This is a genomic window from Blastococcus sp. CT_GayMR19, from assembly GCF_004570385.1.
Taxonomy (GTDB): Bacteria; Actinomycetota; Actinomycetes; order Mycobacteriales; family Geodermatophilaceae; genus Blastococcus_B.
This window is the reverse complement of sequence record NZ_SPQL01000004.1, coordinates 281,961-337,764: the sequence shown is the minus strand read 5'-3', so window position 1 is coordinate 337,764 and position 55,804 is coordinate 281,961. Positions and strand designations below refer to the sequence as shown.

Sequence of the window (55,804 nt, the reverse complement as noted above, 5' to 3'; positions counted from 1 at the left end):
TCTGGTCGGCCTTGCGCGGGTCGACGCCCAGGCGCATGGCGACCTCGACGGTGGCGTCGTAGGCGGTCGTCGATGTCTGCTTGGCCAGGGTGGCGGCCTGCAGCGGGGAGTACAGGTTGTCGCGGTCGACCTGCTCGGCGACCTTGCGGTACTTCTTGCCGTGCTTCGCCATGATGGTGTTCCTCTCCAGGGCAGCTGCCCCGGTCGTGTGGTGAACGGGCCGGCGAGGCCCTCCCACAGGTGCTGTGGAACTGCGTTGGTGCGGTGCTGCGGGACCTACTGGACCGTGATGCCCATCGACCGGGCGGTGCCGGCGATGATCTTCTCGGCCTGGTCGAGGTCGTTGGCGTTGAGGTCGGCCATCTTGGTGGTGGCGATCTCGCGGACCTGGTCACGGGTGACCGTGGCGACCTTCGTCTTGTGCGGCTCGCCCGATCCCTTGTCGACGCCGGCGGCCTTGAGCAGCATGCGCGCGGCCGGCGGGGTCTTGGTGACGAAGGTGAACGAGCGGTCCTCGAAGACCGAGATCTCGACCGGGATGACGTTGCCGCGCTGCGACTCGGTCGCGGCGTTGTAGGCCTTGCAGAACTCCATGATGTTGACGCCGTGCTGGCCGAGCGCCGGACCGACGGGCGGGGCGGGGGTGGCCGCACCGGCGTTGATCTGGAGCTTGATGACCGCGGTCAACCGCTTCCTGGGGGGCATGACTTCCTTCTTCTCTGGCTTCTCTGGATCAGTACGGGGAGGTCAGATCTTGCTGACCTGGGTGAACGACAGCTCGACGGGCGTCTCGCGGCCGAAGATCGAGACGAGCACCTGCAGCTTCTGCTGCTCGGCGTTGATCTCGTTGATCGTGGCGGGCAGCGTGGCGAAGGGCCCGTCCATGACCGTGACCGACTCGCCGACCTCGAAGTCGACGACGGCGGCCGGTGCGGCGGCGGCCCCACCGGAGGTGGCCTCGCCGCCGGCGGTCCGGGCAGCGGCCGGTGCCGTCGCCGGGACGAGGATCTTGACGACCTCGTCCAGCGTCAGCGGCGAGGGCCGCGAGGTGGCGCCCACGAAACCGGTGACACCGGGGGTGTTGCGGACGGCACCCCAGGACTCGTCGTTGAGCTCCATGCGCACCAGGAGGTAGCCCGGCAGCACCTTGCGGTTGACCTGCGCGCGCTTGCCGTTCTTGATCTCGGTGACCTCCTCGGTGGGCACCTCGATCTGATAGATGTAGTCCTCGACGTCCAGCGACTGGATGCGCGCCTCGAGGTTGGTCTTCACCTTGTTCTCGTAGCCCGCGTAGGAGTGCACGACGTACCAGTCGCCGGGGGCGATCCGCAGCGCCTTCTTCATCGCCTCCGCCGGGTCGTCGTCCTCCGGCTCGGTCGGCTCGACGAGCGGGTCGCTCACCAGGCTCTGTGGGTCGCCGCTCTCGACCTCGGGGACGACGTCGGCGACCTCGGTGGCGGTGTCGAGGTCCGCGGTGTCGCTGGAGCCCTCGGCGGCACCGGTCTCGCCGGCGCCGGTCTCGACGTCCGCCGCACCGCGCTCGTCGAAGCGAGCGTCGTCCAGATCGATGGCGGAGGCGCCGTCGACCGTGTCGGTCTCGAAGGGCTCGCGAGGGTCGGTCACTGGGATCTCTTCCTTGTCATGGGGTGTTCAGGCGCGGGACGGGTCAGCCGAAGACGGCGATCACGCCCTGCGCGAAGAGCAGGTCGAGGCCGGCCACCAGCGCGACGATGAACGCCACGAAGACGATGACGACGGTCGTGTAGGTGATCAGTTCCTTGCGACCGGGCCAGATGACCTTGCGCAGCTCGGCGACCACCTCGCGCAGGAAGCGGGCCAGGCTGCGCTTCTTGCGCTGGGCCTCGGCCCGGTCCCGCTCGGCCTCGGCGCGCGAGCGGGTGCCCTCGCCCGTCCGGCCGGCCGGGCGCGAGGCCGTCCGGGCGGCCCGGCCCGCGATGACCTCGTCCTCGTCGTCGTCATCGGAGGCGGTGATACGGCCGCGCCGGCGCCGTGCCGGGGTGGCCACGACCTTGTCCTCCTCGGCCTCGGCCTCGGCGGCGACCTCGGCCTCGGCGGCCTCGAGCTCACCGGCGTCGTCGACCCCCGGCGTCTCGCGGTCGAGCTGCTCGTCGGTCAGCTCGGCGTCGGGGACGACGGCGTCGTCCCCGCGTCCCGGCTTCTCGTCGCTCACTTCGCCTCGCTCGCCTCGTGGTGGCGGCCCCTCGCGGGAGAGGCCATGTGGTCGGTCGGTACCTGTCGTGCGCTAGCAGGGGTGACAGGACTTGAACCTGCAGCCTGCGGTTTTGGAGACCGCTGCTCTGCCAATTGAGCTACACCCCTAGTGCCCTGACTTCCTCCTGCCCTGGGCGGGGCCCGGGACGGCCCGCCTCACCACGGCAGCATGGAGCCTCAGGGAGGTTCCGGGGCACGCCGGTGGCGGGGTCAGCTGCCCCGGTGGCGCCAGTGTACGGGACCGCACGGAAGGACAGCCAACGCCGTCCGGACCCCGCCGCGCCGATGACCTGGGCCGCCCGCGACGGTCCTACGCGCCATGACCGAACTCCGCGTGCACAACTTCTCGATCTCGCTGGACGGCTACGGAGCCGGGCCGTCCCAGGACCCCGGGAACCCCCTCGGGGTCGGGGGCGAACTGCTGCACGAATGGCTCTTCCCGCCCAGCGGGCAGCGGACGGAGGCCGACGAGCGGTTCATGGCGCTCGGGGCCGAGGGTGTGGGCGCCACGATCATGGGCCGGAACATGTTCGGCCCCGTTCGCGGGAACTGGCCGGACGAGTCCTGGACCGGCTGGTGGGGCGAGGACCCGCCGTTCCACCACGACGTCTTCGTGCTCACCCACCATCCCCGGCCGCCCGTGCAGATGGCCGGCGGGACGGTCTTCCACTTCGTGACCGACGGCATCGAGGCCGCACTCGATCACGCGCGCGCCGCAGCCGGCGGTCGGCACGTGCGGCTCGGCGGCGGCGCCTCGACGGTGCAGCAGTACCTGCGCGCCGGGCTCGTCGACGAGCTCCACGTCGTCGTCGTCCCCGTCCTGCTCGGCAGCGGCGAGCGGTTGTTCGAGGATCTCGGGGTCGCGCTCGACGGCTGGGGGTGCGTGGAGTTCACCCCCTCGGCCACGGTCTCCCACGTGCGACTCCGCCGTCTTTGACACGATGGGCCCATGACCGCCGTCTCCTCGGAGTCCGCCCCGTCCACGACCGCCCCCGCCGATCGGCGCATCTCCCGCCGGATCGCCGCCATCGCCGAGTCGGCGACCCTCGCGGTCGACGCGAAGGCCAAGGCGCTCAAGGCGGCGGGGAAGCCGGTCATCGTCTTCGGCGCCGGCGAGCCCGACTTCCCGACCCCCGACTTCATCGTCGAGGCCGCGATCGCCGCCGCGCGCGTGCCGGCCATGCACCGGTACACCCCCGCTGGAGGGCTGCCCGCGCTCAAGGAGGCGATCGTCGCCAAGACGGCGCGCGACTCCGGGCTGTCGGTCACCGCGGCCAACGTGCTGGTGACCAACGGGGGGAAGCAGGCGATCTACGAGGCGTTCGCGACGATGCTCGACCCCGGTGACGAGGTCCTCGTGCCCGCGCCGTACTGGACGACCTATCCCGAGGCGATCCGGCTGGCGGGCGGGGTCCCGGTGCCCGTGGTCGCGGACGAGCAGAGCGGCTACCTGGTCTCCGTCGGCCAGCTCGAGGCGGCGCGGACCCCGCGCACCAAGGTGCTGCTGTTCTGCTCGCCGTCCAACCCCACGGGCGCGGTCTACCCCGCCGAGCAGGTGGAGGAGATCGGCCGCTGGGCCCTCGACGCCGGCCTCTGGGTGCTCACCGACGAGATCTACGAGCACCTCACCTACGGCGGGGCCGTCGCCCCCTCGATGCCGGTGCTGGTGCCCGAGCTGGCGGACCGCTGCGTGGTCGTCAACGGCGTGGCCAAGACCTACGCGATGACCGGGTGGCGGGTGGGCTGGCTCATCGGCCCCGCCGACGTGGTGAAGGCCGCGACCAACCTCCAGTCGCACGCGACGTCCAACGTCGCCAACGTCTCGCAGGCCGCCGCCATCGCCGCGCTCTCCGGGGACCTGGCTGCCGTCGCCACCATGCGGGAGGCGTTCGACCGGCGCCGGAAGACGATCGTGGCGATGCTGCGCGAGATCCCGGGCATCGCCTGCCCCGAGCCGCAGGGCGCGTTCTACGTCTACCCCTCGGTCAAGGGCCTGCTGGGGCGCCCGATCGCCGGGCGGACCGCCCACAGCAGCGCGGAACTGGCGGAGCTGATCCTGGAGGAGGCGGAGGTGGCGGTCGTGCCCGGGGAGGCGTTCGGGACACCCGGCTACGTCCGGATGTCCTACGCGCTCGGCGACGACGACCTGGCCGAGGGCGTCGGCCGGCTGCAGCGCCTGCTGGGCTCCGCGGAGTAGACCTTCCGAGAGGGGATCAGCGCGGGACGTCGTCCGTGTCCAGCATCCCCGCCCCGGCGAGGACCGCCACCGCGTCCGGCAGATCGGCGAGCACGGCGCCGAGGTCGGCCGGCGTCGCGATGGTCCAGGCGTTGGCGTCCACGTAGCACCGGACGGCCGCGTCGAACGCCTCGCGTCCGACGGCGTCCCGGGCGGCGTGCAGCGCGGCGCCGCCCTTCCCGTAGACGACCGCCCGGTAGACGCTCGACCCGTCGTCGGCGAAGTCGGCCATCGAGTCGCCGACGTCGCCGGCCCGGCCCAGCCGCTCGGCCAGCCGGTCCGCCGGTGGTGGGTCCGTCGTCTCCTCCGCGTAGGTCGCGAAGGCCTCGTCGAGCCACGGGTCGCGGAACTGCGAGTTGCCGACCATCCCGTAGAACCACATGTGCGCGACCTCGTGCACGAGCACGAACCGGGTCGACGTCGCCATCAGGATCGAGCTCGGGTACTCGATGCCCCCGCCGTAGTCGGGCAGCAGCGGCACCGTCAGCGTGCGGTACGGGAAGGGACCCAGCCGCCGCTCGAGGTCGGCGATGGCCTGGAGCGTCCAGTCGGCGAGCTGGTCGGCCGGCACGTCCGGGTCCGGCAGCACGCCGGCGGTCACCCGCACGCCGCCCGGCGTCGTCCGCTCGGTGGTGGTGAAGTTCCCGGCCGCGACGCTCACGTCGCGGGCGACGGGCTCGGCCGACGTCCAGGTGCGCCGACCGCCCGAGGCCGTGGACGGCGGGTCCTGGTCCCCCGTCATCAGGACGGTCAGTGCTTCCGGGGCGGAGACGCGCAGGGTGACGTCCGCGACGGGGCTGGTGGCCGTCTCGCCGGACACGTCGACGAAGGGGTCGCGCGCCCAGCCGATCCCGGGCTCCCAGGCCAGCAGCGGGGCGCCGCTCCCCCACCACGAGACCCCCGCGTCGGTGCCCAGGCGGTCGAAGGCGGCCGTCCCCAGCGAGATCGTGAAGTCCAGCTCGACCTCGGTGGACTCCCCCGCGGCCACCTCGTCGTCCAGCACGACCACGTAGAGACCGCCGGGGTCGGCAGCCCCCGCGCTCTCGTAGCCGCCGGAGACGACGTCGCGGCCGCGCACGTCGTCGACGACCAGGCGGTTGCCCTCGGCAGCGGACTCGGGGGTGTTGGGCAGGAGCCGGAACACCAGTTCGCCGGTCGGCCGGTCCGGGGTGAAGGCGACGCTCTGCGTGCCGGTGACCGTCCGCAGGTCGTCCTCGAGGCGGAAGTCGAGGCCGATGACGGGCCGGTCGGGGTCGGGGGCGGCCCGGTCCGCGGGACAGAGCGGAGCCGGGGTCTCCGCAGCCGCGTCCGCCGTCCGCCGGTCGGCGACCGTGTCGGCGAAGGAGGTGCACCCGGACGACAGCAGGACCACCCCGGCAGCGGCGAGGACGGCCCGCCGCCACGACGTCATGCCAGGCGGACGATCGCGCGCGCCAGGGAGAGCACCTTCTCGTCGCCGGAGGTCACCGTGAGGTCGATGCGCGCCCGCCCGTCGTCCAGCAGGGCGCCGACCTTGCCGCGGACGGTCACCTCGGCGCCGGCGTCGTCGTCCGGGACGACCACCGGCCGGCCGAAGCGGACGTGGTACTCGACCAGGGCCCCCGGGTCCGCGGTCCAGTCGGTGACGGCACGGCCGGCCAGCGCCATGGTGAACATGCCGTGGGCGATGACGTCGGGGAGGCCGACCGACGTCGCGACCCGCTGGTTCCAGTGGATCGGGTTGAAGTCGCCGGACGCGCCGGCGTAGCGGACGAGGTCCGCGCGGGTGACCGGGAAGGTCCGCTCCGGCAGCTCGGCGCCGACCTCGACGTCGGCGAGGCGGACCGTCATGACTCCCCCCGGGCGACGAGCATCGACGTGGAGGCGCACACCGGCTCGCCGTCCTCGGTGGCGACGTCGACCCGCGCGGTGAGCAGGTCGTTGCCGGCGACGGTCCGGGCCGCCTCGATCGTCGTGGTGGCCACCAGCCGGTCGCCCGCGCGGATGGGCCGGTGGTGGGTGAACTTCTGCTCGCCGTGCACCACCCGGCTGTAGTCGAGTGCGACGTCGGGGTCGTCGAGCACGACCATCGCGGCCTCGAGGGTCAGCGCGATCGCGAAGGTGGGCGGGGCGATGACATCGGGATGTCCGGCCGCCCGGGCCGCATCGGCGTCGCGGTGCAGCGGGTCGTCCGAGCCGATGGCCTGGGCGAACTCGGCGATCTTCGCGCGGCCGACCTCGTAGACGGCGGAGGACGGGTAGCTGCGCCCGACCAGTTCCCGGTCCAGCGCCATGCTCCCGCCCTCTCGCTGCTACAGCTGACTCAGGTCAGCGCGTCTCGCGGTGGACCGTGTGCTTGCGCTCCCGCGGGCAGTACTTCTTCAGCTCGAGCCGGTCGGGGTCGTTCCGCCGGTTCTTGCGGGTGATGTAGTTGCGGTTCTTGCAGTCCACGCAGGCCAGCGTGATCTTCGGACGGACATCGGTGGCTGCCATGGAGCGCTCCTAGCCTTGTGCGGGCCGCGACGGCGGTTGCCGACACGACGACGACGGACCCGGATGGGTCCGTCGGGAGTAGCGGTGACCGGACTTGAACCGGTGACACAGCGATTATGAGCCGCTTGCTCTACCAGGCTGAGCTACACCGCCGGGGTGACCACTGCGGCCCGGTCTCACGACTGGACCGGTCGGTCGGGTTGTACGAGCCCCTTTACGGAATCGAACCGTAGACCTTCTCCTTACCATGGAGACGCTCTGCCGACTGAGCTAAAGGGGCGTGCTCGAAGAGCCTCAAGACTGTACCTCGCCGCCGGACGGCGTCTCGCGAGGGGGTGGTCCCGGCGCGGCTCAGGTGCGGACGAAGAACCGCCGGTGGGTGGCGCCCGGCGCGGCGGACCGGACCCCGGTGCGGGCCAGCAGCCAGCTCTCGAGCCGGTCGTCGGGCAGAGGACGGCTGACCAGGAAGCCCTGCAGCTTGTCGCAACCCATCTCCGCCAGCAGGTTGCGGGTCAGCTCGTCCTCCACACCCTCCGCGACCACGAACAGACCGAGGTTGTGCGCGAGCTCGATGATCGACCGCGCGATGAACGACTCCCCCTGGCTGGTCGACATCCCCAGCACGAAGGACTTGTCGATCTTCACCTCGTCGATGGGCAGCTGGCGGAGCTGGGAGAGCGAGGAGTAGCCGGTTCCGAAGTCGTCCATCGACAGCCGCAGGCCCAGCGCGTGCAGATCGGCGAGCACGGTGCTGTCGCGGACCGAGTCGTCGACGACGCTGCCCTCGGTCAGCTCCAGGGTGAGCAGCTCGCCGGGCACCCCGTGCCGTTGCAGCGCGCGCCGGATGCGGGCGACCAGGTCGGGCTCGGTCAGGCAGTGCGCGGAGAGGTTCACCGCGACCGACAGCGCGATGTCCTGGTCCAGCCAGCGCCGGCACCGGGCGAGGGCCAGGTCGAGCACGTGGTCGGTGACGGCGCCGATCCGGCCGATCTGCTCGGCCAGGTGGATGAAGTCGTCCGGCGGGATCGGCCCGTACCGGGGATGGGCCCAGCGCACCAGGGTCTCGACGGAGACGATGTCGGAGGACTGGGCGTCGATGATCGGCTGGAAGACGACGGTGATCTGGCCGTCGGCCATCGCGTGCTCGAGCTCCGTGCCCAGCTGGAGGCGCCGCAGGCTCTGCTGGTCGAGGACCGGGTGGTAGCTGGCCACACCGCCGGAGTTGGAGGCGGCCAGCAGCGCGACGTCGGCGCGCTGCATCAGCGTCCCCGAGTCCGTGCCGTGCACCGGCGCCGCGGCCACCCCGATGGTCAGGGTGACCTCCAGGTCCAGGCCGGCGACCCGGGCGCGCGTCGAGGCGGCCTCGCGCAGGCGCCGGGCCGCGCGCTCGGTGGCCGGCAGGGACAGGCCGGGGAGCAGCACGGCGAACTGCTCGCCCTCCATGCGCGCCAGCAGCGCCCGCGGCGGGGCGTGCTCGCGCAGGAGGCCGGCGGTCACCAGCAGGAGCTCGTCACTGGCGGCGTGCCCGAGCGTGTCGGTGACCTCGGTGTAGTTGCCCAGCGCCGCCAGGATGAGCCCCGCCCGCGCCCCCACCGGGTCGAGCGAGAGCACCTGGTCGATCTCCGCGGCCAGCCGCTGCCGGTTGGGCAGGCCCGTCAGGCGGTCGTGGTCGGCGTCGTAGCGGATCTGGGCGAGCAGGTGCTGCTGGCGGATCGCCGCGTTCACGTGGGTCAGCATCGAGTCCAGCGCCGCGCGGTCGCTGTCGCCGAACGAGACGACCTGGCTGCGGCGGTCGCACACCTCCAGGTAGCCGGGCTCACCGGCCGCCGTCATCACCGATGCCCCCAGCAGATCGGAGACGCCCCGGCGCGCGAGCGCCGCCGCCTCCGCGTGGTCGGCGCGGGCGAGCGAGACGAGGACGGGCCCGTCGGCAGAGGCCACGGCCCGCCGGCGGAGGAGGTCGTCCGGGTCGCCGGGGCCGTCGTACCAGACCGCCCCGTTCTCGGCGGAGACGACGAGGCGCGGCTCCTCGTCGAGATAGGGCGGCAGCCAGAGCGCCACCCGGTCGGCGTTGAGCAGTTCGCGGACGGCCTGGACGATCTGCCGGGTGCCGGCCTCGTCCGGCGGCACCTGTTCCACGCGCCGGGCGAAGTCGTAGACCAGCTCGACGCTGTGCCCCTCGCGGGTCACGACGGCGAAGCGGCGGTACAGGAGGCCCAACGCGGCCAGCAGCGGCGCGATGAGCAGCCAGGCCCACGGGGTGACGTCGATCATCAGCAGGACGGCCAGGCCGACGACGACGGACACCGGTCCGACCAGGACGACGGGGACCAGCAACGTCGTCCAGAGCGCGCGGCCGGGGTACCCCTCGGTCGCGGTGATGGCGGCGGCGATGAGGAGGGCACCGAGCAGGCTGGCGGCGACGGTGGCGACGAGGTACGCGAGCCACGTGGCCGGCGCCGAGATCGGGCCGTCCGGCAGCATCCGGAGGAGGGCGACCGCCGCGCAGACCTCGAGCACCACGACGCTCACGTTGAACGCGGCCTTGGGGCGCGAGTGCCCCTGGGTGACGGTGACGATGCCGATCGCGGCGGCCCGGGCGACGGCCGTCCAGAGACCGCCGACCTCGACGAGCGCCATCACGAACGCCAGCTCGCTCGGCGACAGGGTGAAGCCCTGCCGGCGGAACTCGAAGTGGACGGTGAAGGACTCGGCGGCGACCAGGCCGAGCAGGACCGCGAGCAGGAGCGGGATGCTGACCGGACCGGCGTCGGGCAGCAGGGTCCACAGGGCCGTCGGTACCGCGACGGCCAGACCGAGCCACGCCACGGTCCAGGGACTGCGGAAGCTCAGCGGCCGGTTCGGCGCGCGATCGTCCTGCTCGGCCACTCGTACCTGCGTTCCCTGGGAAGTCGGGCGCGCAGAGGCTAACAGCGGGTGCCCGCGCGGGCGGACCCGCCGTCTCCGCCGGCCGGGGTCCGAACGACGTCAGGGCAGCCTGTCATCCGACCGACTGCCCTGACGGGAGTTCTTGACCGAGAGCTCTACCGGATCAGGTCCAGCGGGACCCGCGCGTCCACCGCGAGCCGCGGGTCCACCGCGAGCCACGAACGTTGGAACCGGTCTGCGTGTTGCTTCCCATGACGCCTCCTCGGACATGCCTGACTGCTGAGTGCGGCAGTCACTTACGCGCGGGGGCAGAGCGTCGTTCGGTACGGACCGCGCTGGAGACATTGCTTCCCGTCACCCACACGAACAAGCACCGAAGATCACGGAGGAGTGACGGTCGCTCGCGTCGTCACTTTGCGTGATCAATACTAAACGTGAAGTCACCAGAACGAGTGAGGTCCCGACACGAACGGGTGTACGGGGCAGACACAGCGACGCGTCCGCTCCCTGTCAGTCGGACAGGCCGAACCTCTTCCGGAGGGCCCGGACGACCCCGGATTCGTCGACGGCCTTGCCGATCGCCTGATCCGCGAGTGCGTCCACCAACGGTTTCAGCCAGTCCGGCGGCGGCGATGCCGGAGGCTTCGGCGAGCCCAGGCTCTCCGCGGTGCGGACGTAGGCCGTGCCGGCCTCGTCGGCGACCTCGAGCGCGGCGGCGACGCCATGCGGGCTCAGCTGGGCGAGCACCATGTCTTCAGCGTCACCCCGATCAAGCCGCTTCCCGCGATCGGTTCCGTTTTCCCAGGTCCCGTCGGACCCGACCAGGATGGCGGCGTACCCCTCGACGAGCCCCGCCGCGGGACCGAACCGGCCCAGCACGAGGTTGGCAGCCAGGCCCCAGGTCCACGTCCACCAGGCTTCTGCGCGCTCTGCCGCATCCTGCGCCTCGAAGCCGTGGATCGCGTGGGCCAGTCGCTGCCCGTAATGCTGCACCGCGCCATAGGCGCCGGCTGCCGCGACGGCAGGGAGGGGACGATCCACGCCGGCCCCGTCCTGCGCGAGAAGCTCGGCCCGCACCTCGTCGAGCAGAGCCGACTCGACGATCACGGCCGCACCGCGGTCGAGGGTGAGGTACCCGAGCCCGCGCAGGACGTCCTCCTCGCTCCCACGCAGCCCGCCGCCGACGGCAGCCTGCAGCACATCGGTGATCACCGAGAGATGAGCGGCCGCTCCCTGCGCCAGTGACCTCGAGATCGCCGCCGCGATCTCCGGGCGCACGGTCCACTTCGCCGGGTCCCCCTCGTCGGACAGCCCAGCCGCGAGCCGCTCGAGACCCATCCGGACCGCCCCGTGACCGGCTGGTCCCGGCTCCGCACCGGCCAGGGCGACGACCGCACCGAGGGCCGCACCCCCGTCGCCCCAGAACCGGCTCAGGACCGTGTCCCAGACGTCGCGGTCGGCGAGCAGGCCGGCGGCGGGTCCCGACTCTCCACCAGCCACCAGGACGCTGAAGGCCAGCTCGACCGGATCCAGGGCGCGGGGATCCCAGTCGAGGGGAACGGCCCCGGCGCCTGCGGGCAGATCCTGCGCCCGTTCGCGTTCGAGGAGCTGCCGTGACCAGGCGGCGACCGTCTCCGGTCGAGGCGAACCCGCCCGAGGGCCGTCGACCGCAACCAGGAGCACGGCCGCGAGCCCGGCCGCGGCGACGTCCGGGTCGCCGAAGCGGTCGTCGACCGCGACGTAGGTGGCGGTCAGAACCTCCGCGACCGGGTCGTCGTCGCGACCGTTCGGAACCGCGGCACCGAAGGCCGCGGCCAGGACCTGCGCGAGGTCACTCGAGTCACCGTGGGCGTTGTAGCCGAGCGAGGCGAGCAGCCCCCGCACGCCGTCCACGCCCAGTCCGGTGAACAGTGCCCGCGCGAACGTCGCGGAGCCTGCGTACGCCAGGGCGCTGCCCGCCAGGACTGCCACCTCCCCGGGGGTCACCGGGCCTCCGGCCAGGGCACGGGCCAGTACAGCGCCACGACGGCGGAGCTCGGCGTCGCCCCACCCCGGGAGCTCAGCCGCCAGATGGGCGATCACCCGGCCGTCGTCCCCGGACCTGCCGGACCCCCCGACGATCGCGGACGCCTCGGCCAGCGCGCGGGCCGCCGCGGCCGCATCGTCGGCCACCTCCGCGAGGAGCCGGTCGTGCTCGCGCCGCCGTGCCGCCTCCGCGATCGCCAGCTCCTCTGCCACCGCTGCGGCCTCGGGAGGGACCGCGGTGAGGAAGTCGGGGATCTCCCGGAGCCGCGCACGGGCGATCAGGAAGTCCTCGTCCTGCTGTGAGCGGAGCACGGTCACCCGCTGCCGGGTCGACGTCAGCAGGTCGTGGTGGGCCCTCAACCGGTGCGCGGCAGCTGCAACGCCGCCGGACAGCTCCTCGGCCAGCGCGGCCACTACGCCCACCTGCGCCGTCGCCGCGGAGGCATCCGCTCCGCGCCAGTTCGGGGCCGTGGCGGCCGACGACGTCAGGCAGGTCCGGACGACCGCCAGCCGGTAGGCCGTCCCCGCGACGTCCTCGACGAAGTCCTCGAGAGCGGCGGGGTCGCCGGGGGGCATCTCGAGCGGGATCGGGTCCGGGACGACGACGGTCACGCCGCACGCGGCCGGCCGGCCGGCGCCACGATCACGGCGTCGAGGTGCACCCAGGAGTCGGCCACCGCGGCGACGGTGGAGCCGAGCCACCGGAGTTCACCGGCGAGGGCGAGCCCCGCCATCCGGTGGCAGTCGAGGAAGGCCTCGACGGCCGGCTGCAGGGTGCCGTTCACCTGGTGCGTGCCGTTCAGCCGGACGCCGATGACGTCCGCTTCCCCGGCCGCGTCCCGCAGGGTGGCGGCGAGGGCATGGACCTCGAGCGCCAGGATCTCGATGCTCATGCCCGGCAGTCTGCGGGCCGCCGCCGGACGCGCGCGGGCGTCGTCCACAGGCTCCGCGGCCTGGCGGGCCGCCACCCGATCGGGTGTCCACAGTGTCCACAACCGGTGTCCACAGGCCGTGGACAACCGGGCGGCGGCCTACGCTGCCCGGCGTGCACCAGGACCCGGAGGCGAGCGAGCGGGGCTCGACGCTGCCGTTCGTCCTCGTCTGCTGGACCGTGGCGGCACTGATGGCCTTCGGCGCGATCGCCGCCTCGGACGCGTTCCTCGAGCAACAGGAGGTCCAGTCGATCTGCGACGGCGCGGCGCTCGCCGCGGCCAATCGCACCGACGAGACCCTCGTCTACTCCGTCGGCGTCGGCAGCGAGCTGCCGCTCTCCCGGGCCGCGGCCCAGGCCGCCGTGGCCGACCAGCTGGCCGACGGCGGCACGGCGCTCGCGTCGTGGTCGGCGGAGACCGACGGGGCGGAGGTGACCGTCCGTTGCACCCGCTACGTGGAGATCGCCTTCGGCTGGCTGTTCCTCGGCGGGCAGCCGCTCGAGCGCACGGCGACGGCCGGCGCACGGGCGCCGACCCTTCCCTGACCGGACCGCAGACGGCCCCCGACCCAGGAGGGTCGGGGGCCGTCGTACCGGGCGTGGCGGGTGAAGGATTCGAACCTTCGTAGGCTAAGCCGACGGATTTACAGTCCGCTCCCATTGGCCACTCGGGCAACCCGCCGTGCGGTGGTACCGGGAAAGGATACAAGAACGGCGGACGCCGTCCCCGGAGCCCCGGGGGACGTCCGCTCACCGAAGGGACAACAACCATGGCCGACGCATCCTTCGACGTCGTGAGCAAGGTCGACCGCCAGGAGATCGACAACGCCCTCAACCAGGCGGGCAAGGAGCTGTCGCAGCGGTTCGACTTCCGCGGCACCAACGCCACCATCGCCTGGGCCGGCGAGGAGGGCGTCACCCTCCAGGCCGACACCGAGGAGCGGGTCGCCGCCGCGCTGGAGGTCTTCAAGGAGAAGCTCATCAAGCGCGGGATCTCGCTGAAGTCCCTGGACGCCGACGAGCCGCAGTCCTCCGGGAAGGTCTACAAGATCTCCGCCCGCATCAAGCAGGGCATCGAGTCCGACGTCGCCAAGAAGATCGCCAAGCTCATCCGCGACGAGGGCCCCAAGGGTGTGCAGGCCCAGATCCAGGGTGACCAGCTGCGGGTCAGCGGCAAGAAGCGGGACGACCTGCAGGCGGTCCAGCAGCTGCTGCGCGGCGCCGACCTCGACGTGGCGCTGCAGTTCGACAACTACCGCTGACGACCGGGGGCGACCCGCGAGTGCCCGGCGGCGCCGCTCCCCGGTGTCGCATTCCGCGCCCGCAATCCCGCATCTGTGTCCGGTGCCGCCGGGTTGTCCACAGCCCCTCGGGTGGTCGACCCCTCATCGGAGCGCCGCCAGCGAGGCTGTCGCGGTGCACGATCTCGCCGCGCTGCTCGGTCCGTCCGGGACCGCGTCGACCTCCGCGCTGGGCCGATCCGTCGACCGGACCACGGTGAGCCGGTGGCTCTCGTCCGGTCGGTTGGTCCGGCTGCATCCCGGCTGGGTGACGCTGTCCGAACTGGCGGAGGACTGGACGGTCCGCGCTCATGCGGCGGTCGGCTACACGGGCGGGGTGCTGAGTCACATGAGTGCGCTGGCGGTCCACGGCCTCCTCGACGAGCCAGTGACCCGCCTGGACGTCACCGTCCCTGCGGACCGGCGACTGCGCAGCGGCCGGCGGCTTCGCGTGTACCGCAGCACCCGCCCGTGCGGCGCCGTCCGCGTCAGCGGCCTTCCCGTCACCTCGGTGGCGCGGGCGCTCGTGGACACCTGGGGAGCGGCGCACCGGATCCGCTCCATGCGGGGCGTCGACTCGGTTGCGCGGGACCTGGTGTTCCGGGCGACCCGTCGCGGTGGAGCGACGACTGCCGGCATCGAGGCGGAACTCGCCGCGCGGCCCGAGCTACCCGGGCGGGCGGCACTCACGGAGCTGCTCGGACTCGTCGCGGCCGGTTCCCAGAGCGAACTGGAGATCCGCGGCCTGCGCGACGTCCTCACCGTCCCCGGTCTGCCGGCACCCCACCTGCAGTACCGGGTGGACCTGCCCGGCGGGCCGGTGCGACTGGACGCCGCATGGCCGGAGCTGAAGATCGCGGTGGAGTTCGACGGCGCAGCGTTCCACGGCAGCCTCGGCGCCCGCGAGCGCGATCTCCGACGGGACGCTGCCCTCGCTGCCCTGGGCTGGGTGGTGCTCCGGTTCGGCTACCGGGATGTCACCCGGCGACCCGAGGTGTGCCGGGCACAGATCGCGGCCACCTACCGGCACCGGCTGAGCATTGCTCCTGGACGCGGCATTCGGACCGCCGAAATGCCGCGTCCCGGAGCGATGCCAGGGCGCTGAAGCGATGCCAGGGCGCTGAGCAGCAGCCGGGTCTAGCGCTGGCCGAGGTCGCGGGCCATCCCCTCGAGCCGGGCGATGCGCTCGGGCATCGGGGGGTGGCTCGCGAACAGCGAGGCCATGCCCTGGCCGCGGAACGGGTTGGCGATCATCAGGTGGCTCTGGGTGACGAGCCGGTCGTCCTGCGGCAGCGGCAGGGCGGTGGCGCCCCGTTCGATCTTGCGCAGCGCGCTCGCGAGGGCGAGCGGGTCCTGGGAGAGCGCGGCCCCGGTGGCGTCGGCCTGGAACTCGCGGCTGCGGCTGACCGCCATCTGCACCAGGCCGGCGGCCAGCGGCCCCAGCAGCATGAGCAGCAGCCCGCCGAGCAGATTGCCGCCGCCGCGGTCCTCCGAGCGCCCGCCGAACAGCGACGCGAACATCGCCATGTGCGCCAGGTAGGTGATCACCGTGGCCATGGCACCGGCGACCGAGCTGATCAGGATGTCGCGGTTGTAGACGTGCGAGAGCTCGTGCGCGAGCACTCCGCGCAGCTCCCGGCGGTCCAGCAGCTCGAGGATCCCCTGCGTGCAGCAGACGGCGGCGTTCCGCGGGTTGCGTCCGGTCGCGAACGCGTTGGGCTGGGCCGTGGGGCTCACGTACAGGCGCGGCATCGGCTGGCGCGCCTCGGTGGCCAGCTCCCGCACGATCGCGAACAGCTGCGGCGCCTGCGTCTCGGTGATCGGGAACGCCCGCATCGCGCGCAGGGCCAGCTTGTCGGAGTTGAACCACGCGTAGCCGTTCATCCCGAGCGCGATCACCAGGGCGACGAACAGTCCGGTGCGCCCGCCGATCAGTGCACCGGCGCCGAGAACGAGCCCGCCCATCAGCCCCAGGAGGAGGGCCGTCTTGAGTCCGTTGGTCCAGCGCTGCACGCCCCGTCCAACGCGACCACCGGGGGCGCCGTTCCCCGCGCCTCCCCTGTCGGAATGACGAGCGCAACCGCCCGGTTGGGGGTCGCGAGATCATCGTGTCTGGATCAACACCCCGGCCGCGGACACACAGACGTAATGTCGACCGGTGGAGGTAGACCACTGATGACGAACACCAAGCCGACCCTCGCGGTCGATCCGGGCGCGATCGCGGCGCCGCACGCCTCGACCGGGGGCCTCGTCAAGACCGTCGTCGAACTCGACCGCGTCGTCATCCGGCTCGCCGGCGACTCGGGCGACGGCATGCAGCTGACCGGCAACCGGTTCACCAGCGAGACGGCGTCCTTCGGCAACGACCTGTCGACCCTGCCGAACTTCCCGGCCGAGATCCGGGCGCCGACGGGCACGCTGCCGGGCGTCAGCTCATTCCAGCTGCACTTCGCCGACCACGACATCATGACGCCGGGCGACGCCCCCGACGTCCTCGTGGTGATGAACCCGGCCGCGCTCAAGGCCAACCTCGCCGACCTGCCCGGCGGTGGCCTGCTGATCGCCGACTCCGACGAGTTCACGCCCCGGAACCTGGCGAAGGTCGGCTACGCGAGCAATCCGCTCGAGGACGGCTCGCTGGAGGGCTGGCAGCTGGTCAGCGTGCCGCTCACGAGCATGACCCTCGACGCGCTCAAGGACTCCGGGCTGGGGAAGAAGGAGGCCGAGCGCTCGAAGAACATGTTCACCCTCGGGCTGCTCTCCTGGATGTACCACCGCCCCACCGAGGGCACGATCCGCTTCCTCGAGCGCACGTTCCGCCGCAAGCCGGAGATCGCCGCGGCCAACATCGCCGCGTTCCGCGCGGGCTTCAACTACGGCGACACCACCGAGGCCTTCGCGGTCTCCTACGAGATCAAGCCGGCCCCGATGGCCCCGGGCCGGTACCGCAACATCTCCGGCAACACGGCGCTGTCCCTCGGGCTGGTCGCGGCCGGGCAGCGCTCCGGCCTGCCGGTGTTCCTCGGCGCCTACCCGATCACCCCGGCGTCGGACATCCTCCACGAGCTGTCCAAGCACAAGGCCTTCGGCGTCCGGACGTTCCAGGCGGAGGACGAGATCGCCGGCATCGGCGCGGCCATCGGCGCGTCCTTCGGGGGGGCGTTGGGCATCACGACGACGTCCGGCCCGGGCGTCTCGCTCAAGTCCGAGGCCATCGGGCTGGCCGTGATGACCGAGCTGCCGCTGGTGATCGTCGACGTCCAGCGTGGCGGGCCCTCCACCGGCCTGCCCACGAAGACCGAGCAGTCGGACCTGCTGCAGGCCATGTTCGGCCGCAACGGGGAGGCGCCGGTGCCGGTCATCGCGCCGAAGTCCCCCGGCGACTGCTTCGACGCCGCCATCGAGGCCTGCCGGATGGCCCTGACCTACCGGACGCCGGTGATCCTGCTGTCCGACGGCTACCTGGCCAACGGCGCCGAGCCGTGGGCGATCCCGGACGTCGACACGCTGCCGGACCTCCGGGTCGATTTCGCGACGGCGCCCAACGGCGAGGACGGCGAGTTCCTCCCGTACCTGCGGGATCCCGAGACGCTGGCCCGACCGTGGGCCGTCCCGGGCACCGCCGGCATGCAGCACCGGATCGGTGGCCTGGAGAAGGCCGACAAGACCGGCAACATCTCCTACGACCCGGTCAACCACGACTTCATGGTCCGCACCCGCCAGGCGAAGATCGACGGCATCGCGGCCGGCCTGCCGCCCACCGAGGTCGACGACCCGGACGGCGACGCCACCGTCGCCGTCATCGGCTGGGGCTCCACGTACGGGCCGATCGGTGCCGCCTGCCGGCGGATCCGCCGCTCCGGCCGGTCCGTCGCGCAGATCCACCTGCGGCACATCAACCCGATGCCCAGCGATCTGGGTGACGTCCTGCGCCGCTACGACCGGGTGGTGTGCCCCGAGATGAACCTCGGCCAGCTCGCCATGCTGCTGCGGGCCCGGTACCTGATCGACATCGAGAGCCACACCCAGGTCCGCGGCCTGCCGTTCCGGGCAGCGGAGCTCGCGGCCGTGCTCCAGGACGCCATCGACTCCACCCACGGCGCCCCCCTGGGCGCCGACGCCACCGGAGGCGCGGAATGACCACCCTTCCCACCCACGTGCACGACCTCGGCATGCCCGGCGGGGGCCCCATCGCCGCCGCCATCGCGCAGTCGGTCGAGTCCCACGGCCCCAAGCAGACCGAGCTCAAGGCCAAGGACATGAAGACCGACCAGGAGGTGCGCTGGTGCCCCGGGTGCGGTGACTACGTCATCCTCAACGCGGTCCAGAGCTTCCTGCCGACCCTCGGGATCGCCCGCGAGGACATGGTGATCGTGTCCGGGATCGGCTGCTCCTCCCGGTTCCCGTACTACCTGAACACCTACGGGATGCACTCGATCCACGGGCGGGCGTCGGCGATCGCGACCGGCCTGGCCGCGTCGCGCCCCGACCTGTCGGTCTGGGTCGTCACCGGCGACGGCGACGCGCTGTCCATCGGCGGCAACCACCTGATCCACGCGCTGCGGCGGAACGTCAACATGACGATCCTGCTGTTCAACAACCGGATCTACGGGCTGACCAAGGGCCAGTACTCCCCCACCTCCGAGGTCGGGAAGGTCACCAAGTCGACGCCGATGGGCTCGATCGACGCCCCGTTCAACCCGGTGTCACTGGCCCTGGGGGCCGATGCCACGTTCGTCGGGCGGGCGATGGACTCCGACCGCAAGGGCCTCACCGAGGTCCTGCGGCAGGCGGCCGAGCACCAGGGCACCGCGCTGGTGGAGATCTACCAGAACTGCAACATCTTCAACGACGGTGCGTTCGACCTGCTCAAGGAGCCGGCCACCGGCACGCAGTGGACGATCCCGCTCGTGCAGGGCGAGCCGCTGGTGTTCGGTCCGGACGGCGCCTCCTGCGTCGTCCAGGACGACTTCGGCGGGCTGCGGATCGCCGAGACCAACCAGGTCGACCCGGCCGAGATCGTCGTCCACGACGCGGAGCGGGAGAACCCCGCCTACGCGTTCGCGCTGTCCCGGCTCTCCAGCCAGGACCTCCGGTACACCCCGATGGGCGTCTTCCGGTCGGTCCAGAAGCCGACCTACGACGCGATGATGGCCGAGCAGCTCGACGTCGCCCGGGCCGAGCGGGCGCCCGACCTCGACGCGCTGCTCGTCGGCAACGACACCTGGACGGTGCAATAACACTGCGATCCTCCGGATCGCACCGCGGCCAATTGCCGTCCCCGACGGCGTTGAGCCGCTTCGTCGCGCCTGCGCGGAGACCCTTCGGGCCTCCACTCGGCGCGACAAGGCCGGTGGTAAAGGCCGGTGATGACGAGTCTCAGTCCCTCCCGGTCACCGTCCGCAGCACCGCTTCCGGGTCGGCGGGCGCCTCGTCCCCCACCCAGACCACGTACTGGTCCGGACGGACGAGGATCAGCCGGGAGCCGTAGGCGGTCCGGCCGTCGGCGTAGGTGTCCCGGACGACGGTGAGCGGCACGCCCGCGGCTGCGGCGGCCTCCTCGAACGCGGTCACCCCCGCGGGATCGGCGTCCCAGGCCAGGAGGGTGAAGCCCCGGCCGAGCTCCTCGAAGACGTTGCGCCCCGAGGACAGCTCCTGCGGCGGCAGATGGTGTCCGGCGCGGGCGGTGAACGTGTGCTCGCCGTGCGCGCTGATGACGGCGCCCGGCGGCCCGACGACGACCGGGGAGCCCTCGTAGTGCGGCTCGAAGTTGCCCAGCCGGCGGCCGAACTCCTTGCACTGCTCCGCCCACCGGCGCTCGAACTCCGTGCGGTCGACCGCCGGGTTGTACCGCTCGAGGAACGCCCGGTCGTCCCGGATCCAGCCGCCGATGATGTCCTCGCCGACGTCCCGGAAGATCGCCTGCCGCTCCAGGCTGTAGGACTCGGCCAGCTGGTCGCCGCCCCAGCCCTCCAGGACGGCGGCCAGCTTCCAGCCGAGGTTCGCGGCGTCCTCCAGCCCGTTGTTCAGCCCGAAGCCGCCGTAGGGCGGGTGGGTGTGCGCCGCGTCCCCGGCGATGAAGGCGCGGCCTGCGCGGTACCGCTGGGCGACCTGGACCCGCAGGTCCCAGAACCCGACGTGGTCGATCTCGAGGGCGAACGGGAAGCCGGCCGCCCGGTGCAGCAGCGCGGCAGCGTCGAAGTTCTCGGCCGTGGTCCCCGGCGGCACGGGCGCGTGGAAGAAGAACTCCTCGCCCACGTCGACCCGACCGAAGAACATCCAGTAGCCCTTGAGGTCGGGGTGCATCACGCGGTACGTGGAGCGGTCGGGGAACCGCTTCAGGGCCTCGTGCAGCTCGGCGGAGCGGAAGACGACGAGGGACACCAGCTCGTCGAAGTCGGTGCCGTGCCGCTCGATGTCGGCCTGCTCGCGGACGAGGGAGTGCCCGCCGTCGCAGCCCACGACGTAGTCCCCCTCGAGCACCTCCCGGACGCCGTCCTGCTCGATCACGACGCGGACCCCGTCGGCGTCCTGCTCGACCTCGGTGGCCTTCCAGCCGAACCAGGACGTCACCGTCGGCAGTTCCGCCATCCGCCGCCGGAGGACCTCCTCGGTCCGGTACTGCGGCAGCCGCTCGTTGGCCTGGAAGTAGAAGGACTTGACGACCTCGCGCGAGGGAGCCGCCTGCCAGAACTCGCCCAGCAGGTTCTCGTAGACGGTGACCTGGCCGATCGGATGCGCCTTGGCCGACATCCCGCGGGCGCGGATCTCGTCGGCAACTCCCCAGAACCACATGTGCTCGAGGGTGCGCTGGGCCAGCCCCTGCCCCTTCGGGACGCTCGACAGCTGCGTGCGGCGCTCGATCACCGCGCACGACACCCCGCGCAGTCCGAGGTCGACGGCCAGGGCGACCCCGACCGGGCCGCCGCCGACGATGATGACCTGTGTCCGCTCCGCCATGCGTCGAATCTATCGGTCTAATGGTCTGGCCGTTAGCCGGGTCGGCCCGTGTTCAGCTCCGTGGGGTGATCCGCAGCAGGCGGTCGGCGTTGCCGCCGTTGTCCGTGGTGACGTACAGGAGACCGTCGACGCCCTGCAGGACACTGCGGATCCGGCCGAGGGCGCCGTCGAGCTCCGGCACCCGGAACTGCTCGACCAGTGCGCCGCCGTCGTCCAGGCGCAGGGCGAGGACGCCCTGCGCCTTCAGCAGCCCGACGAGCAGCAGACCGTCGTAGGCACCCCACTGCGCGCCGTCGAGGAACGCCGCGCCACTGGTGGCCAGGGTCGGCCGCCCCGACGACCACACCGCCGGGATCGCCCCGGCGATCGACTCGTCGGTCATCGGCACGCTCTCGTCGTAGCTGCCGTTCCCGTCGGGATCCCAGCCGTAGTTCCCACCCGGCTGGAGCAGGTTCACCTCGTCGTCCACGTCGGGGCCGTGCTCGACGGCGAAGACCTGTCCGCTGCCGGGGCGGATCGCGAGCCCCTGCACGTTGCGGTGGCCGAGCGTCCAGACCTCCCGCTCGCCGCTGGCCGGGTCGACGCGCAGCACCTTGCCGCCGAGCGAGCGGGGGTCCTGCGCAACGTCCCCGCGGGCGGTGTCGCCCGTGCCGACGAGCAGGACCCCGTCGGGCTCGAAGCGCAGCCGGCACCCGCCGTGACGCCCGGAATCCCCGTTCAGGGGGAGGCCGTCGACCAGGGGGTCCGCGACGCGGGTGGCCGAGGCCCAGTCGGCCGAGATCGTCCAGCCGACCACGGCGATGGACCCGTCGCGGACGCCCTGACAGCTGTAGAGCCGCCGGTTCTCCGCGAACCCCGGGTCGAGCGCCAGCCCCATGAGGCCGGTCTCCCCCCGGGCGAAGAGGTCCCCGAAGTCCGCCTCGACCGCCCGGACGGTGCCGTCCGGGAGCACCGCGGTGAATCCGCCGGCCCGCTCGTCCACGAGCAGCGTGCCGTCGGGCGCCTGGACGACGTCCCACACGTGATCGAGCCCGTCGACGACGACCGAGACGTCGAGTGCGGGCGCGGCCGGCGGCGGGCTCGGCGGCGCGGCCGAGGCAGGCGGTTCCGGAGGGGCGGCCTGCAGGCCGCCGCCGGACTCCGCCGCGGTGCAGCCGGCGATCAGCAGGGCAGCGGCGATCAGGCCGGGAAGGGTCCGCACTCCCCCAGGATGCGCCTCAGCTGGTGCGGGTGACCACGTAGTCGCACAACGCCGACAGCGCGTCGCGGACCTCACCAGGGGGAACGCCGTCCAGCCGGGCCCGGGCGCGGTCGGCGTACTGGCCGAGGACCTCGGCGGCCCGGGCCAGTCCGTTCGACGCGCGCAGCAGGGCGAGTGCCTCGGCGTGGTCGGCGTCGTCGGTCACGGGGGCCGACACCAGCTCCCGCAGCCGCGCGTCCGCCGGGTCGTCGTCCGCCAGCACGAACAGCGCCGGCAGGGTGGCGATGCCCTCCCGCAGGTCGGTGCCCGGCAGCTTCCCCGAGGCGCCGCCCTCGCTGAGGATGTCGAGCAGGTCGTCGGAGATCTGGAAGGCGACCCCGACCTCCTCGCCGAACGCCGTCAGCGCGGCGACCAGCGACTCGTCGACGCCGGCGAAGCTCGCGCCGAACCGGGCGGAGGTGGCGACCAGGGACCCGGTCTTGTCCGCGAGGACGCCGAGGTGGTGGGTCACGGGGTCCGCACCGGGCTGCGGGCCCACGGTCTCGCGGATCTGACCGGTGACCAGCCGCTCGAAGGTCTGCGCCTGGATGCGCACGGCCTCGGGACCGAGATCCGCGAGCAGGTTCGAGGCCCGGGCGAACAGCAGATCCCCGGTGAGGATGGCGATGCTGTTGGACCAGCGGCTGTTGGCGCTCGGGGCGCCGCGGCGCACGGCGGCCTCGTCCATCACGTCGTCGTGGTACAGCGTCGCGAGGTGGGTCAGCTCGCACACGACGGCCGCGCGGGTCACCTGGGGCGCCCTCGCGTCCCCGAGCTGGGCGGACAGCAGGGCCAGCATCGGCCGGAACCGCTTGCCGCCGGCGGCCATCAGGTGCCCGGCCGCCTCACGGACGAACGGGTGCTCGCTGCCGACGGCGGCGGTCAGCTCCGCCTCCACGCCGGCCAGCCCCTCGGCCAGCGCATTGCCCAGCTCTCCCTCGGGGAGCCAGGGTCCGATGGTCGACGCCGGAGTGGAGATCCGGTGCCGTTCCTCGGTGGAAGTGCCCTCGACTGCGGCACGGGCTCCGGTCATCAACCGACGAACTTAGCCGCCCGCTCGGCGAGGTCGAGCACCGACCCGGGCAGGACGCCGAGCGCGAGGGTGGCCGTGGCCGTGACCGCGAGGACGATCGTCGTCGGCAGCCCGGGCACGCCGACGGTGGGACCGTCCGCCGCGGGCGGCGAGAAGTACATCAGCACGATGACCCGCAGGTAGAAGAACGCCGCCACCGCGCTGGCCAGCAGGGCCACCAGCACCAGCGGCCAGGCCCCCTGCTCGATGGCCGCCCGGAAGACGGCGAACTTCCCGGTGAAGCCGGCGGTGAGGGGGATGCCGGCCAGCGCGAGCAGGAAGAGGCCCATCACCGCGGCCGTCAACGGGGAACGCGCCGCCAGGCCCGCCCACTGCGACAGGTGCGACGCCTCGCCGTCGCCGTCGCGGACCAGCGTGAGGACGGCGAAGACACCGATCGTGGTGATCCCGTAGGCCAGCAGGTAGAACATCGTGGCCGCCAGGCCCGACCCCTCGCCGCCGGCGCCCAGACCGAGAACGCCGGTGAGGAGGAACCCGGCGTGCGCGATCGAGGAGTAGGCGAGCATCCGCTTGAGGTCGGTCTGGGTGAGCCCCAGGACGGCGCCGACGACCATGGAGACGATGGCGACCCCGTAGATCAGCGGCCGCCAGGTCCACTCGGCGGTGCCGAAGGCGACGTAGAGCAGCCGCAGGATGGCCCCGAACGCGGCGACCTTCGTGCAGGCCGCCATGAACGCGGTCACCGGGGTGGGCGCTCCCTGGTACACGTCCGGCGTCCAGGTGTGGAACGGCGCCACGCTGGCCTTGAACAGCAGGCCGACGACGAGCAGAGCGAGGCCGAGCACGAGGAGGAGGTCGGTCCCCTCCGCGAGGTTGGCCTCGCGGATGTCGCGCAGCCGGACGCTGCCGGTGGCCCCGTAGACCAGGGCCAGCCCGTAGAGGAAGAACGCCGAGGCGAACGCCCCGAGCAGGAAGTACTTGACCGCCGCCTCCTGCGAGAGCAGCCGGCGCCGGCGGGCCAGTCCGCTGATCAGGTACAGGGGCAGGCTGAGCACCTCGAGGGCGACGAACATGATCAGCAGGTCGTTCGACGCGACGAAGAGCATCATGCCGCCGATGGCGAAGGTCGCCAGCGGGTAGACCTCGGTCTGCACCCGCTCGGAGGTGGCGAGCTCGCGGTCCCGCGGGCTGCCCGCCGGGACGGCCGCGGAGGTCACGAAGGCCGACCGGGCCGGGTCGAGTGCGCGCTCGGCGAAGAGCAGCAGCGCGAGCGCGCCGAGCCCGGCGATCGTCGCCTGGAGGAACAGCGCGGCGCCGTCGACGGCGAGCGCGCCGGCCGCGGTGACCTCGCCGCGGCCGGCCAGGAGCAGGGTGCAGACCAGTCCGCCCAGGGTGCCGACGAGGGCGACGGCGACCTGCACGGGGTGCCGGCTGTCCCGCGGCCAGAACGCCTCGATCAGCACGCCGACACAGGCGGCGCCGAAGACGAAGAGCAGCGGGGCGAGGGCGGCGAGGGAGAGGTCAGGGGCCTCGATCATCAGTCGGACCCTCCGAGGTCGCTCATGGTGGCCGCGACGGCCGGTTCGATCAGGTTCAGCAACGGCTGGGGATACACGCCCAGCACGATGATCAGCGCGACCAGCGGGGCGACGATCGCCAGCTCACGCCGGTCGAGGTCGAGCACCCGCAGCGACCGCTTCGGCGCGGTGAGGGTGGCCGTCGCGCCGTGCCCGGCCGGAGCGGGCGGCTCGACGTCGTCGGCGAGCAGCACCCCGCGGGCCGGGCCGTGCATGGTGCGCTGGTACATCAGCAGGATGTAGAGGGCGGCCAGGATGATCCCGGCGGTGGCCAGGATCGTGAAGACCGGACGGGTCGGGAACGAGCCGATCAGCACGAGGAACTCGCTGACGAAGCTGTTGGTCCCGGGGAGCGCCAGGGAGGCCAGACCGGCGAGCAGGAACGCGCCGGCCAGCAGCGGCGCCTTGGCCGCGACGCCGCCGTAGTCGCCGATCTGCCGGGAACCGCCGCGGGCGATCAGCATGCCGACGACGAGGAACAGCAGGCCCGTCGCGATGCCGTGGTTGACCATGTAGAGCACCGCACCGGTGCCCGCCTCGGTCGTGAACGCGAAGATGCCCAGCGCGATGAACCCGAAGTGCGAGATCGACGTGTAGGCGACCAGCCGCTTCATGTCGCTCTGGCCCATCGCCAGCAGCGCGGCGTAGAGGATGCCGGCCACCGCGAGCACGAGCACGAACGGCGCGAAGTACCGCGAGGCGTCGGGGAACAGCGGCAGGCAGTACCGCAGGAAGCCGAAGGTGCCGACCTTGTCGAGGACGCCGACCAGCAGCACCGCCCCGCCGATCGGCGCCTCGGAGCCGGAGTCCGGCAGCCAGGTGTGGAACGGCACCAGCGGGGCCTTGATCGCGAAGGCGATGAAGAAGCCGAGGAACAGCAGCTTCTGCACGCCCGGGTCGATCTCCAGCCCGCGCAGCGCGTCGAAGGCGAACGTGCCCTCGCCGAGCTGGCTGTTGCTCACCACGTACAGCCCGATGACGGCGGCCAGCATGATTAGCCCGCCGACCAGGCTGTAGAGGAAGAACTTCACCGCGGCGTACTGCCGGCGCGGGCCGCCGAAGCTCCCGATGATGAAGTACATCGGGACGAGCATCGCCTCGAAGAAGACGTAGAAGAGGAAGACGTCGGTGGCGGCGAAGACACCCACCATGAACGCCTCGAGCAGCAGCAGCCAGGCGAAGTACGCCGTCATCGACCGCCCGCCGGGCAGCTCGTCACGCCACGAGGCGCCGACGACCACCGGCACGAGCACGCCGATCAGCAGCAGCATCACCAGGGCGATGCCGTCCACCCCGAGCGCGAACTGCACGCCGAAGTCGGGGATCCAGGGCACGGCCATGCCGAGCTGGAACCGGTCGCCGCCGACGTCGAAGGCCGCCGTCGCCAGCACCGCCAGCAGGAGCACCACCAGGCTGATCCCCAGGGACACCTGCTTCGCCAGGAGGTCGCGGCCCTTCGGCAGCGCCGCGACGACGGCCGCGCCGATCGCGGGCACCGCGATCATCAGCAGCAGGAACGGGAAGTCCGTCACAGGGAGCACGCCTTTCGACCCGACAGGTTGGAAGTGCTCATCCGGCCGTCACCGCCAGCAGGGCGCCGGCGACCAGCACGGCGCCGCCGAGCATCCCGAGTGCGTAGGACCGGACGAAGCCGGTCTGGGCCCGGCCCAGCCGCGACGACGAACCGCCGAGGGTCGCCGCCAGCCCGTTGACCGCGCCGTCCACCCCGCGGTTGTCGACGAACACCAGCGCGCGCGTCAGCCACTGGCCGGGGCGCATGAACAGGGATTCGTTGACCGTGTCGGCGTACAGCGCGTTGCGCGCGGCCCGCGTGACCGGGGAGACCCGCACGGGCGCCGTCACCGGGATCTCGCGGCGGCCGACGAACAGCCAGGCGAGCGCGATGCCCAGCAGCGACACCACCGTCACGATCAGCAGGACGGTGGCCGGGGCGATCACGTGCGCGGCCTCCTCCGGCTCCCCGAACACCGGTGCCATCCAGTCCGACAGCGGGAACGCCGAGACGAGCAGGAAGCCGGACGCCACCGAGCCGACGGCCAGCACGATCATCGGCAGCGTCATCACCACGGGCGACTCGTGCGGGTGGACGCCGTCCTCCCACCGCGGCCGGCCGAAGAAGGTCATCAGCATCAGCCGGGTCATGTAGAACGCGGTCAGCCCGGCGCCCAGCACCGCGATGCCGGCGAGCAGGTAGCCGAACGTGTCGTGGCGGTCCAGCGCCGCCTCGATGATGGCGTCCTTGGTGAAGGCACCGGCCAACGGCCAGATCCCGATCAGCGCGAGGTAGCCGAGGCCGAACGTCGCGAACGTGATCGGCATCTTCTTCCAGAGCCCGCCGTACCGGCGCATGTCCACCTGGTCGTTCATGGCGTGCATGACCGACCCGGCGCCCAGGAACAGGCCGGCCTTGAAGAAGCCGTGCGCGTACAGGTGCGCCAGGCCCGCCACGTACCCGGCCGGGCCGAGACCCACGGCGAGGAACATGTAGCCGATCTGGCTGACCGTCGAGTACGCCAGCACCTTCTTGATGTCGTCGTACGCGCAGCCGGCGATCGCCCCGATCAGCAGGGTCAGCGCGCCGACCGCCAGGACGACGGTGCGCGCGGTCGGCGTCTCGTCGTAGATCGGCGAGCAACGGGCGATGAGGTAGACGCCGGCGGTGACCATGGTCGCGGCGTGGATGAGCGCGGAGACGGGGGTGGGGCCCTCCATGGCGTCCGGCAGCCACGCCTGCAGCGGGAACTGACCGGACTTGCCGCACGCGCCGAGCAGGAGCAGCAGCCCGATCGCGGTGACCGTGCCGCCGGCCACGGTGCCGATCTCGCCGAAGACGCCGGCGTAGTCCGTCGTCCCGAGCTGGGCGAACATCAGGAAGATCGCGAGGGCCAGGCCGACGTCGCCGACCCGGTTCATGATGAACGCCTTCTTGGCCGCCGTGGCGGCCGCCGGGCGGGTGTACCAGAACGCGATCAGCAGGTACGACGCGAGACCGACGCCCTCCCAGCCCACGTAGAGCGCCACGAAGCTGTTGCCGAGGACCAGCAGCAGCATCGCCGCGACGAACAGGTTCAGGTAGGCGAAGAACCGGCGGCGGCCGTCGTCGTGCGCCATGTAGCCGATCGAGTAGATGTGGATCAGCGAGCCCACGCCGGTGATCAGCAGGACGAACGCGGCCGACAGCGGGTCGTAGAGCAGCCCGGCCCGGATGTCGAGGTCGCCGGAGGAGATGAAGGTGAACAGGTCGACCGACACCGACTTCTCGTCCAGACCGGCCAGCTGGAAGGTGCACAGCAGGCCGACCACGAACGAGGCGACCACGGTCGCGGTGCCCAGCAGGTGGCCCCACCGGTCGGTGCGCCGGCCGCCCAGCAGCAGCACCGCGGCGCCGGCGAGCGGCAGCGCGATCAGCAGCCAGGACCAGCCGAGCAGCCCCTCGGCGGGAAGAGTCTCAGACACGTAGTCCCCGTCAGTACTTGAGCAGGTTGGCGTCGTCGATCGACGCGGACCGGCGGGTCCGGTAGATGGACATGATGATGGCGAGGCCCACGACGACCTCGGCCGCCGCGACGACCATGACGAAGAACGCCATGATCTGGCCGTCGATGGTGCCGGTGGCCCGGGCGAAGGTCACCAGGGTCAGGTTCACCGAGTTGAGCATCAGCTCGACGCACATGAACACGACGATGGCGTTGCGGCGGACGAGCACGCCGACCGCGCCGATGGTGAACAGGATCGCGGCCAGCACCAGGTAGTACGTCAGTGTCATGACTGCCTTCCCGGGATGCCGCTGGGCGTGCCGTCGGTCGTGCCCAGCGCCGCGTCCGGGGAGCCGAGTTGCTCACGGCCGGTGGGGCGCGGCATCTGGTCGGGCAGCTGGACCTCGGTGCCGGTGGCGAAGCTGGACTCGGCGAGCGACCCGTCGGGACGCAGGGCAGGGGCGGCCACCGAGTTGGCCCGCGCGAAGACGCCCGGCCCGGGATGGGTCTGCGGCCGGTCGGTGAGGAAGCGGGCCCGCGACAGCTCCTTCTGGGTGCGCCGGGTGCCGGGCTCGCGCTCGATGTGGGCCAGGATCATGGCGCCGACGGCGGCGGTGATCAGCAGCGCGCTGGTCACCTCGAAGGCGAGCAGGTACTTGGTGAACAGGAGCTCGGAGACGGCCGGGATGTTGCCCTCGGCCTGCGCCCCGGCCAGACCGATCACCGGGAGGTCCTGGGTGGCCCGGGCGATGCCGGCGCCCACCAGCGCGGCGAAGCCGACGCCGAGGACGGTGGCGGCGATCCGCTGCCCCCGCAGCGTCTCGACCACCGAGTCCGACGAGTCGCGGCCGACCAGCATCAGCACGAAGAGGAAGAGGATCATGATCGCGCCGGTGTAGACGATGATCTGCACCGCGCCGAGGAACGGCGCCTCCTGGACGACGTAGAAGACGCCGAGGCACAGCATCGTGGTGACCAGCCACAGCGCGGAGTGCACCGCGTTGCGGCTGAAGACCATGCCGAGGGCACCGGCGAGCGCGAGCGGCCCGAGCACCCAGAAGACGACGGTCTCCCCGCCGCTGAGCTGCACGGTGGTGTCCGCCGCGGCGGCGACCAGGCTCATACCCGCTCCCCCGTGACCGGCTCGGCCGGCGAGGAGCCCGGCACCCGCAGGTAGTAGTCCTTCTCGTCGTCCCCCAGCCGCATGGGGTGCGGCGGGGCCTCCATGCCCGGCAGCAGCGGAGCCATGAGCTGCTCCTTGGTGTAGATCAGGTCGCGGCGGTTGTCGTCGGCGAGCTCGAAGTCGTTGCTCATCGTCAGCGAGCGGGTCGGGCAGGCCTCGATGCACAGCCCGCAGAAGATGCAGCGCAGGTAGTTGATCTGGTAGACCGCGCCGTACCGCTCACCGGGCGAGTACCGGGCGTCCTCGGTGTTGTCCCCGCCCTCCACGTAGATGGCGTCGGCCGGGCAGGCCCAGGCGCACAGCTCGCAGCCGACGCACTTCTCCAGCCCGTCGGGATGCCGGTTGAGCACGTGCCGGCCGTGGTAGCGCGGCTTGGTCACCTTGGGTTCGAACGGGTACTGCTCCGTGGTCACCTTGCGGAAGATCTGCGCGAAGGTGACGCCGAAGCCCTGCGTCGCGGTCGGCATCAGGCTGTCCCGCACGGCCGGCCGCGAGCCGCGTCCCGGGGACCGCTCGACCTCTCCGCCCGAACGGCGCGCGGGGGTGTTCTCAGACATCGCCGTCCTCCTGGAGGGTGCTGGTGGACCCGCGCCGGCCGGTGCCGACGACGCCACCGGAGGGAGCCACCGGTTCCCGCCCGCGCAGCCGTGGGGACGGCGGCACCTTCAGGTCCATCGGCGGGATGGGGAACCCGCCCTCGGCCCGGCTCGGGCCGGTGGTGGGCCGGTGACGGGGACCTGCGGCGGGCAGGACCTCGACCTCCGGCTGGGTGGGGTGGTTGGACCCGGCGGCGGCCTCGGCTGCGGCCAGCCGGGTGTCGCGCTGGGCGACGCGGCCGGCGAGGAACAACCCGAGCAGCACCAGCACGGCGATCGGGAGGCCGACGTAGAGCGCCACCTCACCGGTGGAGAGCTCGGCCTCCCGGGCCACGGTGCGCATCGTCGCGACGACGAGGATCCAGACCAGCGCGACGGGGACGAGCACCTTCCAGCCGAAGTGCATGAACTGGTCGTAGCGCAGCCGGGGCAGGGTGCCGCGGAGCCAGATGAAGATGAAGAGCGCGACGACCACCTTGAGGAAGAACCACAGCAGCGGCCACCAGCCGGTGTTCGCGCCGTCCCAGATGGAGATCGGCCACGGCGCGCGCCAGCCGCCGAGGAAGAGCGTCGCGGCCAGCGCCGAGACGGTGACCATGTTGATGTACTCGGCCAGGAAGAAGAGCGCGAACTTCAGCGACGAGTACTCCGTGTGGAACCCGCCGACGAGCTCGCTCTCGGCCTCGGCGAGGTCGAAGGGCGCGCGGTTGGTCTCGCCGACCACGGCGATCACGTAGATGACGAAGGAGACCGGCAGCAGCACCGCGAACCAGCTCGGGCCGGTGAACTCCCAGCCGAAGAAGGACAGCTGGTTGCCGTCGGCCTGCGCCGCCACGATCTCCGACGTCGACATCGAGCCCGAGTAGAGGAAGACCGCGACGATCGACAGGCCCATCGCGATCTCGTAGCTGACCATCTGCGCGGCGCTGCGCAGGCCGCCGAGCAGCGGGTACGTCGAGCCCGAGGCCCAGCCGGCCAGCACGATGCCGTACACGCCCATCGCCGAGCAGGCGAGGATCACCAGGACGCCGATGGGGGCATCGGTGAGCTGCAGCGGCGTGCGCTCGCCGAAGATGCTGACCGTCGGCCCGAGCGGGATCACCGAGAAGGCGACGAACGCCGGGATGCAGGCGATCACCGGGGCCAGGAAGTACACCGGCTTGTCGGCCAGCGCCGGCATGATGTCTTCCTTGAACGCCAGCTTGAGCCCGTCGGCCAGGCTCTGCAGGTAGCCGCGCGGCCCGACCCGGTTGGGGCCGATCCGCTGCTGCATGCGGGCGACGACCTTGCGCTCGAACACGATGGCGAACAGCGTCAGCAGCACCAGGACGGCGAAGATCCCGACGACCTTGATGAGCACGATCCACCAGACGTCGTGCCCGAAGTCCTCCAGCGTCGGCTGGTTCGCGGTCGCGAGGACGGTCACGCGGCACCTCCGGTCGGGGTCGCGGCCGAGAGCCGCACGACGCCGCCCGGGCCGGTGCCCAGGTGGGTGCGGACCTCGCTGCCCGGTGACCTCATCGGCAGCCAGACCACCCGGTCGGGCATGGGGGTGATCCGCACCGGCAGGGTGACCGACCCGATCTCACCGCTCACGGTCAGCCGGTCGCCGTCGACGAGGCCGAGGCGGGCGGCCGCCTCGACGCCGAGGCGGGCCACCGGCGGCCGCGCGGTGCCGGCGAGCTCGGGCTCGTCGCGCTGGAGCGTGCCGGAGTCGAGCAGCTGCCGCCAGGTCGCGAGCAGGGCCTCGTCGTCGCGGAGGGACGGCGCGGGCTCGGGCGCCACGTCCAGCCCGACGCCCTCGCCGGGACGGCGGACCACCCCGAGCGCGGCGAGCTCGGCCCGCGCGGCCTCGGGGGCCGGCAGGCGCAGGTCGACGTCCATCTCGTCGGCGAGGCCCTGGAGCACCCGGCCGTCGGGCAGCTGCCCGGTGCCGTGCAGCGTGGCGTCGAAGGACCGCACCCGGCCCTCCCAGTCGAGGTAGCTGCCGGCCTTCTCCGCGGCCGCGGCGACCGGGAGGACGACGTCGGCCCACTCGGTGACCGCGCTCGGGAACATCTCGAGGCTCACCACGAAGCCGGCCGAGGCCAGCGCCGCCTCGGCGAGGGACGGGTCGGGCAGGTCCGCGGGGTCGACGCCACCCACGAGGAGGCCGGACAGCCGCCCGTCGCGCACGGCGGTGAGGATGCCGGTGGTGTCGCGGCCGGGGGCCGAGGGCAGGGCCGTCGGGTCCAGGTTCCACAGGGCGGCCACGTCGGCGCGGGCGGTGGCGTCGGCGACACCACGGCCGCCGGGCAGCAGGTTGGGCAGCGCGCCCGCCTCGACGGCGCCGCGCTCCCCGGCCCGCCGCGGCACCCAGGCCACCCGGGCACCGGTCGCGCGTGCGAGCGCCAGGAGGGCGGAGAACGCGCCGGGCACCTCGGCCAGCCGCTCGCCGGCGAGCACCACGGCGCCGGGCAGGCGCAGGGCCGCCACGGCCGGTCCGCCCCAGCTGCCGTCCGCGAGCGCGCGCAGGGACTGCGCCTCCGCACCGGGCAGGGTGGCCAGCACGGTGGCCTGCAGCTTCTCCCCGGCGCGCGTGAGGAACGGCGCGAGGTCGAAGACCGGCAGTCCCTTCGTGCGCACCGCGCGGCGCAGCCGGAGGAAGACGATCGGCGACTCCTCCTCGGGCTCGAAGCCGGCCAGGAGGACGGCGGAGGCGTTCGAGAGGTCGTCATAGGTCACCGCGCCGGTGGCAGGGCTCGTGCCGGCGACCGTGGCGGCGAGGAACGCCGCCTCCTCGCCCGAGTGCGCGCGGGCCCGCGCGTCGACGTCGTTGGTGCCCAGCGCCACCCGCGCGAACTTGGCGTAGGCGTAGGCGTCCTCGACGGTCAGCCGGCCACCGGGCAGGACGCCGACCCCGCCGTCGTCACGCGCGGCGAGCAGGCCGGCCGCGGCGACGGCCCAGGCCTCGGGCCAGGACGCGGGCTGCAGCTCGCCGTCCCGCCGGACCAGCGGCGTGGTGAGCCGGGCGTTCGCGGTGACGTAGCGGAACGCGTAGCGACCCTTGTCGCAGTTCCACTCCTCGTTGACCGCGGGGTCCTCGCCGGCGAGCCGACGGGTGACCTTGCCGCGGCGGTAGTCGGTGCGCTGGGCGCAGCCGGACGCGCAGTGCTCGCAGACGCTGGGCTCGCTGCGCAGGTCGAACGGGCGGGCGCGGAAGCGGTACTGGGCGCTGGTCAGGGCGCCGACCGGGCAGATCTGGGTGGTGTTGCCCGAGAAGTAGGACTCGAACGGCTCGTCCTCGTAGATCGCGACCTGCTCCAGGGCGCCGCGCTCGAACAGCTCGATGAACGGGTCGCCGGCGACCTGCTGGGAGAAGCGGGTGCAACGGGCGCAGAGCACGCAGCGCTCGCGGTCCAGCAGGACCTGGGAGGAGATCGGCAGCGGCTTCGGGTAGGTGCGCTTGACGTCGACGAACCGGCTCTCGGTGCGGCCGTTGCTCATCGCCTGGTTCTGCAGCGGGCACTCGCCACCCTTGTCGCAGACCGGGCAGTCGAGCGGGTGGTTGATGAGCAGCAGCTCCATGGTGCCCTGCTGGGCCTTGTCGGCCTGCGGGCTCGTGAGCTGCGTCTGCACGACCATGCCGTCGGTGACCGGCATGGTGCAGGAGGCGACCGGCTTGCGCTGGCCCCCGACCTCGACCAGGCACTGCCGGCAGGCGCCGACGGGCTCGAGCAGCGGGTGGTCGCAGAACCGCGGGATCTGGACGCCGATCTGCTCGGCGGCCCGGATGATCAGCGTGCCCTTCGGAACGGCGACCTCGAACCCGTCGATCGTGCAGTGGACGGCGTCCGGAGGCGTGTGCGGACCGGGCGTACCGGGCGGCACCGCCGGCGCCGGGCCGGGAGTTACGAGGGTCACGAGGCAACCTTCACGGGCTCGATGCGGAGGGTGCGGCCGAGCCGGGCCTGCTCCTCCGGGGGCAGCAGGGCGACGTAGTCGTCCTTGAAGTACTTCAGCGAGCTGGTGATGCAGCTCGTGGCACCGTCACCGAGCGCGCAGAACGAGCGGCCCAGGATGTTGTCGCAGGTGTCGACCAGGACGTCGAGGTCCTGGGCGGTGCCGCGGCCGTGCGCGATCCGCTCCAGGATCTGGACCAGCCAGTAGGTGCCCTCCCGGCACGGGGTGCACTTGCCGCAGCTCTCGTGGGCGTAGAACTCGGTGAACCGCAGGGTGGCCTCGACGATCGAGTCGGTCTCGTCGAACACCATGAGCGCGGTCGTGCCGAGCATCGAGCCCGCCGCCGCGACCGAGTCGAAGTCCAGCGGGACGTCGAGGTGCTCGGCGGTGAAGTACGGCGTCGACGAGCCGCCCGGCGTCCAGAACTTCAGCTCGTGCCCGGGGCGGACGCCACCGGCCATCTCCAGGAGCTCGCGCATCGTCGTCCCCATGGGGGCCTCGTACTGGCCGGGGCGAACGACGCGGCCCGAGAGCGAGTAGATCTTGGGCCCGGGCGACTTCTCCGGACCGAAGTCCTTGAACCAGTCGGCGCCGCCGCGGACGACGAACGGCACGCTGGCCAGTGTCTCGACGTTGTTGATGACGGTCGGCGCACCGTAGAGGCCGGCCACCGCGGGGAACGGCGGCTTGAGCCGGGGCTGGCCCCGGTAGCCCTCGAGCGAGTCGAGCAGCGCCGTTTCCTCGCCGCAGATGTAGGCGCCCGCGCCGGCGTGCACGACCAGCTCCAGGTCGTAGCCGGAGCCCAGGATGTCGGTGCCGAGGTACCCGGCGGCGTAGGCCTCCTCGACGGCGCTCATCAGCCGGCGGTGGGCGTGCACGGCCTCACCGCGGACGTAGATGACCGCGAAGTGCGAGCGGATGGCGTACGCCGAGATGATCACGCCTTCGACGAGCGAGTGCGGGTCGACCATCATCAGCGGGAGGTCCTTGCACGTGCCCGGCTCGCCCTCGTCGGCGTTGACCACGAGGTACTTGGGCAGGGCCGCGGGACCGGTCGGGGTCTCCCCCGGCTTCGGCTGCGGGATGAAGCTCCACTTCATGCCGGTGGGGAAGCCGGCACCACCGCGGCCGCGCAGACCGGAGTCCTTGACCATCGTCACGAGCGCGTCGGGCTGCATGCGCAGCGCCGTCCTCAGGGCGGTGTAGCCCTCGAGCCGCTCGTACGTGGACAGCCGCCAGGACTGGTCGGCGCCCCAGCGGGACGTGAGCACAGGAGTGAGGGGCATCGTTCAGCCCTTCCGTCTCGGCGGGGTACGGCCCTCGATGCGGCGACCGGTGTCGGCGGGGGGCGGGCCGGCGGGGCCCTGTCCGCTCGTGCCCGGCTCCTGACCGGCGGGGGTGTCGGTGCCCTCGCGGCCGTCGGGCAGCCGGCGTCCGGCGGGCTCGGGCGCGTCAGGGTGCGAGGCCGCGGCACCGGCGCGCTCGGCCGGGGTGTCGGCAGCGGCGACGCGCGCGTCGGCAGCTTCCTTGCCCGGCGTCTCACCGGTCCGGCCGGACGGCGCGACGGTGGCGGCAGGCTGCTGGGTGTCCGGCGCGGGAGCCGACCGGCGCGGCATGGCCGGCGCCGACTCCCCGCGCTCCTCGGCCAGCTTCAGGCCGACGAGCGTCGGGCCGAGGGCGGACGGCGCGTCCACGGCGGCCCGCGCGGCGGCGGCATCGGCGTGCTGGGAGAAGCCGGCCAGCTGCCGGGAGATGCCCTTGAAGTCGGTGAGCGGGGCGCCGCGCGTGGGCAGTGGCTTCTCGCCGCGGCGGAGGGCCGCGACCAGCTCGCGGGCGCTGTCGACGTCCTGCTGGTCGTAGAACTCGTAGTCGACGGTGACGACCGGGGCGTAGTCGCAGGCCGCCAGGCACTCGGCGTGCTCGAGGGTGATGGAGCCGTCGGCCGTGGTCTCGTCGTGGTGCACGCCGAGGTCGGCGCTGAGCGCGTCCATGATCCGCTGGCCGCCGAGCACGCTGCACAGCGTGTTGGTGCAGACGCTGACGATGTGCCGGCCGGTCGGACGGCGCTTGTACATCGTGTAGAAGGTCGCGACCGCGCCGACCTCGGCCTTGGTCAGGCCCAGCTCCTCGGCGCACAGGGTCACGCCCTCGGGCGAGACGTAGCCCTGCACCGACTGCACGAGGTGCAGCATCGGCAGGAGCGCCGACCGCGGAACGGGGTAGCGGGCCATGATCTCCCGCGCCTCGAGCCGGGTCTGCTCGGTCAGCGGCGGCAGGGCGGCCAGGGTCTCCGGCGACGCGTCGACGGGGCTGGAGTCCAGCCCCGTCACCGCCGTCCCCTCGGCCGAACCAGGAAGAGCACTCATCAGCGGTCCACTCCCCCCATGACGGGGTCGATCGAAGCGATCGCGGCGATGACGTCGGCGATCATGCCGCCCTCGCTCATCGCCGCCGTGGCCTGCAGGTTCACGAATCCTGGGTCGCGCACGTGGACGCGCCACGGGCGGGTGCTGCCGTCGCTGACCACGTGGTAGCCGAGCTCTCCGCGGGGCGACTCGATGGGCATGTACACCTGCCCGGCCGGGACGCGGAAGCCCTCGGTGACCAGCTTGAAGTGGTGGATCAGGGCCTCCATCGACTGGCCCATGATGTGCCGGACGTGCTCGAGGGAGTTGCCCATTCCGTCGGCGCCGAGGGACAGCTGCGCCGGCCAGGCGATCTTGCGGTCCTCGACCATGACCGGGCCGGGCTCCAGGCGAGCCAGTGCCTGCTCGATCAGCTTGAGCGACTCGTTCACCTCCGCCATCCGCACCAGGTAGCGGCCCCAGGCGTCGGCGGTGTCGGCGGTCGGCACCTCGAAGTCGTAGGTCTCGTAGCCCAGGTACGGCTCGACCTTGCGCAGGTCCCAGGGCAGGCCGGCGGCCCGCAGGATCGGGCCGGTGACGCCGAGCGCGATGCACCCGGTGACGTCGAGGTAGCCGACGTCCTTGAGCCGGGCCTGCCAGATCGGCTGGCCGGTGAGCAGCCGGTGGAAGTCGGCGACCCGCTTGGGCATGATCTTGAGGAACTCGCGGATGTTCTCGACCGCCCCCTCGGGCAGGTCCTGCGCGAGCCCGCCGGGGCGGATGTAGGCGTGGTTCATCCGCAGGCCGGTGATCTCCTCGAGCAGGTCGAGGATCATCTCCCGCTCGCGGAAGCCGTTGGTCATGCCGGTGAGGGCGCCCATCTCCATGCCGAAGGTGGCCAGGGCGACCAGGTGCGAGGAGATCCGGTTGAGCTCCATGACCAGCAGCCGGATGGTCTGCGCCCGCTGCGGCACCTCGACCCCGAGCAGCTTCTCGACCGCCATGCAGTACGCGGCCTCGTTGTAGAGCGGGGCCAGGTAGTCCATGCGGGTCACGAAGGTCGTGCCCTGCGTCCAGTTGCGGTACTCGAGGTTCTTCTCGATGCCGGTGTGCAGGTAGCCGATGACCACGCGCGCCTTCGTGACCGTCTCGCCCTCGAGGTCCAGGACGAGCCGGAGGACGCCGTGCGTCGACGGGTGCTGCGGCCCCATGTTGACGACGAGGCGCTCCTCGCCGTGCGGGTCGGCGAAGGTCAGGTCCCAGTCGCCACCGGTGACGGTGTAGACGCGGCCCTCGGTGGTCTCGCGCGAGCCGGCGTACGGGTCGGCCTCGTTGTAGGTGGTGCTCATCGGTACGCCCTCCGCGTGTCCGGCGGCGGGATCGTCGCGTCGTGGTACTCCACCGGGACGCCGCCGAGCGGGTAGTCCTTGCGCTGCGGGTGCCCGTCCCAGTCGTCGGGCATGAGGATGCGCGTCAGGTCCGGGTGGCCGTCGAAGACGATCCCGAACATGTCGAACGCCTCGCGCTCGTGCCAGTCCGCGGTCGGGTAGGTGCGGGTCACCGACGGGACGTGCGGGTCCTCGGCGGTCACGGCCACCTCCAGCCGGATCCGGCGGCGGTAGGTCATCGACGTCAGGTGGTAGACGACGTGCAGCCGCGGCCGCTCCGGGGTGGCGGCCGGGCCACCGCTGTCGAGGTAGTCGACACCGGAGACGCTGCTGCACAGCTCGAAGCGCAGCGCCTCGTCGTCCCGGAGTGCCTGCACCAGCGTGAGCAGGTGCTCGCGCGCGACGAAGTAGGTGATCTCGCCGCGGTCGACCAGCACCCGCTGCACCGCGGCCGCGTACGTCGCCTCGCCGACGGCCTCGATCAGGGCGTCGGTCACCTCGTCGAAGTAGCCGCCGTAGGGCCGGTCGGTGGTGTGCAGGGCCACCGCGCCACCGGGCTCGACGCGGACCAGGCCGCCGAAGCCGGAGGTGTCGCCGCTGCCGCTGACGCCGAAGGAGCCCTTGCGGAACCCCCCGCTCGGCGCGGTCGCCGCGTCGTACCCGGCCTCCTCGCGGCCCGGTACGACCTCTCCCCCGTCGTTGCTCATTGCTCCACTCCGGACTCGTTCCGCTCCTCGGTCGAGGACATCGGTCGCCTCCGCGGTCGCTCCGCTCCTCGCTCGCTGGCGCTCGCTGCGATGCTCACTCCCTGTCGGCTCCGGGCATCTCCCTGCGATGCTCGCTCGCCCGTCGTGTTCGCGGCGCTCATCGCCACGCCTTCCCGAGACCCGCCGGCCGCTCCTCGGGGAGCAGCACCGCGTTGCCGTCGCGCCGCTCGATCAGGAACTGGCCGGTGCGACCCTCGGCCGCGGCCTGCTCGTAGGCGCGGCGGGCGTCCTTGTCGACGCGAACGGTCGAGGGCATCTCGATGTGCAGGTCCTTCGCCGTCCCGTCGGCCTCGGCCCGGGCCAGCTGGCGGGCCCGCTTGGCGCCCAGCGGCTCGTGCTGGATCTTGTGGTGCAGCTTGAGGATCGCGTCCATCAGCATCTCCGGCCGCGGCGGGCAGCCGGGCAGGTACATGTCCACCGGCACGATGTGGTCGACGCCCTGGACGATCGCGTAGTTGTTGAACATGCCGCCGGAGCTCGCGCAGACGCCCATCGCGAGGACCCAGCGCGGCTCGGGCATCTGGTCGTAGATCTGGCGCAGGACCGGTGCCATCTTCTGGCTCACCCGGCCGGCCACGATCATCAGGTCGGCCTGGCGCGGGGAGGCGCGGAAGACCTCCATGCCGAAGCGGGCCATGTCGTAGCGGCCCGCGCCCGAGGCCATCATCTCGATGGCGCAGCAGGCCAGGCCGAACGTCGCCGGCCAGAGCGAGGACTTGCGCGTCCAGTTGACCAGCTTCTCCACGGTGGTCAGCAGGACCCCGCTGGGCAGTTTCTCCTCGAGACCCATCAGAGCACCCCTAGTCCCACTCGAGCCCGCCGCGACGCCACACGTAGGCGTACGCGATGAACACCGTGCCGATGAAGACGACCATCTCGACCAGCCCGAAGACGCCGAGCCGGTCGTTGTCGACCGCCCACGGGTAGAGGAAGACGATCTCGATGTCGAAGACGATGAAGAGCATCGCCGTCAGGTAGTACTTGACCGGGAACCGTCCTCCGGTCAGCGGCTGGTGAACCGGCTCGATCCCGCACTCGTAGGCGTCGAGCTTCGCCCGGTTGTGCCGCCGCGGGCCGATGAGGGGCGCCGCGGCGACCGAGAACAGGGCGAACCCCGCGGCCAGCGCGAAGAGCCCGACGATCGGGACGTAGTTCGAGAGCATCAGCGGCACCCTACGGTGAGGACGATCACGTTCCGTGCAGACACCGAGTGGACCCGGGCTGTGATGTGGGGCACGTCAGATCACCCGCACCAGGCGCAGCTGGACGTCGACGGCCCGTTCGGCGGTCCGCGGCATCCCGGTGGTCGCCCCCCTCACGTCGGCGCCTCCTCCCAGCCCTCCACGAACCCCGGATCCAGGCTTGTGAACTGGTTCACAAGCCTGCGGTTCACGAGTCTAGGCCCGCCTGTGAGGCAGGGAACAGCAGGCCCTCCGAGGCCTCGGCCGGAACCGGCCGACCAGCGTCAGGACGACGTGCCCGCCGCGTGGGCGAGGGCGGCACGGACCTCGGCGTCGGAGGTCGCCGTGAAGTCGGCATAGGCCTGGCCGACCGCCCGGAAACCGCGCGGGGCGGAGAGGCAGACCAGTTCGTCGACGACGTGCGCCAGCGCGGCACAGGCGGTCGGTGACCCGACGGGAACCGCGGCGGTGATGCCTCGCGGGGACTGGCGCCGGACGGCGACGACCGCGGCCTGCATGGTGGCGCCGGTGGCGAGCCCGTCGTCCACGACGATCACGGTCCGTCCCGCGACCGCCATCGGCGGCCGGCCGTCGCGGTAGGCGGCCTCCCTGCGACGGAGTTCTCCGAGCTCCTGCTGCCAGACCGTCTCGAAGGTCTCCGGGTCGACCCGGGCCGCGGCGAGGACGGTCTCGACACGCACCGTCTCGACGGTGTCGCCGACCGCCGCGATGGCCCCCATGGCCAGCTCCGGCTGCCAGGGGAGGCCGAGCTTGCGGACGACGAGGACGTCCATGGGCGCACCCAGTGCGGCTGCCACCCCTGCGGCGACGAGCACCCCGCCCCGCGGGAGGCCGAGCACGACCGTGTCGCCCCGCCGGGCGTCGGTGGTGCTCAGCCGCTCGCCCAGTGCCTGACCGGCCGCACGGCGGTCGGCGAATCGCGTCGCGGCCATGACGGGGCTCCGGGAGGCAGCCGGCCGGTCAGAGCGGCTCGGGAGCCGGGGCGGGCGGTGGCGCCGTCGGGTCCGAGGGGTCCGGCACCGGATACGGCGCGGGCATGGGCGGCGGGATCGGGTCGGTGGGCGAGGGTGAGGGGCCCGGCGGCTGCGGCGGAGGCGGCGGGGTGGTCATGCACCGACGCTAGACCCGCAGGCGCGCCAGGAGACCTGCCTTCACCACGGCCCATTCGTCGCCGAGGACGCTGAACACCACCGTGTCGCGGAAGGTCCCGTCCTCCCGCTTCATGTCCCGGCGGAGCACGCCCTCCCGGGTCGCGCCGAGTCGGGCGATCGCTGCCTGGGACCGGGTGTTGAGCGCGTCGGTCTGGATCTTCACGCGGCCGAACCCGCAGTCCTCGAAGGCATGCGTCAGGAGCAGCAGCTTGGCCTCGGGGTTGACCTGGGTGCCCCACCAGCGCCGGCCGTACAGGGTCGAGCCGAGGTGGATGTGCTCGTGGACGACGGTGGCCTCGAGCAGCGACGACGTCCCGACCAGGGTCCCGGCCGCGCCGAGGGGGCTGTCTCTCACCAGCCGGATCGCGTATGCGGTGCGTCCGCGACCGGCGCCGTCGGCCTCTTCCTGTCCGGTCATGAACCGTTCCCCGGCGAGGTCGACGCCGTCGGCAGCGGACGTCGGCCGCCGGTGCATGACGTAGCCGCTCGCATAGATCTCGGGGTCCGCGAGGAGTGGGAAGAGCTCGGGCAGGTCCGCCTGGGTCAGCAGGTCGAGGCGGACGAAACGCCCGACGAGCGCTTCGCCGGTCGGCAGCCTGGTCGCCATGCCGGCATCCTTCCGAAGTCCTCGCCGTCGATCCCGAACGGGCCCGCCTCAGAACGGCGGCGGCTCTTCGGGAGGTGGGGGTGCTGCCGGCAGGGCGCGTTGCTCGATGCGGTTCCGCAGGCCTGGGGGCCGGGTGGTGCGGGTGACCCCGCTCGGGGTGGTCACCTGCAGTCGCCCGTCGGGAGTGAGGGAGAACCGCCACCCGGGCGCGAACGTCTTGAGCCGGTGGTGCCGGCGGCACAGACAGCAGAGGTTGTCGCAGTCGGTCGCTCCCTCGGGATACGGGACCACGTGGTCGAGGTCGACCCGGGCGACCGGCTGCCCGCATCCTGGATGACGGCAGGTCCTGTCCCGGGTCTTGGCGAAACGGCGCTGCGCAGGGGTCGGCGTGTACCGGTCGACCGGCGGCGGACGCTCCAGCACCGCACAGCCGCAGTCGGCGATCGAGCCGTTCCCCGGGTGCTCGTCGCAGCCGCCGCGGGCGATGCGCGCCAGCTCCGCGCGGCTGGTGGTCGCCAGCAGGACGCCGTCGGCATCGGTGACAGAGATCTGCAGTGACCCACCGGTCGGCGCCTGCAGCCCGCCGGTGCACACGGAGTCCAGCTGCTCGAGCAGCTCCCGGACGTGTGCGGCGGTGACCGGCTGCCCGTTCACCTCCCCCGGTTCCGCGCCGACCCCGGACCCCGCCGCGGTGAGCGACGGCAGAGGCACCGACACGTCGAGCACCGCGGTCACCGCCAGCCGGGACGTGTCCCACGGGCGCAGGATCAGCTCCGCGTGGGTGAGCGCCCGCAGCTGCCCGATCGGCCGGGGATCCCCGTCGTGCTTCCGCATCCACGCCAGCTCGTCGATCGTCGACCAACACGCCGCCGCGACCGGCGACGGCATCTCGGACAGCAGCTCGCTCATGCCGTCGTACGTCGGGTACACCCGCACATCCGCTGCCCGCTCGGCGTCCCGCCGGCGCTTGTCGGCCGCGTCCGCATCGACGGCCAGCACCTCCCTGGTCAGCCGCGCTCGCAGCTTGCCCAGTGACAGCCCGACCGCGTCCGGCAGCACCGTGGGAGACACCGCCTCGGCCACACCCTCCGCCGTCGTCGACAGCACGTCGATGAACACTCGCGCCCGCGGCCAGTCCAGCTGCCCGTCGGCCAACGCCGCCCACACCACCGGCAGCCGCTCGGTCAGCACGTAGGCGTCCCGGGCCAGCGTGCCCGCCGCCCGCGCCGTGCCGTTGAGCACCAGGGCCAGCTCGTCGACGAAGAACTCACTCGTCCCCGGGATCGGCCCATCGGCATTGCCCCCGGCTCCCGGCTGCCCCGGGGCCGGATCCAGCGCGTCCGGCCGATGGCCGGCCAGACCCATCACCAGCTCGCTCTTGTAGGCCACCAGCGCCGCCTCGACCGCCACGATGCGACCCAGCTCCAGCGCGATCTCCGCATCGGAGCGGTCCGCCACCGGCAGCACCTCGCTCAACCGGGACGGCCGGGCCACCACGCCCTCGGGAACCGGGTCCTCCGACCACGACCGACCGCCCATCTCGGCGACCGTCAGACCGACACCCCAACCCCGGAACACACCACGAACCTAGCCACGGGGTACGACAGTTTCCTGCCGCTGAGCAGGCAGAACGCAACTGATTGCAGACTTACGCGGCGGGGGGCGTGGGCGGGCCGGCTGTGGAGCGTGGGGGCCGGCCAACGGTGCCGCGGCTCAGCAGAACGGTCAGAGCGTGGACCAGAACGACAGGTAGGAGCGGTGCAGCCAGTCGTCGACCCAGGCACGGTCGGGTTCGGCGGGCCCCGAGGAACTCGTGCGCAGCGCCGTCAGTCGATTCTCGGCGTCGGTGTCGCCGCCAGCACCTCCGGGAGCGGCACCTCACCCCGCCGCACGGAACGCAAGTAGGCCCTGTCGGGTTCGCAGACGGGCAGGCTGATCCGGCCGGTGGTCAGCAGCTCCACACCCTGCAGGCCCAGACGCAGCGCGTGCATCGCGTACTCGGTGTCGTAGCCGTGCTCGCGGACGAGTTCGCCGGATGGACCGGCACGGTCAGACCCGGCGGGCGCGGTGCAGCGCGACGATCCCGCCGGTGAGGTTCTGCCACGCCACGTCGTCCCAGCCCGCGTCCCCGACGCGGGCCGCCAGCGCCGCCTGGTCCGGCCACGCCCGGATCGACTCGGCCAGGTAGACGTAGGCCTCCGGATTGCTGCTGACAGCCCGCGCGATCCGGGGCAGCGCCCTCATCAGGTACTCCGTGTAGACGGTCCGGAAGGGCGCCCAGGTGGGGCTGGAGAACTCGCAGATCACCAGCGTGCCCCCGGGCCGGGTGACCCGGCGGAACTCCCGGAGCACGGCGTCGGGGTCGGCCACGTTGCGCAGCCCGAAGGAGATGGTGACGGCGTCGACGCTCTCGTCGGCCAGGGGCAGCGCCATCGCGTCGCCGGCCACCTTCGGCACCGACCGCGCCGCACCGGCGCGCAGCATCCCCTGCGAGAAGTCGCAGGCGATCGCGTACGCCCCGTCCGCGGCGATCTCCACGGTGGACACCGCCGTCCCGGCCGCGACGTCGAGCACGGTCTGGCCGGGGCGGGCGCCCAGCGCCGCCCGCGTCGCCCGGCGCCAGGCGGCGTCGCGGCCGCCCGAGAGCACGGTGTTGGTGAGGTCGTAGCGCCGCGCCACCCGGTCGAACATCGCGGCGACGTCGGCCGGTCGCTTGTCCAGGCCGGCCCGCAGACCCGCGCTGTGCGCATCCTCTCGCCGGTCTCCCACGGCGGGGACGCTACAAGGCCTCCTACGCTGGTGCCGTGACAGCGGCCGCCCTGACCTCTACCGAGGCAGCCCTGCGCGCGGTCACGACGGTCCGGTACGAGGACGACGCACCGCTCATCGACCGCGCGCCGGCCGAGGGTGCCCTGTCCTGGGTCCGCCACGGCGAGGGACTGGTCGGCTGGGGCGAGGCCGCGCGGCTGGAGGTGTCCGGCCCGGACGCGCTCGCCGAGGCGGCCGCCTGGTGGTCGGACTGGACGGCCGACGCCGAGGTGGACGACGCGGTCGACCTTCCCGGCACCGGCCCGGTCCTGTTCGCCAGCATCGCCTTCGACCCGGCAGCGGGGACGTCGGTGTTCGTCGTCCCCGAGACCGTCGTCGGCCGGAGGGACGGCGTCGGATGGGTGACGACGGCCGGCGCCGACGGCCCCCTCGATGCCCTGCTCCCGCCCGTGCCGCGCCCGGCCGACGGGCCGGCGCCCCGCCTGCGGTACGCCGACGGAGCCCTGGACCCGGCCACGTGGAGCGCGGCGGTCGCGACGGCCGTGGACCGGATCGATGCGGGCGACCTGGCCAAGGTGGTCCTGGCCCGAGACCTGCTCGTCTCCGCGGACGGCCCCCTGGACCCGCGCAGGCTGCTGCGCCGGCTGGCCGACCGCTTCCCCGACTGCTGGACCTTCGCCGTCGACGGCCTCCTCGGTGCGACCCCCGAGCTGCTCCTGCGCCGGAGCGGGCGGCAGCTGTCGGCTCGGGTGCTGGCAGGCACCGCGCCCCGTGGCGCCGGTGACGCCGACGAGCGGCTGGCCGCGGCGCTGATGGACTCCGCCAAGGACCGGGTGGAGCACGCCCTCGCCGTCGACTCGCTGGTGCGGGCGCTGGAGCCCTACTGCGCGACGCTCGAGGCGCCCGAGGGGCCCGAACTGCTCACCCTGGCCAACGTGCGGCACCTGGCCAGTGACGTCACCGGGACGCAGCAGCGGCACGGATCCCGCGGCCGGGCCGGTCTGCTGGAGCTGGTGGGGGCCGTTCACCCGACCGCGGCCGTGTGCGGCACGCCGACGGCGGACGCCGCCGCGCTGATCGGCGAGCTGGAGGGGATGGACCGCGGTCGCTATGCGGGGCCGGTGGGCTGGCTGGACGCCCGCGGTGACGGCGAGTTCGGGCTCGCGTTGCGCTGCGCCGAGCTCACCGGGGACGACGGTGCCCGGCTGTTCGCCGGCTGCGGCATCGTCGCGGGTTCCGACCCCGCGGCCGAGCTGGCCGAGACGCAGGCCAAGTTCGCCGCGTTCCAGGCCGCACTCGAGGGCTGACCGCCGGCACCGGGCCCGGGACGCACCCCGGCGGCGCTCCCGGGATCCGGGAGCGCCGCCGGTGGGTCGGAGCCGGTGTGCGCTGGGAGGACGGACCGCCTCAGAAGCGGGTGGGGGCGGTCAGGTCGATGCAGTCCTTGTGGTGCCGCTTCGGCTTGTCCGCGTCGCAGAAGAAGACCGGCAGCTTGCGGTGCTCCATCTGCACGAAGGCGTCCGGGCCGTTGCCGTGGGACGTGTGCTCGACGGTCGCACCCGGAACGTCCTGCGCCGCGGAGGCGGCGGGGGCGAGGGCGACGGAGCCGAGCGCGGCGATGCCGGCCACGGCGAAGGTCAGGGCGAAGCGGCGGGCGGTGAGAGCCATCTCGGTGTACATGTCGTCTCCTTGACTGGCCGGTTCCTGGTTGGTTCCGGTGACAAGAACGACGATGCCGGGCGATCCGCAGGGCTCCCTCGAGGAAACCGCAGGATAAGCGCAAGAAACAGGCCGGGCACGACGTCCTGTCGGGGGTGGTCCGGACGGCGGCGGCGCCCCCGTCCGGAGGCGCCGCCGGTCATCCGGTCACAGGCAGGGAGGGGGTCAGAATCGACCGCCCTCGACCGCCGGGGCGTCCATGCACTTCTTCTCGGAGGCCTTGTCGATCAGCTTCTGGCCCTGGTCGAGGAGCTTGGCCGCGGAGGAGTCCAGCCCGCGGGCCACCTCGAGCGCCAGGTAGGCCGAGAAGCCCTTGAGCTTGGGGGCCTGGGCACGCAGCAGGGTCGCGGCCTGACGGGCGGCGTTGGCCAGCTTGGTCAGGCCGGCCGCCTCCTTGGTCGCCTTGGCGACCTTCTTCGCGATCTCCTCCAGGTCCTTCACCGTGCAGAACTTCGGCGGCTTGTACTCCTTGCCGTTCTGGTCGACGCCGACCGGCGGGGGCGTGACGACGACCGGGGCCGGCTCGGCCGCCGGAGCGGACGGGGCCACCGGGGCCGACTCCACCATGGGCGCGGACGGGACCACGGGCACCGACTCCACCACGGGAGCGGACGGGATCGCGGGGGACGACTCGACCAGAGGCACGGACTCGACCACGGGAGCGGACTCCACCGCGGGAGCGGGCTCCGCCACGGGAGCGGACTCGACGATGGCGGTGTCGTCGGCCATCGCACCGGGGGCGAGGGCCACTGCGCCGATCGCGGTGACGCCGGACAGTGCGATCGTCACCGCGAGGCGGCGGAAGGAAGTGATGCTGTTGCTCATGTCGTCGTCTCTCCTTGACTTGCCGGGACCGGGTGGGTCCCGGTGACAAGGACGACGATGCGGGCCGTTCCGCAGGCCCCCCGCCAGGCAACCGCAAGAAAGGCGCAAGGAGACGGCGGGTCAGGCCAGGGCACGCTCCGCGGCCCGCCGTAGCTGCCGGGCGAGGTCCGCCTCGGCCCGTTGATCGGTGCGGACGACGACGACGCGCGGTCCGCCGAGCCCGAGCGCTGCCGGGAGCCCGTCCGGTGCCGTCACCTCGGTCGCTGCCCAGCCCAGCGCGCGGGCGACGGCGACCAGGTCCCGGCCGTGCGGCGTCCCGAACACGCGCCGGTAGTCCCTGGCGTGCCGGTCGTCCCCCGGTTCGAGCTGGGCGAAGATGCCACCGCCGTCGTTGTCCGGGACGAGCACCGTGAGGTCCGGTGCCGTCTCCCCCTCACCGAGCAGCAGGCCGGTCAGGTCGTGCAGGAACGTCAGGTCGCCCATCAGCGCGAACGCCGGCCGACCGTGCACCAGCGCCGCGCCCACCGCGGTCGAGATCGTGCCGTCGATGCCGGCGACCCCCCGGTTGGCCAGGACGGTGAGGTCCCCGCGCGGCGCCGCCAGCCGGTCGACGTCGCGCACCGGCGTCGAGGACCCGAGCACGAGCAGGGATTCGAGGGGCAGCGCGGCGACGACGTCCCGTGCGAGCCGGGCCGCGGTCAGGCCGGGCGCAGCGTCGAGCACGGCGTCGACGGCCGCGCCCACCGCCACAGCGCCCGCCCGCCATGCGCGGGCCCAGTCGGGCTCCACCGTGCCGCCCTCCCCCGTCCCGTCCGGGAAGCCGAACCCGACCTGCGCGCTCGACCGCCCGGCGTCCGGCCACCGCGGGCCGACCGTCACGGTCTCGACCTCCACGTCCGGGTCGGCGAGCAGGGCGGAGACCGGCCGCGAGAGCGTCGGCCGGCCAACGACGACGACCCGGTCGGGCCGGTGCCGCGCCAGCCAGTCGGGGCTCCCGAGCAGGAGCGCACCGGCCCGCAGGCTCGCCTCGGTCCACGCGCCGCTGCTCGGCTCGGCGATCACCGGCCAGCCCGCCCGGCCCGCGTCGTCCCCGGCGATCCGGCCGCGGAACGGCGATCCGTCACCGGCGACCACGAGGGTCCGCTGCCGCCGCACCGTCGTCCGGGAGGACGCCGGCGGCATGGGGCGGGCACTCGTCCACGGCGCGCCGTCCGCCCGCCCGGCCCAGGCGCCGGCGAGCTCGCTCGGCTCCTCGTCGGGCATCAGCGGCTCGCGCAGCGCGAGGTTCAGGTGCACCGGGCCTGGATCCCGGTCGAGCGCGCCCGTGGCGGTCAGCAGCGCCTTCGACACGATCGACCGCCAGTAGCGGTTCTGCGCCGCCTCACGGCCGGCCTCCGGCACGCCGACGTCGGCGGCCCACCGCACGGCCCCGCCGTACAGGCCCGGCTGCTCGATGGTCTGGTTGGCCCCCGTGGCCCGCATCTCGGGCGGCCGGTCCGCGGTGAGCGCCAGCAGCGGGACGCCGCTCGCGTCGGCCTCCAGCACGGCCGCGTGCAGGTGCGCCGCCGCGGTGCCCGACGTCGTCAGCACCGGCACCGGGCGGCCGCTCGCCTTGGCCAGCCCCAGCGCGAGGAACGCCGCCGTCCGCTCGTCGGTGCGCACGTGCAGCCGCAGCCGGCCGGTCCGCTCGGCGGCGGCCAGCGCCAGGGCAACCGGCGCGGACCGCGAGCCGGGTGCGAGGACGGCGTCGGTGACCCCGCCCCGGAGGAGCTCGTCGACGAGCACCCGGGCGAAGGCGGTGGACGGGTTCATGCGGCCCGCACCGCGTCCATCCGGGCCCGCCAGCGCGCGGCGGTGGCGGCATCCGCGGCGACCTCGTCGAGCCGGTCCGGCGCGGGGCGGCGGACCGGGAGCTCTCCGTCGACCGGCAGCAGGGGCGTTCGGCTGACGTCGTCGGTGAACAGGGCGACCGTGGCCAGTCCGCAGGCGAACGGCAGGTCCGGCAGGGCGGCGGCGAGCGCGACGCCCGCCGCGATCCCCACCGAGCTCTCCAGTGCCGACGAGACGACGCACGGCAGCCCGTGCGCCGCGGCCACCTCCAGCGCCGCCCGCACGCCCCCGAGCGGCTGCACCTTGAGGACGACGACGTCGCACGCCTCGCGCAGGTCCACCCTCAACGGATCCGCCGCGCGCCGCACCACCTCGTCGGCGGCGATCCGGACCTCGATGCGACGGCGCAGCGCGGTCAGCTCGGCCAGCGTGGCGCAGGGCTGCTCGACGTACTCCAGGCCGACCCGGTCCAGCTCGGCGATGCGCGCCACCGCGGTGTCGACGTCCCAGGCCGCGTTGGCGTCCACCCGGATCGCGCCCGACGGGCCGAGCGCGTCGCGGACGGCCTCGACGCGCGCGAGGTCGTCGGCCGCGGACTGCCCGGGCTCGGCCACCTTCACCTTCGCCGTCCGGCAGCCCGACGCCGTGACGATCGCGTGCGCCCGTTCCGGATCGACCGCCGGCACGGTGACGTTGACCGGTACGGAGTCGCGGACGGGGGCCGGCCAGCCGTCGACGGCGCCCTCGAGCGCGGCGGCCCACCACCGCCGGCTCTCGGCGACGCCGTAGTCCCAGAACGGGGAGAACTCACCCCAACCGGCCGGCCCGCGGACGAGCACGCCGTCCCGGACGTCGATGCCGCGGAAACGGGTGCGCAGCGGCACCGAGTAGACCCGCGCCTCCAGCACCGGCCCGGCGGGGGCGGTGATCATGACCGACAGCGTAGATCGGCAGGGCCGTACCCTTGCCGTTCGTGGGTGGTCGGGCGGGCGGGGGCAGAGCCAGGCACCTCACCCTCGTGGCCGCCGCTGATCTCTCCGGGGACGACGTCCGCGCCGCGCTGGACGGGATCCGCCCCCTCGCCGTCCTGCCCACCGGGCCGCCCGCGGTGGTGGACGCCGCCCGCGCCGTCCTGCGGCCGGAGGAAGCACTCGAGCCCGGCGCCGACGTGGTCGTGACCACCTCCGGGACCACCGGTGCAGGCCGGGCGGTGCTGCTGTCGGCCGGCGCGCTGCGGGCCTCGGCGACCGCCACCCATGAACGGCTCGGCGGGCCGGGGAGCTGGCTGCTCGCACTGCCGGTCTCGGCGATCGCCGGCCTGCAGGTCCTGTGCCGCAGCCTCCTGGCCGGTGGGCCGCTCACGACCCTGCAGGCGGGCGAGACGCTGGGCGCCGCGGTCGCCCGCCTCCCCGGCGGACGCCGCTACACCTCGCTCGTCCCGACCCAGCTGCGTCGCTACCTCGATGCCGAACCCGGTGCCCTGCGCGCCTTCGACGCGATCCTGGTCGGCGGCGCGGCCACCGATCCCGCTCTGCTCGCCCGGGCACGGGCCAAGGGCGTCGCCGTGGTGACCACCTACGGCATGACCGAGACCGCCGGCGGGTGCGTGTACGACGGGCGGCCCCTGGCGGGCGTCGGGATGCGGGTGACCGACTGCGTCGAGCTCGCCGGGCCGCAGCTCGCGTCGGGTTACCGCCTCGATCCCGCGGCCACCGCCGAGGCGTTCCGGGACGGGTGGTTCCGCACCCGCGACGCCGGCACGCTCGACGACGGCGGCCGGCTGACCGTGCACGGACGCCTGGACGACGTGGTCATCAGTGGCGGGGTGAACGTCGCTCCCGCCGCCGTCGAGGCCGCACTGCGCGAGCACCCGGACGTCGCCGACGCCGTCGTCTTCGGCCGGCCCGACGCGGAGTGGGGCCAGCGCGTCGTCGCCGCCGTCGTCCCGGCCGCCGGGGCGGCGCCCTCCCTGGAGGCGCTGCGCCCGTGGGTCACCCAGCGGCTGGGCGCCCCCGCCGCCCCGCGCGCGCTGGAGGTCGTCGACGCCTTCCCGCTGCTGCACACGGGCAAGCCCGACCGGCGCGCGGTCGCCGAGAGCGTGGGCGGCTGATGGCCACCGCCGCGCAGTGGCTGGCGGGCGCCCGACCGAAGACCCTGCCTGCGGCGTTCGCGCCCGTCCTCGTGGGCACCGGCGCGGCGGCCGCGCTGGACGGCTTCCGCCCTTTGCCCGCGCTCCTGGCTCTCGTCGTCGCGCTCGCGCTCCAGGTGGCGGTCAACTACGCCAACGACTACTCCGACGGCACGCGCGGCACCGACGCCGACCGGGTGGGCCCGATGCGGCTCGTCGGCTCCGGCGCCGCGGCCCCCCGGCAGGTGCTGGTGGCCGCGGGGCTGGCGTTCGCCGTGGCCGCCGTCGCGGGCCTCGGGCTCGCGGCGCTGTCCAGCTGGTGGCTGGTCGCCGTCGGTGCGGTGTGCATCGCGGCCGCCTGGACCTACACCGGCGGCCCGCTGCCCTACGGGTACCGGGCGCTGGGCGAGGTCTTCGTCTTCGTCTTCTTCGGCCTGGTGGCCGTCGTGGGCACGACCTACGTCCAGACCGGGACGCTGCCCGGTCTGGCGTTCGCCGTCGCCGTGCCGGTCGGCCTGCTGATCGTGGCGATCCTGGTGGTCAACAACCTGCGCGACATCGAGGGGGATGCGCTGGTCGGCAAGCGGACGCTGGCGGTGCTGATCGGTGAGCGCACCACGCGGCTGGCCTTCGTGGGGCTCATCGTCGTCAGCTTCGCCGTCATCGCCGCGGTCGGGCTCGCCCGACCGTGGGTTCTGCTGGCGCTCCTCGGGACGCCGCTGGCGGTCTCCCCCGCCCGGACGGTGCTGACCGGCGGGCGGGGACCGGCCCTCATCGGTGCGCTGCAGGGCATCGGCCTCCTGACCCTGGCCACCGGAGTCCTCCTGGCCGCGGGCCTGGCGCTGAGCGGATGACGCCCGGCCGGGACCGGCTACTCGGTCCCGGTACCGCTCAGCCGGGTGCGGAGGTCCTCCTTCGCTGCGCGGCGAGCCAGGCCGCGGGCCTCGAACGCCGCCGTGAGCCGCTCACGCGAGCGGCGGAGCAGCAGGTAGGCGAGCGGCATCGACAGCAGCAGCCCGAACAGGAGGCCGGACCAGAAGTCCAGTCCCGCCATCCAGAGCACGAGGGTCGCCAGGGCGAAGATGCCGAGGCGCCCGACGGTGTGCATCACCAGCCAGGGCAGGACCCGCGGCGGTGTCGCCGGCCCGCCCGCCGGAGCTTCGGCACTGCTCTCAGCCATGACGGCCCTCCCACTTGGTGCTCAGGACAACGGTCGTACGGGTGCGCGCGACACCCCTGATCCGGTTCAACGCGCCGATGGTCGCCTCGAGTGCCTGGATGTCCGGGACGCGCACCTTGAGCACGTACCCCTCGCTGCCGGCGACCCGCCAGCAGTCCTCCACCTCGGGGAGCGCCCGCAGGCCCTCCTCGACGCCGGTGTCGTCCACCGCGTCGCTCTCGATGACGCTGATCAGGGCCGTGACGCCCAGGCCGACGGCGGTCGGGTCGATGACCGCACGGTAGGCGGTGATCACCCCGGCGCTCTCCAGCTTGCCCACCCGCTCGTGCACGGCCGGGGAGGACAGCCCCACCTGCCGGGCCAGTTCGGCGTAGCTGGCGCGGCCGTTGGCGCGCAGCAGGTCGATCAGCTGCCGGTCCACCGCGTCGATGGCGCTCTCCGTCTCTCGGGGGTGCGGCGGAATCCCGCCGTACCCCCGAGTATCGCCGCGGACGTACCCTGGGCGGCGACGAGGGGGGTGGGGCGTGGCATACCTGATCGTGCTCGTGATCGCGGTGGTGGTCGTCGTCCTGGTGATGCGCGCCGCAGCCGCTTCCGGCCGGAGCCGGGGCCTGCCTCGGGCCCGGCCGCCGCGCCGGCCGCGCCGGGTGGCCCCGCCGCTGGCTCCCGACGACGACCCGGACTTCCTGCGCGAGCTGGAGCGCCGCGCCCGCCGGGACGACAACCCGAAGGCCTGAGCCGGGCGTCAGGCGGCGCGGCCGAGGCGCCCGAGCCGACGCCACCGCCGCGGCAGCGCTGGTGCAGGCTCCTCGGTGGACGACGCCTCGTCCTCGGTCTCGCCGGTCACGTCGCCCGGCCAACCGATGCCGCCGCCCGCGGGGGACGTCGGGCCCGGCCAGCCTAGGCCGCCCGTGTTCTCGACGTGCCGGGCACCGGTCCCGGGAGGGCGCCGGGCGAGCGCGGCGGCGACGAGCGGGTGCGGGCCTCCGCTGCCGGCGGCATGCCTACCCACGGGAGGCCCTCTCCGGGGCCGGCCGGGCGCAGCGCGTGCTGGGGACGGTCATGCGGGCATGGAAGCACGCCGGTCCGACATCCGTCATCGCGATCGGTGGCGGACCATGCGGTCCGCTCAGTTCACCCCGCCGTAGCTGTGCAGCCCGGTCGACACCATGTTGACGTACAGCAGGTTGAAGATCATCACGACCAGGCCGACGACGTTGACCCAGGCCGCGGGCCGCCCGCGCCAGCCCGCCGTCGTGCGGGCGTGCAGGTACGCGGCGTAGATCACCCAGGCGATGAACGCCCAGGTCTCCTTCGGGTCCCAGCCCCAGAACCGGCCCCAGGCGCTCTCCGCCCAGATGGCGCCGGCGATGACCGCGAAGGTCCAGATCGGGAACCCGAACACGGCGGTCCGGTGGGCGACCCGGTCCAGGGCCGTGGCGTCGGGCAGCCGGGAGAGCAGACCCGCATCGTTCGCCGCCTCCCCGCCCGCGACACGGGACTCGTACCGCGACCGGACGAGGTACAGCAGGCTGGCGATCCCGCTGACGAAGAAGATCCCGAAGCCGAGGATCGCGGTGGTGACATGCACGGCCAGCCAACTCGAGCGCAGCGCCGCGACGAGCGGGCCCGCCTCCGCATAGAGGTAGAGGCCGATGAGCACGAGGGAGAGCACCACGGGCGCGAGGACGAACAACCCGATGTGCCGCAGCCCCGGCGACCGGACCGCCAGGACCACGTAGGCGACGACGGCCACCAGCACGGTCGCCGTCGCGAACTCGTACATGTTGCCCCACGGCAGCCGGTCCGTCGCGAGCCCGCGGGTGACCAGGACCGCGGCGTGCGCCCCGGCGCCCAGCGCCGTGAGCGCCAGGGCGGCGAGCCCCCAGCGACGTCCCTGCTCCGGTTCGGCGACCGGCCGGTCCGGCGCGGCGCCCGCGCCCACCAGCTCCGGCGTGCGCACCGGGCGCCGGCCGAACGCCAGCTGGGCGGCGAACGCGACCACGGCGAGGGAGTACAGCGCGATGCTGACCGAGAAGAAGGTGTCCGACAGGGCGGCGAGCGACGCGTCAGGGATCACGCGGGGAGACCTCCGGTCCGTTCGCAGTTCGAGCGGCGAGGGCGCCGGTCAGGTCGTCGGAGAGGGCCGCGAACCGGAGCCCGTTCTCGCCGCTGCCACGCGTCAGCGAGGCCACCGTCAGCACGGTACCGCCGTCCCCGGGGCGGGGAGTCACCCGGGCGAACACCCGCTCGCGGCGCAGCAGCAGCATCCCGAGCAGGCCCAGCAGCAGGGCGATCGCCGCCCCGAGCACCCAGCCCTGGCCCGGGTCGTGCGAGTACTGCATCGCGGCGAACTCGCGGTAGCCGGTGAAGGTGACCGTCGTGCCGTCGTCCAGGGTGAGCGACTCCCCCACGGACAGGTTGGCGGCGCCCGCCTCGGTCAGCCGGCCGCGGTCGATCTGCGCGGCGTCGAGCGAGTAGACCGACTGCGGGATGCCGGAGTCGAGGCCCAGGTAGCCCTCGTAGACGACGACCGCGACCTGGGGGGCCAGCGGCCGCGGGTCGACGGACGTCAGGACGCCGCCCTGCACGACCCCGGTCGGCGCGAAGAAGCCCTCGAGCGCCAGCTGGTCGTCGCTGCCGGTACCCAGGTCGGGCAGCTTGAGCGCGCCCTCGCTGGCCATCGTGGTCTGGTCCGCCGGCAGGAACGGCACGGAGACGTCGGTGATCGCGGTGCCGCCGGGACGGGTCACCGAGAAGGTGGGGCTGAACCCGTGGCCGGTGACATAGACGCGCTCGCCGTCCACCCGGAGCGGGTCGTTGACACCGATCGTGGTGGCCCGCCCCTCCTCGCCCGGGGGCCCGTAGGAGATGTCGGCGGTGAACGACGACGCGGTGAGGTCCGGCTCGTACTCGGCGCGGAACTCGCTCAGGTCGACGCAGAGGGGGGCGAGGTCGCCGCTGTCGACGAGGGCGCCGGAGGAGTAGGTGTCGTACTGCTGGAAGGAGTTGCAGAACCCCTGTCCCTCGGTGACCAGGATGCTGCCCTCGTAGCCCCAGAGCTTGCCGCCGGCCAGGCCGAGCAGGAGCGCCACCAGCGACAGGTGGAACAGCAGGTTGCCGGTCTCCTTCAGGTGCCCCTTCTCGGCGGAGAGCTCGCCCTCCCGGCGGACGACGCGGTACCGCCGGACCCGCAGCTCCTCCTCGACGACGTCCAGCGCCGTCCCGGCCGGCAGCGGGGTGGTCAGCTCGCCGGCGTCGGGCAGGCGGAGCAGGTGCCGCGGGGCCGCGGGCGGCGCCGCACGCACCGCGCGGGCGTGCTCCATCGCGCGCGGCAGGACGCAGCCGATCAGCGAGACGAAGAGCAGCAGGTAGACGGCGGCGAACCACGGCGAGCTGAAGACGTCGAAGAGGTAGAGCCGGTCGAGGACCGGCGCCAGGTCGGGGTGCTCCCGGAAGTAGAGCGTGACGTTGTTCGCCGAGAGCGACCGCTGCGGCAGCAGGGAGCCCGGCACCGCGGCCAGCGCCAGCAGGAAGAGCAGCACGATCGCCGTGCGCATGGCGGTCAGCCGCCGCCACTCCCGGAGCAGCCGGGCGGCTGCTCTCGCGCCCAGCGACGGGCGCGCGGGAGGAGGCGGTGCCGCGGCCTCCCGCGGCGGCGCCGAGACGGTCACTGCGCCTCCTCGCCGGCGCTCGTCGGTGCCGTTCCGGTCGCTCTGCCCATGGGTGACCTCGCACGCTCGGTCACAGTGCCGACTCCCCGAAGCCGGTCGCCGCGAGCCAGGACCGCAGCCACGCCA

Annotated in this window: 53 protein-coding genes, 4 tRNA genes and 1 pseudogene (2 of these 58 only partly in view); 11 read left to right on the top strand and 47 right to left on the bottom strand. The window is 73.0% G+C overall.

Annotated elements, in window-relative coordinates:
- The 5 genes from rplA to E4P39_RS08545 all read right to left on the bottom strand — a co-directional run.
- On the bottom strand, positions 1-172 hold the beginning of the coding sequence (rplA, locus tag E4P39_RS08565; protein WP_135135955.1) for a 50S ribosomal protein L1. 548 nt of this gene lie to the left of the window's left edge; 172 of the gene's 720 nt are visible here — the first part of the coding sequence; it begins with the start codon at positions 170-172; the stop codon falls past the left edge of the window.
- 104 nt (positions 173-276) lie between these two features.
- A complete protein-coding gene (gene rplK / locus E4P39_RS08560; protein WP_135135954.1) occupies positions 277-705 on the bottom strand; it encodes a 50S ribosomal protein L11 in 429 nt (142 codons plus the stop codon).
- A gap of 42 nt (positions 706-747) precedes the next feature.
- Complete coding sequence (gene nusG / locus E4P39_RS08555; protein WP_209306428.1) at positions 748-1,623, bottom strand: transcription termination/antitermination protein NusG; 876 nt, start codon at positions 1,621-1,623, stop codon at positions 748-750.
- Between the two features lie 43 nt (positions 1,624-1,666).
- Positions 1,667-2,191: a preprotein translocase subunit SecE gene (gene secE, locus E4P39_RS08550; RefSeq protein ID WP_135135953.1), complete on the bottom strand. Its 525-nt coding sequence runs from the start codon at positions 2,189-2,191 to the stop codon at positions 1,667-1,669.
- A 76-nt stretch (positions 2,192-2,267) separates the two neighbouring features.
- Positions 2,268-2,340: transfer RNA gene (locus E4P39_RS08545), tRNA-Trp, on the bottom strand.
- A 211-nt stretch (positions 2,341-2,551) separates the two neighbouring features.
- On the opposite strand from E4P39_RS08545, the gene E4P39_RS08540 reads away from it, so the two are divergent.
- Positions 2,552-3,169 (top strand): dihydrofolate reductase family protein, encoded by a 618-nt coding sequence (locus E4P39_RS08540; RefSeq protein ID WP_135135952.1) that lies wholly within the window; start codon positions 2,552-2,554, stop codon positions 3,167-3,169.
- A 12-nt stretch (positions 3,170-3,181) separates the two neighbouring features.
- Entirely contained in the window at positions 3,182-4,429 is a 1,248-nt protein-coding gene (locus tag E4P39_RS08535) for a pyridoxal phosphate-dependent aminotransferase (RefSeq protein ID WP_135135951.1), read from the top strand.
- A 16-nt stretch (positions 4,430-4,445) separates the two neighbouring features.
- Here the strand turns inward: E4P39_RS08535 and E4P39_RS08530 are convergent, their stop codons facing one another.
- From E4P39_RS08530 to E4P39_RS08490, 9 genes are all read right to left on the bottom strand, one after another.
- Positions 4,446-5,879, bottom strand: a complete 1,434-nt coding sequence (locus E4P39_RS08530) for a M1 family aminopeptidase (protein ID WP_135135950.1) — start codon at positions 5,877-5,879, stop codon at positions 4,446-4,448.
- On the bottom strand, positions 5,876-6,298 hold the full coding sequence (locus tag E4P39_RS08525) for a MaoC family dehydratase (protein ID WP_135135949.1): 423 nt from the start codon (positions 6,296-6,298) through the stop codon (positions 5,876-5,878). Before E4P39_RS08525 ends, E4P39_RS08530 begins: the two co-directional genes overlap by 4 nt.
- Positions 6,295-6,741 carry a MaoC family dehydratase N-terminal domain-containing protein gene (locus tag E4P39_RS08520; protein ID WP_135135948.1) on the bottom strand — a complete coding sequence of 149 codons (447 nt, stop codon included), beginning with the start codon at positions 6,739-6,741 and terminating at the stop codon, positions 6,295-6,297. The genes E4P39_RS08525 and E4P39_RS08520 overlap by 4 nt, the downstream gene beginning before the upstream one ends.
- A gap of 34 nt (positions 6,742-6,775) precedes the next feature.
- Positions 6,776-6,940 carry a 50S ribosomal protein L33 gene (gene rpmG, locus E4P39_RS08515; protein ID WP_135135947.1) on the bottom strand — a complete coding sequence of 55 codons (165 nt, stop codon included), beginning with the start codon at positions 6,938-6,940 and terminating at the stop codon, positions 6,776-6,778.
- 79 nt (positions 6,941-7,019) lie between these two features.
- A tRNA-Met gene (locus tag E4P39_RS08510) sits at positions 7,020-7,093 on the bottom strand.
- Positions 7,094-7,147: 54 nt separating this feature from the next.
- A tRNA-Thr gene (locus tag E4P39_RS08505) sits at positions 7,148-7,220 on the bottom strand.
- 71 nt (positions 7,221-7,291) lie between these two features.
- A complete protein-coding gene (locus E4P39_RS08500; RefSeq protein ID WP_135135946.1) occupies positions 7,292-9,829 on the bottom strand; it encodes a sensor domain-containing phosphodiesterase in 2,538 nt (845 codons plus the stop codon).
- Between the two features lie 510 nt (positions 9,830-10,339).
- Positions 10,340-12,466: a hypothetical protein gene (locus E4P39_RS08495; RefSeq protein WP_135135945.1), complete on the bottom strand. Its 2,127-nt coding sequence runs from the start codon at positions 12,464-12,466 to the stop codon at positions 10,340-10,342.
- Positions 12,463-12,747, bottom strand: coding sequence for a hypothetical protein (locus tag E4P39_RS08490; protein WP_135135944.1), 285 nt, complete (start codon positions 12,745-12,747; stop codon positions 12,463-12,465). The genes E4P39_RS08495 and E4P39_RS08490 overlap by 4 nt, the downstream gene beginning before the upstream one ends.
- A gap of 152 nt (positions 12,748-12,899) precedes the next feature.
- Between E4P39_RS08490 and E4P39_RS08485 the strand changes: the two genes are divergently transcribed.
- Positions 12,900-13,331: a Tad domain-containing protein gene (locus E4P39_RS08485; RefSeq protein WP_135135943.1), complete on the top strand. Its 432-nt coding sequence runs from the start codon at positions 12,900-12,902 to the stop codon at positions 13,329-13,331.
- Between the two features lie 54 nt (positions 13,332-13,385).
- On the opposite strand, the gene E4P39_RS08480 is transcribed toward E4P39_RS08485, so the two are convergent.
- Positions 13,386-13,467 (bottom strand) — tRNA-Tyr (locus tag E4P39_RS08480).
- A gap of 88 nt (positions 13,468-13,555) precedes the next feature.
- Here E4P39_RS08480 and E4P39_RS08475 point away from each other — a divergent pair.
- Together E4P39_RS08475 and E4P39_RS08470 are read left to right on the top strand one after the other, a co-directional pair.
- Positions 13,556-14,047 carry a YajQ family cyclic di-GMP-binding protein gene (locus E4P39_RS08475; protein WP_135135942.1) on the top strand — a complete coding sequence of 164 codons (492 nt, stop codon included), beginning with the start codon at positions 13,556-13,558 and terminating at the stop codon, positions 14,045-14,047.
- Positions 14,048-14,201: 154 nt separating this feature from the next.
- Positions 14,202-15,170, top strand: a complete 969-nt coding sequence (locus E4P39_RS08470) for a DUF559 domain-containing protein (RefSeq protein WP_135135941.1) — start codon at positions 14,202-14,204, stop codon at positions 15,168-15,170.
- Between the two features lie 32 nt (positions 15,171-15,202).
- Here the strand turns inward: E4P39_RS08470 and htpX are convergent, their stop codons facing one another.
- Positions 15,203-16,078, bottom strand: a complete 876-nt coding sequence (gene htpX, locus E4P39_RS08465) for a zinc metalloprotease HtpX (protein ID WP_135135940.1) — start codon at positions 16,076-16,078, stop codon at positions 15,203-15,205.
- A gap of 162 nt (positions 16,079-16,240) precedes the next feature.
- Here htpX and E4P39_RS08460 point away from each other — a divergent pair, with 162 nt between their 5' ends.
- Together E4P39_RS08460 and E4P39_RS08455 are read left to right on the top strand one after the other, a co-directional pair.
- Positions 16,241-18,205, top strand: a complete 1,965-nt coding sequence (locus E4P39_RS08460) for a 2-oxoacid:acceptor oxidoreductase subunit alpha (RefSeq protein ID WP_245159716.1) — start codon at positions 16,241-16,243, stop codon at positions 18,203-18,205.
- Positions 18,202-19,305: a 2-oxoacid:ferredoxin oxidoreductase subunit beta gene (locus E4P39_RS08455; protein WP_209306427.1), complete on the top strand. Its 1,104-nt coding sequence runs from the start codon at positions 18,202-18,204 to the stop codon at positions 19,303-19,305. The genes E4P39_RS08460 and E4P39_RS08455 overlap by 4 nt, the downstream gene beginning before the upstream one ends.
- Positions 19,306-19,444: 139 nt before the next feature.
- On the opposite strand, the gene E4P39_RS08450 is transcribed toward E4P39_RS08455, so the two are convergent.
- From E4P39_RS08450 to E4P39_RS08350, 22 genes and pseudogenes are all read right to left on the bottom strand, one after another.
- Positions 19,445-21,025, bottom strand: coding sequence for an FAD-dependent monooxygenase (locus E4P39_RS08450; protein ID WP_135135939.1), 1,581 nt, complete (start codon positions 21,023-21,025; stop codon positions 19,445-19,447).
- 52 nt (positions 21,026-21,077) lie between these two features.
- Positions 21,078-22,226: a PQQ-dependent sugar dehydrogenase gene (locus E4P39_RS08445; RefSeq protein ID WP_209306426.1), complete on the bottom strand. Its 1,149-nt coding sequence runs from the start codon at positions 22,224-22,226 to the stop codon at positions 21,078-21,080.
- 16 nt (positions 22,227-22,242) lie between these two features.
- A complete protein-coding gene (locus tag E4P39_RS08440; protein ID WP_135135938.1) occupies positions 22,243-23,298 on the bottom strand; it encodes a polyprenyl synthetase family protein in 1,056 nt (351 codons plus the stop codon).
- Positions 23,298-24,836 (bottom strand): NADH-quinone oxidoreductase subunit NuoN, encoded by a 1,539-nt coding sequence (gene nuoN / locus E4P39_RS08435; protein ID WP_135135937.1) that lies wholly within the window; start codon positions 24,834-24,836, stop codon positions 23,298-23,300. The genes E4P39_RS08440 and nuoN overlap by 1 nt, the downstream gene beginning before the upstream one ends.
- Positions 24,836-26,416 (bottom strand): NADH-quinone oxidoreductase subunit M, encoded by a 1,581-nt coding sequence (locus E4P39_RS08430; protein WP_245159715.1) that lies wholly within the window; start codon positions 26,414-26,416, stop codon positions 24,836-24,838. The genes nuoN and E4P39_RS08430 overlap by 1 nt, the downstream gene beginning before the upstream one ends.
- A gap of 28 nt (positions 26,417-26,444) precedes the next feature.
- The gene (nuoL, locus tag E4P39_RS08425; protein WP_135135936.1) at positions 26,445-28,352 is read right to left on the bottom strand and encodes an NADH-quinone oxidoreductase subunit L; all 1,908 of its coding nucleotides are present in this window, start codon (positions 28,350-28,352) and stop codon (positions 26,445-26,447) included.
- A gap of 10 nt (positions 28,353-28,362) precedes the next feature.
- Complete coding sequence (gene nuoK, locus E4P39_RS08420) at positions 28,363-28,662, bottom strand: NADH-quinone oxidoreductase subunit NuoK (protein ID WP_135135935.1); 300 nt, start codon at positions 28,660-28,662, stop codon at positions 28,363-28,365.
- Entirely contained in the window at positions 28,659-29,495 is an 837-nt protein-coding gene (locus E4P39_RS08415) for an NADH-quinone oxidoreductase subunit J (protein ID WP_135135934.1), read from the bottom strand. Before E4P39_RS08415 ends, nuoK begins: the two co-directional genes overlap by 4 nt.
- A complete protein-coding gene (gene nuoI / locus E4P39_RS08410; RefSeq protein ID WP_135135933.1) occupies positions 29,492-30,112 on the bottom strand; it encodes an NADH-quinone oxidoreductase subunit NuoI in 621 nt (206 codons plus the stop codon). The genes E4P39_RS08415 and nuoI overlap by 4 nt, the downstream gene beginning before the upstream one ends.
- Complete coding sequence (nuoH, locus tag E4P39_RS08405) at positions 30,105-31,577, bottom strand: NADH-quinone oxidoreductase subunit NuoH (protein ID WP_135135932.1); 1,473 nt, start codon at positions 31,575-31,577, stop codon at positions 30,105-30,107. Before nuoH ends, nuoI begins: the two co-directional genes overlap by 8 nt.
- A complete protein-coding gene (locus E4P39_RS08400; RefSeq protein WP_209306425.1) occupies positions 31,574-34,054 on the bottom strand; it encodes an NADH-quinone oxidoreductase subunit G in 2,481 nt (826 codons plus the stop codon). The genes nuoH and E4P39_RS08400 overlap by 4 nt, the downstream gene beginning before the upstream one ends.
- A complete protein-coding gene (nuoF, locus tag E4P39_RS08395) occupies positions 34,051-35,379 on the bottom strand; it encodes an NADH-quinone oxidoreductase subunit NuoF (protein WP_135135931.1) in 1,329 nt (442 codons plus the stop codon). Before nuoF ends, E4P39_RS08400 begins: the two co-directional genes overlap by 4 nt.
- Before the next feature lie 3 nt (positions 35,380-35,382).
- The gene (gene nuoE, locus E4P39_RS08390) at positions 35,383-36,459 is read right to left on the bottom strand and encodes an NADH-quinone oxidoreductase subunit NuoE (RefSeq protein WP_135135930.1); all 1,077 of its coding nucleotides are present in this window, start codon (positions 36,457-36,459) and stop codon (positions 35,383-35,385) included.
- The gene (locus E4P39_RS08385; RefSeq protein ID WP_135135929.1) at positions 36,459-37,787 is read right to left on the bottom strand and encodes an NADH-quinone oxidoreductase subunit D; all 1,329 of its coding nucleotides are present in this window, start codon (positions 37,785-37,787) and stop codon (positions 36,459-36,461) included. Before E4P39_RS08385 ends, nuoE begins: the two co-directional genes overlap by 1 nt.
- Entirely contained in the window at positions 37,784-38,533 is a 750-nt protein-coding gene (locus E4P39_RS08380) for an NADH-quinone oxidoreductase subunit C (protein WP_135135928.1), read from the bottom strand. Before E4P39_RS08380 ends, E4P39_RS08385 begins: the two co-directional genes overlap by 4 nt.
- Positions 38,534-38,930: 397 nt before the next feature.
- A pseudogene (locus E4P39_RS08375) lies at positions 38,931-39,383 on the bottom strand (NADH-quinone oxidoreductase subunit B family protein); the annotation flags it as partial.
- A gap of 10 nt (positions 39,384-39,393) precedes the next feature.
- On the bottom strand, positions 39,394-39,756 hold the full coding sequence (locus tag E4P39_RS08370; protein ID WP_209306424.1) for an NADH-quinone oxidoreductase subunit A: 363 nt from the start codon (positions 39,754-39,756) through the stop codon (positions 39,394-39,396).
- Positions 39,757-40,058: 302 nt separating this feature from the next.
- Positions 40,059-40,727 (bottom strand): phosphoribosyltransferase family protein, encoded by a 669-nt coding sequence (locus E4P39_RS08365; protein ID WP_135135926.1) that lies wholly within the window; start codon positions 40,725-40,727, stop codon positions 40,059-40,061.
- Between the two features lie 187 nt (positions 40,728-40,914).
- Positions 40,915-41,553, bottom strand: a complete 639-nt coding sequence (locus tag E4P39_RS08360) for a GNAT family protein (protein WP_135135925.1) — start codon at positions 41,551-41,553, stop codon at positions 40,915-40,917.
- Positions 41,554-41,601: 48 nt separating this feature from the next.
- Positions 41,602-43,092 (bottom strand): HNH endonuclease signature motif containing protein, encoded by a 1,491-nt coding sequence (locus E4P39_RS08355; protein WP_135135924.1) that lies wholly within the window; start codon positions 43,090-43,092, stop codon positions 41,602-41,604.
- Between the two features lie 287 nt (positions 43,093-43,379).
- Entirely contained in the window at positions 43,380-43,544 is a 165-nt protein-coding gene (locus E4P39_RS22275; RefSeq protein WP_167761693.1) for a hypothetical protein, read from the bottom strand.
- Positions 43,545-43,602: 58 nt separating this feature from the next.
- A complete protein-coding gene (locus tag E4P39_RS08350; protein WP_135135923.1) occupies positions 43,603-44,322 on the bottom strand; it encodes a demethylmenaquinone methyltransferase in 720 nt (239 codons plus the stop codon).
- Between the two features lie 35 nt (positions 44,323-44,357).
- On the opposite strand from E4P39_RS08350, the gene E4P39_RS08345 reads away from it, so the two are divergent.
- Entirely contained in the window at positions 44,358-45,629 is a 1,272-nt protein-coding gene (locus E4P39_RS08345; protein WP_135135922.1) for an isochorismate synthase, read from the top strand.
- Positions 45,630-45,729: 100 nt separating this feature from the next.
- On the opposite strand, the gene E4P39_RS08340 is transcribed toward E4P39_RS08345, so the two are convergent.
- From E4P39_RS08340 to E4P39_RS08325, 4 genes are all read right to left on the bottom strand, one after another.
- Positions 45,730-46,002 (bottom strand): hypothetical protein, encoded by a 273-nt coding sequence (locus E4P39_RS08340; RefSeq protein ID WP_135135921.1) that lies wholly within the window; start codon positions 46,000-46,002, stop codon positions 45,730-45,732.
- Positions 46,003-46,206: 204 nt separating this feature from the next.
- Positions 46,207-46,866, bottom strand: coding sequence for a hypothetical protein (locus E4P39_RS08335; protein WP_135135920.1), 660 nt, complete (start codon positions 46,864-46,866; stop codon positions 46,207-46,209).
- Positions 46,867-46,986: 120 nt separating this feature from the next.
- Positions 46,987-48,678: a 2-succinyl-5-enolpyruvyl-6-hydroxy-3-cyclohexene-1-carboxylic-acid synthase gene (gene menD, locus E4P39_RS08330; protein ID WP_135135919.1), complete on the bottom strand. Its 1,692-nt coding sequence runs from the start codon at positions 48,676-48,678 to the stop codon at positions 46,987-46,989.
- Entirely contained in the window at positions 48,675-49,628 is a 954-nt protein-coding gene (locus E4P39_RS08325; RefSeq protein ID WP_135135918.1) for an o-succinylbenzoate synthase, read from the bottom strand. The genes menD and E4P39_RS08325 overlap by 4 nt, the downstream gene beginning before the upstream one ends.
- 41 nt (positions 49,629-49,669) lie before the next feature.
- Between E4P39_RS08325 and menE the strand changes: the two genes are divergently transcribed.
- Both menE and E4P39_RS08315 read left to right on the top strand, forming a co-directional pair.
- Complete coding sequence (menE, locus tag E4P39_RS08320; protein ID WP_209306423.1) at positions 49,670-50,806, top strand: o-succinylbenzoate--CoA ligase; 1,137 nt, start codon at positions 49,670-49,672, stop codon at positions 50,804-50,806.
- Entirely contained in the window at positions 50,806-51,678 is an 873-nt protein-coding gene (locus E4P39_RS08315; protein ID WP_135135917.1) for a 1,4-dihydroxy-2-naphthoate polyprenyltransferase, read from the top strand. The genes menE and E4P39_RS08315 overlap by 1 nt, the downstream gene beginning before the upstream one ends.
- 17 nt (positions 51,679-51,695) lie before the next feature.
- Here the strand turns inward: E4P39_RS08315 and E4P39_RS08310 are convergent, their stop codons facing one another.
- Both E4P39_RS08310 and E4P39_RS08305 read right to left on the bottom strand, forming a co-directional pair.
- The gene (locus E4P39_RS08310; protein WP_135135916.1) at positions 51,696-52,004 is read right to left on the bottom strand and encodes a DUF4229 domain-containing protein; all 309 of its coding nucleotides are present in this window, start codon (positions 52,002-52,004) and stop codon (positions 51,696-51,698) included.
- Positions 51,997-52,425: an Lrp/AsnC family transcriptional regulator gene (locus E4P39_RS08305; RefSeq protein ID WP_245159714.1), complete on the bottom strand. Its 429-nt coding sequence runs from the start codon at positions 52,423-52,425 to the stop codon at positions 51,997-51,999. Before E4P39_RS08305 ends, E4P39_RS08310 begins: the two co-directional genes overlap by 8 nt.
- A 103-nt stretch (positions 52,426-52,528) precedes the next feature.
- Between E4P39_RS08305 and E4P39_RS08300 the strand changes: the two genes are divergently transcribed.
- A complete protein-coding gene (locus E4P39_RS08300) occupies positions 52,529-52,741 on the top strand; it encodes a hypothetical protein (protein WP_135135996.1) in 213 nt (70 codons plus the stop codon).
- Positions 52,742-53,133: 392 nt separating this feature from the next.
- On the opposite strand, the gene ccsB is transcribed toward E4P39_RS08300, so the two are convergent.
- The 3 genes from ccsB to E4P39_RS08285 form a co-directional block, all read right to left on the bottom strand.
- The gene (gene ccsB, locus E4P39_RS08295; RefSeq protein ID WP_245159713.1) at positions 53,134-54,084 is read right to left on the bottom strand and encodes a c-type cytochrome biogenesis protein CcsB; all 951 of its coding nucleotides are present in this window, start codon (positions 54,082-54,084) and stop codon (positions 53,134-53,136) included.
- Positions 54,074-55,678, bottom strand: a complete 1,605-nt coding sequence (locus tag E4P39_RS08290) for a cytochrome c biogenesis protein ResB (protein ID WP_135135915.1) — start codon at positions 55,676-55,678, stop codon at positions 54,074-54,076. The genes ccsB and E4P39_RS08290 overlap by 11 nt, the downstream gene beginning before the upstream one ends.
- A gap of 70 nt (positions 55,679-55,748) precedes the next feature.
- Positions 55,749-55,804 carry the 3' portion of a cytochrome c biogenesis protein CcdA gene (locus E4P39_RS08285; RefSeq protein WP_135135914.1) on the bottom strand. It continues 760 nt past the right edge of the window, so only the last 56 of its 816 coding nucleotides appear in the window; its start codon lies beyond the right edge, outside the window; the stop codon is at positions 55,749-55,751.

Bases quoted from the DNA above. Each gene is read 5' to 3' on its own strand.
- E4P39_RS08415 (WP_135135934.1), bottom strand. From the start codon at position 29,495: ATGAGCCTGGTCGCCGCCGCGGCGGACACCACCGTGCAGCTCAGCGGC.
- E4P39_RS08535 (WP_135135951.1), top strand. From the start codon at position 3,182: ATGACCGCCGTCTCCTCGGAGTCCGCCCCGTCCACGACCGCCCCCGCC.
- E4P39_RS08440 (WP_135135938.1), bottom strand. From the start codon at position 23,298: ATGACCGGAGCCCGTGCCGCAGTCGAGGGCACTTCCACCGAGGAACGG.
- E4P39_RS08475 (WP_135135942.1), top strand. From the start codon at position 13,556: ATGGCCGACGCATCCTTCGACGTCGTGAGCAAGGTCGACCGCCAGGAG.
- E4P39_RS08365 (WP_135135926.1), bottom strand. From the start codon at position 40,727: ATGGCCGCGACGCGATTCGCCGACCGCCGTGCGGCCGGTCAGGCACTG.
- E4P39_RS08525 (WP_135135949.1), bottom strand. From the start codon at position 6,298: ATGACGGTCCGCCTCGCCGACGTCGAGGTCGGCGCCGAGCTGCCGGAG.
- E4P39_RS08540 (WP_135135952.1), top strand. From the start codon at position 2,552: ATGACCGAACTCCGCGTGCACAACTTCTCGATCTCGCTGGACGGCTAC.
- E4P39_RS08380 (WP_135135928.1), bottom strand. From the start codon at position 38,533: ATGAGCAACGACGGGGGAGAGGTCGTACCGGGCCGCGAGGAGGCCGGG.
- E4P39_RS08530 (WP_135135950.1), bottom strand. From the start codon at position 5,879: ATGACGTCGTGGCGGCGGGCCGTCCTCGCCGCTGCCGGGGTGGTCCTG.
- E4P39_RS08370 (WP_209306424.1), bottom strand. From the start codon at position 39,756: ATGCTCTCGAACTACGTCCCGATCGTCGGGCTCTTCGCGCTGGCCGCG.
- E4P39_RS08450 (WP_135135939.1), bottom strand. From the start codon at position 21,025: ATGGCGGAGCGGACACAGGTCATCATCGTCGGCGGCGGCCCGGTCGGG.
- rpmG (WP_135135947.1), bottom strand. From the start codon at position 6,940: ATGGCAGCCACCGATGTCCGTCCGAAGATCACGCTGGCCTGCGTGGAC.
- E4P39_RS08335 (WP_135135920.1), bottom strand. From the start codon at position 46,866: ATGAGCAACAGCATCACTTCCTTCCGCCGCCTCGCGGTGACGATCGCA.
- nuoF (WP_135135931.1), bottom strand. From the start codon at position 35,379: ATGCCCCTCACTCCTGTGCTCACGTCCCGCTGGGGCGCCGACCAGTCC.
- E4P39_RS08460 (WP_245159716.1), top strand. From the start codon at position 16,241: ATGACGAACACCAAGCCGACCCTCGCGGTCGATCCGGGCGCGATCGCG.
- E4P39_RS08315 (WP_135135917.1), top strand. From the start codon at position 50,806: ATGGCCACCGCCGCGCAGTGGCTGGCGGGCGCCCGACCGAAGACCCTG.
- E4P39_RS22275 (WP_167761693.1), bottom strand. From the start codon at position 43,544: ATGCACGCGCTGCGTCTGGGCCTGCAGGGTGTGGAGCTGCTGACCACC.
- nuoI (WP_135135933.1), bottom strand. From the start codon at position 30,112: ATGTCTGAGAACACCCCCGCGCGCCGTTCGGGCGGAGAGGTCGAGCGG.
- E4P39_RS08310 (WP_135135916.1), bottom strand. From the start codon at position 52,004: ATGGCTGAGAGCAGTGCCGAAGCTCCGGCGGGCGGGCCGGCGACACCG.
- nuoN (WP_135135937.1), bottom strand. From the start codon at position 24,836: ATGATCGAGGCCCCTGACCTCTCCCTCGCCGCCCTCGCCCCGCTGCTC.
- nuoK (WP_135135935.1), bottom strand. From the start codon at position 28,662: ATGACACTGACGTACTACCTGGTGCTGGCCGCGATCCTGTTCACCATC.
- menD (WP_135135919.1), bottom strand. From the start codon at position 48,678: ATGAACCCGTCCACCGCCTTCGCCCGGGTGCTCGTCGACGAGCTCCTC.
- E4P39_RS08340 (WP_135135921.1), bottom strand. From the start codon at position 46,002: ATGTACACCGAGATGGCTCTCACCGCCCGCCGCTTCGCCCTGACCTTC.
- E4P39_RS08355 (WP_135135924.1), bottom strand. From the start codon at position 43,092: ATGGGCGGTCGGTCGTGGTCGGAGGACCCGGTTCCCGAGGGCGTGGTG.
- E4P39_RS08490 (WP_135135944.1), bottom strand. From the start codon at position 12,747: ATGAGCATCGAGATCCTGGCGCTCGAGGTCCATGCCCTCGCCGCCACC.
- E4P39_RS08520 (WP_135135948.1), bottom strand. From the start codon at position 6,741: ATGGCGCTGGACCGGGAACTGGTCGGGCGCAGCTACCCGTCCTCCGCC.
- E4P39_RS08325 (WP_135135918.1), bottom strand. From the start codon at position 49,628: ATGATCACCGCCCCCGCCGGGCCGGTGCTGGAGGCGCGGGTCTACTCG.
- E4P39_RS08385 (WP_135135929.1), bottom strand. From the start codon at position 37,787: ATGAGCACCACCTACAACGAGGCCGACCCGTACGCCGGCTCGCGCGAG.
- nuoE (WP_135135930.1), bottom strand. From the start codon at position 36,459: ATGAGTGCTCTTCCTGGTTCGGCCGAGGGGACGGCGGTGACGGGGCTG.
- E4P39_RS08455 (WP_209306427.1), top strand. From the start codon at position 18,202: ATGACCACCCTTCCCACCCACGTGCACGACCTCGGCATGCCCGGCGGG.
- E4P39_RS08360 (WP_135135925.1), bottom strand. From the start codon at position 41,553: ATGGCGACCAGGCTGCCGACCGGCGAAGCGCTCGTCGGGCGTTTCGTC.
- rplK (WP_135135954.1), bottom strand. From the start codon at position 705: ATGCCCCCCAGGAAGCGGTTGACCGCGGTCATCAAGCTCCAGATCAAC.